Consider the following 57,671-nt stretch of genomic DNA (forward strand, 5'->3'; position numbering starts at 1 on the left):
ACCGACTTTCAAAAAAGAAGCAGGCGCTTCTCGTTATCATCCGGTATTAGCTCCGGTTTCCCGGAGTTATCCCCGTCTTACAGGCAGGTTACCCACGTGTTACTCACCCGTCCGCCGCTAAATCAGAGGAGCAAGCTCCTCGTCATTCGCTCGACTTGCATGTATTAGGCACGCCGCCAGCGTTCATCCTGAGCCAGGATCAAACTCTCCAATAAAGTGTTTGATATAGCTCTTAATGTTTAAAAATAAGAAATTGATGGGATTGTAAAATCCCTGACTTACTCTGGCTTTTGTTTGGTTTTCAAAGAACATTTGTTTGCGTCGTCGTTTTGGCGACTTTAATAGAATACCTCGTTATTACTGCCCCGTCAACAATTTTTTTAAAAAAATTTTATATACTTAATATTTCCAGCTAAAGAAGTAGCTCTACTGAAACAGTTGGGGCAACATTTCTTTTTGAATTACAACGATGACACACTTCTCGGCGTCGTCAGATGGATTTATTTTAACTAATACATAAAAACATACAGAGTCAAAAACAATAAAAGAAAGTAATCAATCAGGTAATGGAGCGTTTCGATGACGTAAGTGTCCTCGTTTCTGTAATAAAGCTCACCTAATTGAAAGGCATCGATCGCATCGGTTTTGACTTTTCTTAAACCTGGCATTGAATTTTCTGCAAAAAACTGCTGCGATTTGCCCTTATTTTATATGGATTAAAACTGAACATTGACGCTGTTTTTCATTAAGGACTGCCGCTCTTGCTCCGCGGTATTGGAACGGTTGCTTTCTCCATTCTTGTGATGTATGTCCTCGCTAAATGGCTCAAAGCAGACGCCCCCATATCTCTTTTGCTTGGAATAGGTACAGGAGGTTGCGGTGCGGCCGCAATTGCGGCTGTTTCACCCATTCTTAAATCAAAGGAAGAAGATACAGCGATTAGTATTGGAATTATTGCTTTAATGGGGACACTATTCTCCATCCTTTATACCGTCATTCATCCGCTGCTTCCTCTTTCGGACAGTACGTACGGCGCATGGGCCGGACTTACATTGCATGAGATCGCTCATGTGGCATTGGCTGCCGCGCCCGCGGGCCAGGACACTTTGGCGATGGCCTTGCTTGCCAAGCTGTGTCGTGTTTTCTTGCTTGTACCGCTTAGCTTTTTCTTCATGTTTTGGATGAAAAAACGCGCTCCGAGAAACCAAAAACACCAAACACAGATTGAATTTCCCTTGTTTCTTATTGGATTTATCATGACAAGCCTGTTGGGCAGTTATGTACTTGGAGACATCATTCCAGCGCGCGTTTCAGAAATCATCTCAAATTTCAATACCTTTATCCTTACGATGGCAATGGTTGGTCTCGGCTTGAACGTCAATTTAGGTGCCTTAAAAAACCGTGCATTGCGCCCTCTTATCGCCATGACCATCACCTCTACTCTTTTATCAGTGCTGACCGTTTTCACCTTGTAAACCTTTTTGAATCCCCCATTCAAGAAGGTTTCTTTATGCATTTAAACTACTTATTTGCTATATTTAACAATGTGAAATAATTAACATATTGATTTTAGTAAGGAGATAACTGCTATGAAAAACAACTGGATTCGGCCGGTTACTGTTGTAGTGCTTGTGTGGATGACGTATATGTTTTCGTTTGTGGACAGACTGTCGTGGCCACCTGTCATCCCGCTCGCCTCCAAGGATATGGGCTTGTCAGCCGCAAATGCCGGCAGCTACATGACCGCTTTTTACATCGGGTATGTGATTACACAATTTCCGGGTGGTCTGTTGACTGACCGGTTCGGCTATCGAAAAGTTTTGCTGGGCTCATATTTAACAATGGGGGTTTTTACGCTGAGCATGTCTTTGGTACATACGTTTGAACAAGGATTCGCTTTCCGGCTCTTGGCCGGCCTTGGCTCTGGTGCCATCTTCTCTGCCTCAATGGCCGCAATCTTTGACCATGTATCAGCGAAAAGAAGAGGCATTGCCATCGGTCTTTTCATGACAGCAACCTCACTTGGGGTCACCGTCGTTAACTTGTTTGTTCCCACTGTGGCGGAAAACCATGGTTGGCGCTCCGCCTTTTTGATCGCAGGATTGCTGCCGATCGCCGGTATTATCCTGAGCTTCTTTTTTCTGAAAGAAAGCAATACCTATCATGGAACAAAAACAAAAGGCGTCTCTGTAAAGGAGATGTTCGAGGTATTAAAGAATAAAAATCTGCTGCTGGCTGGAGCCGCCGGTTTTGGCGGTTTATGGGCGACATGGGGAACCGCCACCTGGGCCAATACCTATTTGAACCACAATCTTCATCTCTCATTGGTGGAAGCGGGGAAAATGATGGCGGTCTATGGTATGGCTGGCCTGTTGTGCAAGCCGCTCATCGGTTTTATTTCAGACTATTTTAACAAAAAAACCATTGCCTTTTGGGCACTGTTTTTATTTGCTCCCGTTTTGGTTTGGTTCGGTATCAACACGCATACAGGCATTCTTGTGCCTTTGACCGCCATTCTCGGGATCACTGCGTTTATCTACAGCCCTGTCATGACCGCTATTATTGGCGAACTGGTGGATGAAAAGCAAATCGGAACCGCCATGGGGCTGGTGAATGCTATCTGGCAGCTCGGCTCTCTCATCTCTCCGCTCGTTGTAGGAGTAGTAGTAGATACTACTTCAAGCTTCCTGCTCGGTTTTATGGTTCTAGCCGCTGGCCCGCTACTCGGTGCTATCATGATGCTGTTTGTAAGACTTAAAGGGAAACAAGCAAGAAAATGGGATGCTGCTTAAACGGCGAAAGTGGTATCAAAAAATACCCCTATTTCCGAAACGGATAGACACTCCGTTTCTTGGAGGCGGGTTTACGGGTATATTAGATTCACGTGCCATTTTTAATTTTTACGAACAGGGAGGAACATCAATGAAATTGACTGGTAATACTATCCTGGTTACAGGCGGGGCCTCAGGCATCGGACTGGCTTTTGCCGAACGTTTTTTAAAAGAAGGCAACAAGGTAATCATCGTTGGACGACGTCAGGAAAAATTGGACGAAGCAAAAGAGAAATTCCCGGAACTTCATACAAAAGTTTGTGATGTTTCAAATGAAGAGGAACGCATCGGTCTCGTTGAATGGACAACCAAGGAGTTCCCGGATTTGAATGTTCTGGTAAATAATGCCGGCATTCAGCAGCGGGTCAACCTGTTAAATACTACAAAAGACTGGAAATACTATCAAAATGAATTGGCTATTAATGTGGAAGGTCCGATGCATTTGACCATGCTTCTTATCCCTCATTTCGTTAAAAAGGAGCGAGCCGCCATCATGAACGTTACCTCCGGTTTGGCCATTCAGCCAGGGGTATGGGTTCCAATCTACAGTGCAACAAAGGCAGCTATGCATTCCTTTACGGTGACCCTGCGCCACCAGCTCGCAGAAACCGGTGTCGAGGTTGTGGAAATCCTCCCTCCAGCCGTCAATACCGATCTGGGCGGTGTTGGACTTCATACCTTTGGTGCTCCACTTGATGATTTTGCGGATACCATTTTTAATGGACTGAGAGATGAAAAATTAGAAGTGGGCTATGGAGGAACCGAAGAACGCCTCCATGCGCCAAGGGAAGAAATTGAAAAAGGTGTCTTGAATGCCTGGCTTGGCTTTCAGAAGAACAATCCTGACTTTCGAAAATAAAAAAATGACTCCCCTTTCATCAAGGAAAGGGGAGTTTTTTATTGCCGCTGATGTACCTCATCACTTGGCTTGGGCTGTGTAAAGAAAAAAATGAAGATAATAAGAGGAAGCGCAAGCAAAAATACTCCGACCTTCGCCGGCCTGACAGTTGGAATATCGGTTAATGACAAAGCCAATCTTATCATTCCTTTTTGCTATAGATGTTGTTATCACTATATTTCAGGGACGTGTATCCTGTACCTATGGATGACAAAAAAATGTTTTGAAGTTGTCTTGCATTCCCGTTCCCGGCAGTGAGGAATAAGATACAACTGTGGGGGGAGGCAAATGGTGAAAGCAGCAGATCAGACAGAAAAAGAACTTCATATCATTGGAGCGATTCAGCGGGGACTTGATTTGGCCACGGCGGCTTTACTTCTCAGCGGACAAATAACCATAATAGGTGTCTTTGTGACTCCCCGGGGTTTTCGGGTTTCTTTGGGCGGCCCGCTGACAGGAGAAGACCGTCTGGAAGGAATTGGAGGAAACCAGGCGGCCACAACGCTTGTGGATGTAATTGATATTGGTCTGGCCATCCTTTTGATCAGCGACCAGATTCGTGTGACCGGTAGCTTCATTGCCCCAGGCCGGTTTACCATTAATGTCAGCGGACCGATTTTTGGCGTTCCCTTAACCGTTCCAAGCCTTCCCCAGTTGAAACGGGAATCTGCCTTTTTTCAAAAAATCGTCTCCAGGCATTTTGAAGTGGATCCGCATTTTTTCAAACCAGATCAACAGTATTAAAATGCCTTATAAAGCATTCCAATAGTTTTTATTATTGATGTTTTCCACACACCATTGATAATGACCATCTGAGCAATCCCCGGAATAAAAATTCGCCGTAATGAAGCTATAGACCAGAACATAAAAATACAGTTCTTTTCTGACGCTCTCACCTAACGTTGAAAGTATGAGATTCAGGTATCTTTTACGGATATTTGAATGAAATTCATCGTACATATCAAAACATACCCACCCGATGGCAATATCGAATAACGGATCGCCATACATGGTCATCAACCCAAAATCAATTAAACCCCTAACCTGGCTACTTGTATTTATTAATAAATTCCCAGGAAAAAAATCTGCGTGGATTAATGAATACTCCCCTTTGTACTCCTTGGATAAGATCTTCATCAGATCATTTAACTTTCTCTCATACTCCACAATATCTCTTTTAAAATAGCGCAATAATTCAGGTGTCTTCTGACGTATTTTTTCTTTCAATCATCATACCAGTTGTCGATTTTTATGGAGGATATGCCCGGTCCATCAAATAAAACAAACCCTTTGATCGTAGAATTTCCTTTAATCTGCTGCAGCTCCAGATGCGCTTTCAGGTAGATTTTCATCATTTTGCTTTGTTCATTAAAGCTCATGTCTGAGAGCAGACTTCGCATATTGCTGCCCTTAATCCGTTTTTCGGTAGTAACTAAAATCCCATTTTCCAGAAACACATCATAAATATACGGAAGCTCATAGCCCAAACCATCAGAATTGATCCCGGCATAAAATTCTTTTAATCTCCATTGTTTATTAAGATCAGACATGTGATTATAAACTTTCAGTACCTTATGGTCGGATAAAGCATACACCCCGGCTTCCATTCCCGAACCTAAAAAATTCGACTGTGTAACGTTAAATCTATCCAAAATGGCTGATTTAGCATGGTTATTCATCATTTCATCATTCCTGACACTTCTCTTCTTATAACTCCGTACGAAGATCCCACAGTTCCGGGAAAAACCGCTGTTCCAGCACTTTTTTCAAGTACCCAACCCCGGAAGAACCGCCCGTTCCCCGCTTGAAACCTATTACTCTCTCAACGGTTTTCATATGGCGGAAGCGCCATTGCTGGAGCCAGTCCTCAATATCCACCAATTTTTCTGCAAGCTCGTAGAGATCCCAGTATCGCTGCGGATTTTTATAGACCGTGATCCAGGCTTTGCGGACAGACTCGTTCTCCTGATACGTCCGCGTGACATCGCGGTTCAGGACCTCTTCATCAATTGAAATTCCCGCCTTATTCAGCGCCTGGATGGCCACGTCATAGAGTCCTGGTGCTTCATATGCCTGTCTCAGTTCTTTTAGTAGCTTTGGATCTTTTTCATAGATTTTCAGAACATGAGGTGTCTTGTAGCCAAGAGCGAACTCGATCATCCGGTATTGGTAAGACTGGAAGCCGGACGCCTGGCCGAGTGAATCCCGGAATTCCATGTATTCAGATGGTGTCATGGTGGACAGCACATCCCAAGCCTGGATGATTTGTGACTGTGTTTTTGACACACGTGCCAGTTTTTTGAACGCACTGGACAGGTCGTCTTTCGTAATGCAGTCGATGGCGGCATGCATCTCATGCAGTATCAGCTTCATCCACAGCTCGCTGACCTGGTGAATCACAATAAATAACACCTCGTCATGATGTCCGGATAATCTGCTCTGTGCCGATAAAATTTTGTCCAGCTGCAAATATTCCCCGTATGTCATATTATTTTTAAAATCCGTATGGATGCTGGTTTCTGAACTTGTGGCATTGACCTCCTGCCGGTTTTGGTTATCCTTCATGATAACATCCCCCTTTTTGATACCGCTTACAATCATTCCTATCATACCTTATTTTCACAGTACAATTAAATAGGTGTACGGTATAATGAAAAGAACGAGCAAAGATGAAAGGAGCCGCAAAATGAATGAATTTAGCGCACGCCATGCACAAGAACATATTGACAATGAGATGGTAATCATAGAAGTGAACCTGGATGACTGCAGCGGAGAAACGCTGTCGTACACGATGGACAGGCTCTTTGCGGCCGGTGCCAACGATGTGTACTACACTTCCATCTATATGAAAAAGAACCGTCCCGCCTATAAGCTATCCATACTTTCGGACAAAGCAAAGCAGCCATTGCTTGAAGAAATCATCTTTCGTGAAACCTCAAGCTTTGGTTTGCGATATTATCCCGTCTCCTGTCACCGCCTCGGCAGGGAGTTTTACAGGGCCGAGACTGCATACGGTGAAGTATCTGTGAAAATCGGAATCTATCAAGAGGCACCGATTAAATTTTCTCCGGAATATGAGGATTGTAAAAAAGCCGCGGAACAACACAATGTTCCCCTCCAAAACGTGTACGATGATGCAAAATTGGTGGCGATGAAGCATTATAAGGCTTGATTGCCCTCAACATGGGAGCTTGCCGAGGCTTATTGGGAGCTCAATCCGCTTCCATTATTTAACTTGCTCTCAAATTTGCCGTGTTTATTCTCAAAAAACTGGATTTATTCTCAAATCACGCCACTTTATTCTCAAAACCAATCATTTTATTCTCAAACGGTTTAAACCATGTGAATTTCGACAAAAATTGACTCATCCATTTGCAATAACCGAGCAAGATAAAACCCTGTTTCATCAAGAGATGAACAGGGTTTTATACAAATAATAGACGCCAAAGCAGACGCTCAGCACGCCTGTAAAACGCGTCAGCAGAAGGTTGATTTTTTTATGGTCCGATGACCACGAATACGGCAGCCCGATCAGCAGGGTGGCGAGCACCATACTGATCAATGTTCCTGCACCAAAGACAAGCAGATAAATCACTCCTAAATATTTGTCTTGGATGGTGCTTAAAAACAAGTAAGCGACTCCCGTGCTCCCCGCCAGCCCATGCAGCAGGCCAACGATCAATGGTCTGAGCATCCACTTGCTGCTTCCTGAAACGGCATGTTCATGCTTGTGGGAAACACGCAAGGTATAAAACGCCTTCACACCAAGATAGATGATCATGACGCCAACAACACCTTCCAGCAGCATTTCCACTGAATGGGAGACGAAAAGATTGAAGTAGATAATGGTGCTTCCCACAACCAGAATCGTGGTCATGTGGCCGACCCCCCACCAAGCACCGACCAGTGCGGAAAAACGGGCTTTTTTCTTTTCACTGACAATCGTGGTGACAGCCACAAGATGATCCGGATCGAGCGCATGCTTTAAGCCGAGCAGCATGGCCATCAATAAAATCGTGAGTAGTTCCATATGTAAGCTCCTGTTTTGTTTTTTCTCTATTTTCTCATAATTGTGGTCAGTTTTCCAAGCCCTTCTACCTCTACGGTTATTTCATCCCCATCTTTAAGCCAGTTTCTTTCTCCTTCCGGTTCTCCCATGATCACGCCTTCTGGTGTACCAGTCAAAATGAGATCCCCCGGTTGCAGCGTCATATGTTCTGATGCATAGCTGATAATTTCCTGACAGTTAAACACCAAATCTGCAGTATTCGAGTTTTGGCGAACATTTCCGTTGACCTCGGTCTTTAACGACAGAGCGTTTGGATCTTTCACTTCTTCCGCACTAACCAGATAAGGACCGACCGGGCAGAAGCCATCACACGTTTTTCCAAGCAGCCATTGTCCAGTTTTAAACTGCAGATCACGTGCCGACAAATCGTTTGCTGTGCAATAGCCGTATACATAATTGAGAGCATCTTCTTCACTGACCTTGCTGGCGGTTTTTCCGATCACAATGGCCAATTCCACTTCATAATCCACCTGCAATGAGCGCGCCGGCAATTTGACTTCCTGCTGATGACCGGCCAGAGCATTATTGAACTTGCTGAAAAGGATAGGAGATTCAGGAAGCGGCATGTTTGATTCTTCGGCATGCTTTTTGTAGTTTAATCCAACACATATAATTTTCTGTGGTTCTGTAACACATGGACCAATCTTCAAAGAATCCTCGGTGTAAAGAAATTCTTCCCTGGCCGCCATCTCTGAATCTGAAAATTGCTGCAGAGCAGCCTTCCCCTGTTCTCCTTTCGCAATCAATTCAGAGACAGTTTGCGGTACCGCATCTGAACCAAGTGAGCGGGCAGCACCCCCAACATCCAAAATGCCGCGCTCCGTTTTTATTCCCAATACCCATTGTCCATCTTTTTCAAAGGTAACCGTAATCATGTTCATCTTCTCCTTTTCACATAAAATAGGAGGGTTAATCAGCGGAACCCTGTCCGCCGATCACCCTCATTTAAGCCTTATTTGCCTTTGACAAATACCGTTTTGATGGATGTGTAAAATTCAATGGCAGCCTGCCCCTGTTCTCTTGAGTGGGAGCTCGATTGCTTCATGCCGCCAAATGGCGCCTGAAGCTCTACACCCGCTGTTTCGGCATTAATACGTACAAGCCCGGCGTCCATATCGTTAATAAAGGAAAGCATATGGCTGATGTTGGTCGTATAAATGGAGGCACTCAATCCAAACTCCACATCGTTGGCCATCTCAATCGCTTCCTCCATCGTTCCCACCTTGATTAACGCAAGAACCGGGCCGAAGATTTCCTCCTGAGAAATGGCCATGCCGCTTTCCACATTTTCAAAAACAGCCGGCTCGACATAAAAGCCATCCTTCGTTTCAGGTGCCTCGAGGCGCTGTCCGCCGTAAAGAAGGGTTGCTCCCTCTGCTTGTCCCTTTTCAATATAGGAGAGAACCGTTTCCAGCTGTTTTTCACTGGAGCACGGCCCCATCCAAGTTTCACCTTCAAGTCCAGGGCCAACCTTTAGCTCGCGGACTTTGGCAAGCAATTTTTCTTTGAACGCGTCATACACATCTTCATGAACGATCACACGGCTTGTTGCCGTACATTTTTGCCCGGTTGAGCGAAGACCGCCGCTGATGGTCCCGTCTACCGCAAGATCAAGATCAGCATCAGCCGCAATGATCACCGGGTTCTTTCCGCCCATTTCGAGCTGGTATTTTGCTCCGCGCGCCAATGCGGCCTGGCCTATCGCTTTTCCTGTCTGGTTGGAACCGGTAAACGTAATACCGTTGACTTGCGGATGATCGACGATGGCCTGTCCGACCTGTGAACCGGTACCTGTCACCATGTTCACTACTCCTGCTGGAATTCCTGCTTCGTCCAGACACTCGATCACTTTTACTGCTGTTACAGCCGCTTCCTGTGCCGGTTTAATGACGATGGAATTTCCGTAAATGAGACCAGGTGCCATTTTCCAAACCGGGATCGCCACTGGAAAGTTCCATGGAGAAATAACGCCAACAACGCCAAGCGGAACACGTGTTGTAAACATTAATGCCTCACTGTCGCTGGATGGAATGACATCGCCTGTCTTGCGCATGCCCTCTCCCGCATAATAGCGAAGAATGGCCACGCCTCTGAGCGTTTCACCCTTGGCTTCTCCTAAAGTTTTTCCCATCTCTTTTGTCATTGTTTCAGCAATTTCATCGGCACGGCTTTCCAGGATATTGGCTGCCTTATAAAGGAATTCTCCTCTTGCTGCACCGGACAGCTTTTTCCATGAGGCGAGAGCGTTGTGTGCTGCAGCAACCGCCTGGTCCACATCTTCTTTTCCAGATTTTTGTACATTGCCCACCACATCGTGTTTGTTTGCCGGATTGATGCAGGAGATGGTTTCATTCGTTGAGGCTTCCACCCATTCTCCGTTTACGTAATTCAAATATGTTTTCACCTGTGTTTGTACTGCCATTGATCATCGCTCCCTTTCTTTTTTTAAAATGTAGGTCCAATTCTCCATATGCCAAAATCGTGCTGCTTCAGAATTTCCGACTTGGTCAGTTTGCCTGAAGAAACCTCTTTGATCTCTTCAAAAATCCGCTGTCCGACTTCCCCAATCGTTTCTTCTCCTTCAATAATCGTACCGGCATTCAAATCCATGTTATCGCTCATGTTTTCAAACATGGCGGTATTCGTTGAAATCTTGATTACCGGGGCAATCGGTGAGCCGGTTGGTGTTCCGCGTCCGCTTGTAAACAGAACCACTTGTGCACCGCCTGCGACCATTCCGGTCAGCTGTTCGATATCATGCCCCGGGGTGTCCATCCAGACCAGACCCTTTTGCGAGGGCGGCTCCGCATAATTGATCAATTCCTGAAGAGGCGTTGTTCCTGATTTGTTGGATGCACCGAGTGACTTTTCCTCCAGCGAGCTCAAGCCTCCTTCAATATTGCCCGGGCTCGGGTTGCCTGTACGAATATCCACACCCATCAGGATGGCGCGGTTTTCCATCTGTTCAATGACTTCATACACCCGTTTAGCCACTTGATCATTGACCGCCCGTTTGGCCAGCAGGTGCTCCGCTCCGATCAGTTCTGTCGTTTCAGCCAAAATCGCGGTACCGCCTGCCTCCACGACCAGGTCGCTCACCACGCCAACTGCCGGATTGGCAGAAAGGCCTGAGCAGGCATCGGATCCGCCGCACTCTGTTCCAACGATCAGCTCGCTGAAGTCAAAGGGCTCGCGGCGCTGTGCCGAGGCATCCTGCACCATTTTGGCTGCCACCTTTGCGCCCTGGGCAATCGTCATCAAGGTACCGCCGTTATCCTGTATGGAAACGACCTCGACGGGTTTTCCGCTTTTGGCGATTTCACCCGCCACACTGCGTGCCTGATGGGTTTCGCAACCCAATCCTAGAACAACCACACCATAAACATTGGGATTCAGTCCCATTCCGACATAGGTTCGAAACGTCTGGTCATAGTCCTCTCCCACCTGGGCGCATCCGTGCTGGTGAATGAAGCTGACGGTTCCCTGTACGAGCTCCGTGATCTGCTTGGCGGCCTGGGTGGCGCACGTAATCGTCGGCAGGATCAGCACGTGGTTGCGGACACCTACCTTCCCGTCAGGGCGCCGGTATCCGAGCAATTGATTACTGTACTCGAGATTCAACTTTATCTCCCCTTCCTCTGATGCCTTCGAGATTATGTACATGAACGTGTTCGCCCATGCTGATTTCAGAGGATGCCCGGCCAATGATTTCCCCGTATTTCAAAATCTCCGCTCCCGCTTCAATCGGCTTGACCGCGAATTTATGGCCAAAGCGGATATCCTGAACCAATTGCACTTCCTGTTGATGCCCTTCACAAACAACTGGAACAACAGCTCCCTTCGGCAGATCCATCAGCGCAATGGCCACGTTGTCCGAAGGCTTCATCATTACCGTTTTATACTGGACTCCCATGAAACGATCCTCCTCCCGAATAACTGTTTCAACATTCCCATCATACCTAATTTTCAGTCTTTTTGCTGGTTAGCGGGCCGCTGAAATTTTACTTTTTTGCGTTTTTACCGGATTGTTCAACGTGCCGATGGAAGAAATTTCGATCTCGATCCGGTCTCCGTCCTGCAGTGTGAATTCATTTGGAGGTACGATGCAGGTTCCCGTTAATAATACGGTTCCGTCAAAAAGATCATTGTCTTTTGCCAGGTAATCCACAAGTTCATCTAACCGTCTCTTTAATTGTTTCGTATTGGCCGTGCCTTCCACCACTTTTTCTTCCCCACGGTAAATGCGGCAGGCAAAATCAAAGTCATATGGATCTTCAACTGCATCTGCGAGTAAGATCACTGGACCGATCGCGCAGGAATTTTTCCATACTTTTGCCTGCGGCAGATACAACGGATTCTCTCCTTCAATGTCCCGGCAGCTCATGTCATTTCCAGCCGTGTATCCCAGTACCTTTCCGTTCCTGTCAAGTACCAGCCCAAGCTCCGGCTCAGGAATTTGCCAGTTGGAGTCACTTCGAAGGTAAACCGGCTGATCCGGTCCGACCGTGCGTGCCGCTGTGGATTTAAAAAAGATTTCGGGACGTTTTGCATCATACACTTTATCGTAAAATGTTTCGGCATCGAGCTTCCCGTCAGTCGCTTCATAGTTTCGTGCCTCTTTGCTCTTTTCATACGTTACACCCGCTGCCCAGACCTCAGGAGCCAAAATAGGAACCCCGAGCTCCAGCTCACCAAACGTTGCGTTTTGCGGCTCCTGCCCCGCAATCAATTCCTGGACATGTTTCAATGGGGTGGTTTCTGCTTTTTCTGCTTCTGAAACCAGTTCCAAAAAATCGGCATAAGGCAAATCATACACTCTTTCATCGTTTGCTAAAGCAGCCAGACTGAAATTACCTTCATTGTTTTTATATCGTAAAATGCGCATCTCGTATTCTCCTTTTGTTTGGTTTTATATTATAAAACTGCGTTCTCATTAAAGGATACACTCCTGGCATAAGGAGCGCTTGTTTTAAATGGACGAGGCTTTTACCCCAAATCCAAGTTCCCGTGAAATGTTTTCTGCTGTTTCCTTCAGCATCTCGGCAATCTCTTTGATCGCTTTTTTATTAATGCGGTGTACCGGCTGCGACATGCTGATGGCTGCAATCACATGTTCCGAGTGGTCTCTGATCGGAACCGAAATACATGAAACGCCAGGTTCGTTTTCTTGATTATCCATGGCGAAGCCTTCATTTCTTACATTGTCGAGTTCAGTCAAGAAATCCTTTTCATTGGTAATGGTTTTAGGCGTCTGGCTGATGTAATCATAATCCTTGAGAATGGCGGCCAGTTCTTCCTGGTCTTTAAAGGCCACAAGCGCCTTTCCTACCGCACTGCAGTGCACCGGTATTCTGCGCCCGATCCTGGAATAAAGGATGGTAGCTGCAGATCCTTCGACCTTGTCGATGTAAACGCCTTCCTTTCCATCCAAAATAACAAGATGGATGGTGTTCCCCGTTTTCATGGACAGCTCCATGAGATGTTTTTTCGCTACAGACCGGATATCCAGGTTATGGATCACAAAGTTCCCGCGCTCGAAAAGTTTCATTCCCAGCTTGTATTTTCCGTTTTCAGGATTTTGCTCAATATAGTTGTAATGCTGTAGTGTTTTAAGCAAAGAATGGACTGTACTTTTGTGTAAATTCATTCTTGAGCTGATGTCGGTTATTTTTAATTCCGATTCATATTCGTCAAAAAGGTCCAGAATACGAAGCGCCCGGTCTACGGATTGAATAATTGGCATGTCTCATTCACCCTTTGATAAAGTTTGATGGCTTGTCTTTTCCCTTATGGTACCACACCACAAGGGGGATACAACCGGATTTGCCTTGCAGGACATGCCAAAATCTGTAAGCGCTCTATAGCCTTGGATCAAGGCGCTGCTACTTTTCCGCCTGGCAAAGGAACGGCGATTCCCTCGGCCCCTTTTTCTGAAACCTTGAGATCCGGAGCATAACGCTTAATCATCTCGAGGCCAAGCTTTGCTCGTCTCACACGCTCTTTTGAGAGTGCAATTGAGGTCGGCTCAAGATGGGTTCCTGAAGGGTAAATGTTAGGAGCATTGCGCAAACCGAATTTAATATATACCGGCGCTGCTACCCGGATGATTTCTGGTATTTCATAATGGCGGATAAAGCCGCCGACATCATCAGGCACTTCCACATAAATATCGATCGGAACGTCAACCGCCTGGCGGATCGCTGCGAGCCTTGAAAGCGTAAGGTCGGTGGGCACGTTGTACGTTCCGGCACCAATCTGCTCCATCAGACGGATTGAAATTGGATTCGCCTGTGCCACCTGCACCGAAACTTTAACCACCAGGTCAGCAGGAAGTTCCCCGGTCTTTTTCAATTCATTAACGAGCCACAATAATCCTTCATCCGCCACTAAAATCCCCCGGATTCCGGCGTTGCAGGCGCGCTTGATATCCTCGATGGAATAGATGAGCTGATCCATTCCCTGTACACGAAGGCCGGCAATTTTTCCGGCACTTGCCCATTGCATGGCCGATACATCCCAGCTGCCACGCGGGCCAACAAACAAGCTGACTTCAAGGTTTTCTCTTCTGCCGATAGCTGCCATCTGCTCAAGCTCGTCGTCGGTCAAAAGCATAATTCCACTACCCTGTGAGATTCGGTGAATGCCAACGTCATATTGCTCGCAGGCCTCAATGACCGCTTCAAATGATGCCGGGCCTTCCACACTTGGGATTTCAACACGGTACTGCGCTCCATCAGGAAATGTTTTTTCCGAAGACGGGAGGTCATGACAATCTCCGGGAGGGAAACCCAATTTCTCAATAGCTCTTTTCGTTTCTTCCATTAGATATCTTCCTTTCGATTAATGTTGGGCAAGATTAAGTGAAACAACATCTTTTTGATAGTCCAAATCTGCTTCCTCAAACACTTGAAGCGGAACCACACCATGAGCTGCATCTGTATGGCTGGTCATCCTGTTGCTTGCGGCTACCTGGCGCTGGCGTTTGGAGATGGCCTTCATGCGGGAAGCTGCCAATTCTTTTCTTTGCTGGCGAATATGCTCAAATTTAAATACCTGTTGTCCACGCTGGAACGCCGTTTCGTCCATGAACTGAATGGTGCGCTCACGGAAATCAAGAAACAGTACATCCCCCGTTTGGAGATAAAGGATTCCGCCGTCTCCCTTGGCTTCTGGGGTCATATGGCCTACCGCGGCTCCGTAGGTAACGCCTGAATAGCGCCCGTCACTGATCAGGGTTGCCATCCTTTTCAGCTTACGGTTTGCGTTGATGTGCTGCATCGGCGTAAACATTTCCGGCATGCCGAATGCGACAGGTCCCTGGCCGGATACCACAACCGCGAGTTTCAGGATCCCCTCTTCCACCATGGCATCGAATAACACATCATAAGAATGGGTTTTCAAGGCTTCATATCGGTCCGGCGCATTTTGGTTTACAGCAGCAAGAAGATTTTCATGGGTGAATGCTTTCGTATTTCTTAGCTTGTCAACCAGCTCGGCGTCAAGAAGTCCATGGTTGGCGTCCTCTTCGTTGTCATAATAAAGAACAAACGCCGCCTTTTTATCGAACTCATCAAGCTGCAGGGTCGTCATCCCGCTGATTTTAACCACAGCGCTTTCAAAAAAGTTACCGCTGAGTACGTCAACACCGCTGTATGGCCGTCTTGGCTTATCAAGAATGACCGGATTTTCAGCAATCTTTTCAATGGACACCTTATGTTCTTTTTCCAGCCGCTCACGCCAGCTCGTGCCGGTTACGGTTGGAGCATCTACATCCATCGGCACCCCATTTTGAAGCAGTTCATAAAATAATGATTCCATGCCGCGGCTGTTTCCTGAGCAGCATTGCATCGCCAGTGCAAATATGTCCCTGCCCTGGGTGAGACTGTAGTCAAACAAATCAGGCACCGGCACCTCGTGATGAATGCGGTCCATTTCATGCAGGCTGAACTTGAATCCGCCATAAAGCATCCCGGCCACGATGTGCATCATCAAATTGGTGGAACCGCCGGATGCGCTGTGGATGCGGACGGCATTTTTAATGTTAGAAGCCATAATATTGGAAGCCCCGAAGGCTTGCTGGTTAATCATGCCTGCCAACGGATCAAGCGCCGCATTGATCTGTTCCTGTGTCGGAGGATCGGTCAGCAGCTCCAGCTCAGGGTGTACAAGCCCCATACCGGCAACCAGGTGCCGCGAGCTGTTTCCGGTTCCGTTAAACGCACAAACCCCGCCAAGCCCGTCGCACGTATTGACCGCCAGACGCTTTTCGTAATCATCGTGTTCCGCCTGGGAGATGAATCCTTTTTCCTTTGCCCGCTGAAGAACGCCCTGGAACGCGGTGTTGGATGAACATTGAAGAATGTAAGCCATCGCATCACGAAGATCATAAGCGATGTCATCCGCTCCGTTTTGCTCCGCTTTTTGGGCAACCGCCTCAAGCTCTTGAAAAAGGCCTTCTGGAATGGTTCCACCCTGTAAAACATGGGCAGGAGCAAATGTTGCAAAGAACGGCGCTTCCCCGCGATAGTTCCGGATGCGGTCGAGATGGGCCATGGCACTTACCACTCCAAGCGGCTGTTTGTCACAGCCCTGGATGACAAAGGCGCCATGATAGCTGTGCGCCTCGATCTGGTTGACAACCATTTCCGCAACTGCATTTCTGCTTTGCAGGGAATAACTCATCCCCTGGTTGCTTTGCGCGGTTCCGTCACACATGACCGGTGTGGAAAAATAAAAAGGAACCCCTCCGTTTTGCCAGATGCGCAGCGCAGCCCTGGACGATGTCTGAAAGTCCATAATATGGGCTGGATGATCGGGAGATCCCCCGATAATGGCAATACGCGGCGCATTTTCATGAAGCCGGTTATAAATTTCCTCCAGGGTCCAGTCCGGCGCATCGCCTTCATAGGTTGGCCCGAGAATCTGTTTTGCCCGGTCCAAAAGGCCCGCAACACAAATGGGTTCATTGGCCTTACCCTGAACATTGTCACGATATGGATTATAGGAATTTTCGATATATGGATACAACACAATAGTTCGCCACCTTTTAAACTAGTAAACTGTTACAGCATCAGAAGCGCAATCATTGTCCCCATACTGCTGTAGAGAAATGCAAACCCGATGTTCCAGAACGAAACACGGTATGGATTCTGATGCAGAAGACTGCCTGTTAAAGACACCGTAATGTTGTAAGGGCCCGCCATGACAGTGGACAGTCCAGATGAAATAAGAACGACGGCAAAGCTTAAGGGGTTGATCTCTCCCAAAAGAGGCTGTATGACCTCCCCCAGAATGCTGATGGTCACAAGCGGATGAAATCCGATCATCGCCAGACCGAGAAAAAGAACCTGAATCAGCAGAAAGAGCAACACGGGCCAATGCTCCACGGCTCCAAACGGCTGCTGCAGCCATTTTAAAAACGGTGAAACTTTAAGTGTACTAATTAAAAAACCTGCGGAGAGAAACAAAACCATAAAGTTTTGCTGGGACGATGCCCTGTTCTTCCAGACTCGCAAACTATAAACCAGATAGGATCTGATTCTTTTTACGAGAAGAGCCCAGAGAAATGAGTAGGGAACAATGACAAGCGTGACCGCCATTAGAAAATCAGTGTTGAGCACCCGCCTCGCTCCGATGACTGCTGCAATAAAAACACTTAAATAAAGAAGTAGCACCCCGGATTTTTTGAGGATCCTTCCGTCCAACGGTGCCGCTTCTGACGCTGCCGCCTGTTCCACCTGATATTTGCGGTATTTCAGGCCAATCAGCCAGTCTACTCCGAGCAACGTGACAGAGAACAAAAGAAGCCACGGAAGCAGATGAACATAATTCGAATGAGTGATGTCCACACTGATCGCCACCAGAATCTCCATCGGACTCCAGGCGAGACACAGGGCATAGCCTCTCAGCATCGCACGGCTGATAAAAATATCCCTCAATTTGTCCTCTGCTTTTTGCAGATTGCGGCGGAGAACCGATTCAACCAGCGGGATCGTAGCGATATTTAAAAACGACCCCAGCAAAAAACTGACAAGCGAGCTTCGGTAATACAACTGCCCCAAATTTCCCACCCGCCGCTTTAGCAGCTGGTTCACACTTTTGTCGTACCGCCCCACAACGATGATGCTGTTGATGAAAGGCAGCACATAAAAGATGGCGAGCAGGACAATGGTTGACGTCATGTAATGCGGCAGCTCCAGCAGCGGCTTTTGCAAATAAAAGTAGAGAAGGCAACCCACCAGAATAAATACGGTTCCTGTCGCACGGTATAGCCCGGTTGCCTTCGGAAATGAAAGAACAAGTGCCAGTATGGCGAAAATCCCTGTCACCTCATCGAGCAGAAAGCTGTCAGCAAACAGGCTGATCGTATAAAAAACGACCATGAGGCTGTATATGGCAAGCAAGATCACCGGGCTTCGCCAGCTGTGTACATCTCTGCCGGTTCAGACAGGATTTCAATATCCGAATGGGCTTCCGCTTCCTCTCTCAGGCTCTCGGAAATCCATATATGCTGAAGATCCAGCGTGTTTGGAATACGTACCACCCTTGCTCTTGTAAGGTCACGGGCATTGCACGTTTTGATGGCCGCTTTTATAGCCATCTCTTCGTCCTCAAGAACCATCGGAACTTTAATCACCGATGTCACCGTACTGGTGAGCGAATTGGCGTAGCCCTTTTCCCAGGAGATGCTGTTAAACAGCTTCCTGGTGGTTGTATCCGCCAGTCCGATTCCGTTGGCATTGCCATGGGTTTTCTCCGTTAAACCGAGCACGACAATGCGTGAAACATCAGGTCCCCCGTAGGCATAAGGAGTGGCATAACGTCCGGTAATGTTCGGGTCCATCCCGTCCCCTGAAATGTCTTTGCCGATTTCTTCAACAATCAGCACATCCATCGGATCAAATAAAATTTTTGGCATCAGCACTTTCGCTTCAAGCAAAAGCCCCGGCTCTCTTTCTTCCATTTCCTCGGCAGGAACGGCAACAATTTTGGCTGGTCGGTCATAGGCGTTCTCAATGGATCCAAGTCCGAAAATAATCGGAATCTTGGCCATAACCATCTTGGCCATTTGGGGAACATGCTCTGCCATGTACTTAAAGCTGTAGGCATGCGCGGCCTCCGCCCCTTTTTGCTTTCCAAGGCCAATCGTGATCATCTTCATCAAACCACTTTCAACCGGGCCTCGGAAAGCCGTGTGCGGCTTTATCCGGTTAATAACGATCACCTTGTCTGCACTGGCGGCATTTTTATCGGTGTAAACAGGCAGGCCATTTTCAAGCGTGCCGGTTTGCACGACCTCCATGCTGGATACAATCGGTGCGCCGACCGATGCTTCGGTGACACCGAGCTGCTCGAGCACTTCACGCTGCCCTTCAGCCGTGGCACCGCCATGGCTGCCCATGGCAGGCACAATAAAAGGAGAACCCCCTGCTGATATGACAGCGTTGACCGTTTCCCTGACAAGTATGGGAAGGTCGGCCACACCGCGGCTACCCGCGGCGATGGCTACCCGGTCACCAGGCGATATCCTTGAGAGTACGCCTGTTTCTTTTAATGTCTGCTGAACGGCCTGTGCGGTGTCATCAAGTTCAGGAGCATGAAAGGATTGCTTCACTTTCATCATCTTTGGAAGGGCTATATCCTGCAGCAACTGTGATATGATCTCCATTCCTCTTCCTCCTTATCTGACTTTTCTCTTATTTTTTCCTCGCTTTTTCCACTTCTGACATCATTTCATCGACCAGGTCTTGTCCAAACTTTTTCGCGTACTTGTCGGTGACCGGCTTCACGATTTCTTTCATTTTTTCTTTTTCAGCGTCGGAGACCTCATTGACCTTCATGCCAGCTTTTTTCAAATCCTCGAGAGCTTTTTCGTTCTCTTTGCGGTTCAGATCACGCTGGTATTTTCCTGCTTCCTGCGCAGAATCTCTCATGATTTTTTGTTCTTCCTTTGAAAGCTTGTCCCAGAACTGCTTGCTCACAAGAAAAACAAATGGTGTGTACACGTGCTTGGTCATGCTTAAGTAGGGCTGAACTTCGTTATACTTGCTGGATTTAATGGTCGCGAGCGGATTTTCCTGCCCATCCACTGTTTTCCCCTCAAGCGCAGTAAACACCTCGGAAAACGCCATTGGCGACGGATTGGCACCCAGCTTTTTAAACGCATCCAGATGAACCTCGTTTTGCATGGTTCGGATCTTCAATCCTTTAAAATCCTCCGCGGTCTTCACTGGGTGTTTGCTGTTTGTCAGATTGCGGAATCCATTCTCCCAATACCCAAGGCCAATCAGCTTGTGCTCCGGCAGCTTTTTCAATAGCTCCTTCCCCACTTTTCCGTCAAGAACGGAGTACGCTTCTTCTTCGGTATTAAACACAAACGGAAAATCGAAAATCCCGTATTCCTTGATCATTCCAACAAGCGGCGAGGTGGAAGGAATGGTTACCTCCTGAAGTCCGCCCTGCAGCGCCTCGGTCATTTTCTGGTCATCGCCAAGCGTGGCGCTGTAAAAGTTTTGCACTTTCATTTTCCCGCCGCTTTTCTTCTCAACCAGCTCTTTGAACTTCTTCAAGCCTTGTCCTTCCGGATGATCTTCATTCAAGCCGATCCCAGCTTTAATGGTTCGTTCCTGTATCCCGCCTTTTTCGGATCCTCCAGTTTTCGTTGCTCCACAACCCCCAAGGATCAACATGCCCGGGAGGGCGACACCAATAGCCAGCTTTTTCACCCAATTCTTCATTCTATTTCCCCCTCTTCATCCAATTGGCTAACTCATTGCATAGCGGCTTTCGGGCTGATTGCTCTTCAGCACCGACCGCTCTTCAACCTGCTTGTTCACTAGATACTTTGGATACTCCTTGCAGATCAGAACGTCCACAACACCGAGCGCTGCTTTTGTTCTCATTTCTTTGGCAGCCTCCTCGGAATACCAGGCGACATGAGGCGTCAGGATCACGTTATCCATGGACAGGAAGGGATGATTTTCAGAAATCGGTTCTTCCTCTATCACATCCAGGGCCGCTCCCCCGATCTCTCCCGTTTCGAGCGCTTCTATTAATGCTTTTTCATCCACTACCGGCCCTCTAGACGTATTGATCAGAAGGGCATCATTTTTCATTTGGGAAAACAGGGAGGCGTTGATCATGCCTTTTGTTCCTTCTGTTAACGGTGCATGGACAGAGATGATGTCAGACACCCGGCATAATTCTTCCAGAGAAACCAGTTGTACCCCCTTCTTTTCTGCTTCTGCCGCAGGATAGTAGGGATCAAAAGCAACGACTTTTAACCCAAGGGGCTGCACCTTTTCAGCCAGGCTTTGCGGAATCTTTCCATACCCTACCAGTCCGAGCACCTGCCCGCGGAGCCGGTGAATCGGCTGGGTCACTTTAAAATCCCAATTTCCGCTTTTCACCTGCTCATTTGCTTTAACGATTTTTCTTCGTGCAGAAAGGAGCAACGACAGCGCATGGTCAGACACTTCGTCCATGCAATAGTCCGGAACATTAGCCACGCAAATCCCTTTTCCGGTGGCGGCTTCCAGGTCGATCGTATTCACGCCCACCCCGTAGCGCGTAATCACCCGGCATTTTTCAAGCTGTTCGATAACCGTGCTGCCAAGGGGAGCATATTGATTAATCAGCGCGTCCGCATCCCGGCAGGCCTCAATGACTTCTTCCTCTGTCCGGCATTGGGCACCGATCAATTCAACTTCTGAATATTTTTCAAATACAGCTTTCTCATATCGCAAATCATCGTATTCCCAATCTGTAACAACTACTTTCATCTTGGACATCACTTTCACTCCTTAAAAAATTAAGTAAACCATTTGAGAGGAACGGTAACCAATGACGGAAAGAGGATCAGCAAGATCAGGACTATTACCTCCACCATCAGAAACGGCCATATTCCCTTCATAATGTCTTCCATACTGATTTTACTGACTCCACAAACGACATTTAGCACTGTACCAACCGGAGGAGTCAGCAAACCGATGGCATTATTGATAATAAACAAAACACCGAAATATACAGGGTCGATACCCGCCTGCTGAATAACCGGCATCAGCACGGGTGTCAGGATTAGGATGGTTGGTGTCATATCCATCGCTGTACCGATCAGGACAACCAAAAGATTAATCATTAAGAGTATGAGCAGCGGGTGCTCCATAAAAGGCTCCAACAGCCCGATGACTTGTGCCGGCAGATTGGCAACAGTAATCAGCCATGAGGATACAAGGGCTGCCGCGACCAGAAACATAACGACACTAGTCATTTTTGCTGCGCGTACCAGCAGCTGATACAAGTCCGCCACTTTTATTTGCCGGTAAATGACCATCCCCACGAACAAGGCATACACAGCGGCAACAACAGCGGCTTCAGTCGGAGTGAAAATTCCACCGCGCAATCCGCCAATAATGATGACGGGAAGCAAAAGCGCCCAAAAGCCTTGCCTGATGGAAATGAGAATTTCTTTTATGGATTTGCGGGGTGCCACTTGAACCTTGTCTTTATGGGCCACAATCGCCCATGTCACACAGAGGCCAACTGCAAGCATAACCCCAGGAACAATACCTGCCATGAACAGTTTTGTGATGGATACCCCACTGGTTACACCAAAGATGATGAACCCAATGCTTGGCGGAATGATCGGAGCTATAATTCCTCCTGATGCGATTAAACCGCTGGACCGGTTAATGTCATAACCGCTCTTGACCATCATGGGAATCAGAATTGCCCCGAGGGCAGCGGTATCCGCCACAGCAGAGCCGGAAAGACTGGCAAATAACACACTGGCAATAATGGCTACATAGCCAAGTCCGCCGCGGATATGCCCTACCATTGACATTGCCATCTGTACAATGCGCTGGGAAAGCCCCCCGGCGTTCATTGCCTCGCCCGCAAGCATAAAAAACGGGATGGCCATCAGTGGAAAATTGTCCGCACCATTAATTAAGTTTTGGGCAATAATCTGGCTGTCGAATATTCCTAAAAAGAACATTAAAGCGACACCGCTGAGCAGCAGGGCAAAGGCAATCGGCATTCCAAGCGCCATTGTGCCGAGAAGTGATCCAATAAATACACCAATCATGCTTGTTTTTCCTCCTTTCCAACACTGATTTCCTTGAAATCCACCAGTTCTTCCGATTCGCTGATGACAATCAAATCTTCATCGCGCACTTTATTAAACAAAATTTTATACACATTGTTGATCAAGATGAGTCCCATAGCCAGACTGACTACGATTCCTGTACCGTAAACAAAGGAAAGCGGAAGTCCGGTTGCAGGTGCTTTGCTGTCCATATTAATGACAGTCATCTTCCAGCTTCCTTCCAACACCAGGAAAAGAACAAAGAGCATGAGCAGATCACTGAAAACCAATACGACTTTTTTTGCTTTCACGGGCAAACGCCTGACCAGCATGTCGACACCGAGATGTTCCTTGGCTTTAAAGGCACCGATCGCTCCTAAAAATGTGAGCCAGATAAACAAATAGCGTGACATCTCTTCAGACCAAGTGATACCTGAATTAAAAAGGTATCTTAGAACCACATTGCCAAACACCAGTATGACCATCAGACCCAAAGCAACGGCCATAAAAATATTCAGAAGCGTTTCCAAGTACCGTGAGATCTTTTCCATCTTCTCCCCACCTCTTCATGCAATTGTCATTGCTTACTGCTCAGCCTTTATCTTCTTGACCAGCTCTTCTGCCCAGTCATACTTCTTATAAAAATCGTCATACATAGGTTTTGACGCTTCTTCCATTTTCTTCTCGAACGCTCCATCCGGTGTATGGAACTTCACGCCCTTTTTGGTCAAAAACTTCTTATCCGTTTCATAGCTTTTTTCCATCAGATCAAACTCGTAATCTGCCGCTTCCTTAGATGCCTTTTCAATTACACTTTGCTGTTTTTTGGAGAGACTGTTATAGAACTTGCTGTTTATGATATAAATATTGGGGCTGAACATATGGTTGGATTCCAAAACATCGCTTTGAACCTCATACCAGCCGGAAGCACGGAGAGTAGCAATCGGATTGTCCTGCCCGTCTACAACCTTCTGTTCCAATGCTGAGAATACTTCGGAGATCGGCATTGGTGTCACATTCATGCCAAGCAACTTACCGAGTTGTATGTAATTTGGTATGTTGGGCATTCTCATTCGCAAGCCGTCGAAATCCTTCATGGTTTTTACAGGTTTGTTACTCGAGAACATCCGGAATCCATTCGCACTCCAGGCCAGCGGTTTAACACCATGCTTCTTTTCAAGATCCTCAGTAAGCTCTTTGCCTATGGGGCCGTTGAGCACTTTTTTGACATGTTCATAATCTTTGAAAAGGAACGGCCATTCCGGAACCGCCATTTTTTCAATATCGGACTGCATGATCAGTCCAGGGATACCCATTTCGATCGTACCGTTTCGGACGCCGTCGTAAAATTCCTTTTCGGCACCGAGTGTGCTGTTGTCATAAATCTGAACTTTCAGCGTGCCGCCGGATTCCTTTTCAACCATTGGCTTGAATTTTTCCCGCAGCGCCACATTCTGCGGATGATCCTTGGCAAAATAATTGGCGACCTTTATTGTCTTTGTTTTTTCTCCCGAAGAGGAAGTGGATTTACTGCCGCATCCCGACAGGATCAGGGACAGCATCAGCATGATGCCCATTACAACACCCAAACTTTTCTTCACCTTCACCATAACCACCCTTTCATCTGTTTTTTACTTTTTTGAAAGCGTTACCACCATGCTGCAAAAAAATGATCAGTAAAATAGCGGAGGACTGATAGTTTTACATTATAAAACTCTGTTCTGTTATATTCTTAAACAAAAGACACTGCCCTCCTTACAAAATGATGATTGTTTCTGGAAATGCAATGTCTTAATTGTTTTATAATATAAAACCGTGTTCTGTATAACTAATAACTGTGATAATCATAGTATATCTTGTCAAAGGATGTCAATCCGTTTTTTTATTTTTCTGAAAATAGTCTCTTTTTACTATTTTTAATTTAAAAGCAATTAGTAAGTTTAATATTTTCAAAGTAAAATCACTGGGTGATTGTTAGGAGGATATGCCCCAGGATGGTATATAACAGGTCAAACTAGTTGCGCGACAGTAAATTTTCGATTTCGGCCAGTAACAACGACGGATACCCTTCACCTATCCACCGGCATCACTCACAAACTGGTAAAAAATCACACAAAAAGGCTCGGGAGATCGCAATACCCGCTCTCTCCCGGGCTTTTCTACTTCACTTTCTCCTCAAAAAGGATTGCTCTGAGAACGTTCGGATGCTCAAAGTCCTTTTGTCCTGCTCCATATCCGATTTTCTCGATGACAAGAGGTGGCATATACCCATAGTCATCGGCAAGCGCCTTTAAGAAGCCGGCTCCTGTTGGCGTGGTCAGTTCGCCTTTTACATGGAAAGCCTCAAGCGGCACTCCTTTAAGAATCTCGGCCGTCGCAGGGGCCGGAATGGGATAGAGTCCATGCGCCATCCTCACCTTGCCATAGCCCGTCGGGACGGGTGAGGCTACAATTCTATCAACCTGCAAATCTTCGAGCGCCAGGCATACTCCGATCACATCAATAATGGAATCCATGGCACCCACCTCATGAAAGTGAACCTCCTTTGGATCCATTCCGTGAATCTTACCCTCCGCTTCGGCGATGACTTCAAATACACGCCGGCTCCGTTCCTTTACCCGAACAGGAAGCTCACTTGTTACAATCATCTCCAAGATCGTTGATGCTTTCCGATGAACATGGTCATGGTGGTGATGATGATCATGTTCATGCGAATGGCCGTGTTCATGCTCATGGTCGTGATGATGGTCATGTTCGTGAGAATGGCTGTGGCCTGCTTCATGGACATGTGCGGCACCTACCAGTTCCGCTTCCTTAAACTGCAGGTCAAGCAGGTTCGCTGAGATTCCTCTCTTATCGACTTTCTTAGTGGCCATGTGAAACGAATCAATCGGAAGCTGCTTCAGCTGCTCTGTTACGTAGGAAAGATCAGCGCCAAGGTCGAAAAGCGCAGCAAGTGTCATATCACCGGAAATGCCGTACTGGCAATCAAGATAAAGCTGTTTCATTGGCAATCCCCTCGTTTGCGAGTTTTAAAATAAGAGCCGCCTGATAGGCCGCACCAAATCCATTATCAATGTTCACCACACTCATTCCGGACGCACAGGAGGTGAGCATGGCGAGAAGCGGAGTAAGACCCTGCAAATGGGCACCATACCCCACAGAAGTCGGAACCGCAATAACCGGACGCTGAACCATGCCTCCGATCACACTCGGCAGAGCTCCTTCCATACCGGCCACAACGATCAGCACACTTGCTTTTGTGATATCTTCCCGATAGGCAAGAAGCCGGTCAATGCCAGCTACCCCAACATCATACAGGCGGTTGACTTTGCAGCCCATCCAATCGGCGGTAATGGCCGCTTCCTCTGCGACAGGAAGATCGGAGGTGCCTGCCGCAATAACCATCACATCCCCGCCGTATTTCTCACGCGGAGGTCCGTATAAAAGAATTCTGGAAACGTCGTGATAGTGAGCATCAGGATATACGGCGAGCAGCACTTCTGCCTTCTCTTTGGAAAGCCGGGTAACCATAGCCTTCCCATGGGTCTCAATCAGGGTTTTCATGATTTTTTTAATCTGATCTGCTGTTTTTCCTTCTCCATAGATGACTTCAGGATAGCCTGTACGTTTCTCACGATCCAGGTCCACCTTACTGAAGCCGAGGTCTTCGAATTTTTTCATGAAATCTCCTTCTCTACGTTGTTTTGGTTTCTGCCAGCACTTTGTTCATACTGCCGCTTTTATAGCCGGTCAAATCCATCGTTACAAAGCTGTAGCCAAACTCCTGCAGCTGCTTTGTAATTTCTTCGTGATGTTCAAGAAGCCTGTTCATTTCCTGTGGCTCTACTTCAATTCTGGCAATGTCTCCATGCGTTCGGACCCGTACCTGACGGATGCCGATGGCGCGAATGGCCTGTTCGGAACGGTCCACTTTTCTCAGCTTCTCGATGGTAATTTCTTCTCCATAGGCAATTCTTGATGAAAGGCAGGCAAAGGAGGGCTTATCCCATGTAGGAAGCCCCATCTGCTGTGAAAGCTCACGTATTTCGCTTTTGAACAAACCGGCCTCCTGGATTGGTCCCCGTACATTGTATTCTCTTGCGGCTTTTGTTCCCGGCCGGTGTTCTCCCATGTCATCGGCTATGAGACCAAACGCGATATTTTCATAGTGATGTTCATGCATAATCGGAATCAGATGCTCAAACAAACTCTTCTTGCAAAAATAACAGCGGTTGGAGGTGTTTTCGGAATAGCCGGGAATGCTGAGTTCTGAGGTTTCTATTACTTCATGGCGTGCGCCGAGCATCGCTGCGTACCGTTTTGCCTCCTGCAGTTCCTCAAACGGATAGGTCTCGCTGTCTGCAGTGACCGCCAGCACGTTTTCTTTTCCAAGCGTATCAAGCGCGACTTTTAATAGAAAAGTGCTGTCCACCCCTCCGGAAAAAGCGACCACTACGGTTTTCATTTCTCGTAAAATATCCTGCAGTTTTTCATACTTATCCAACAACAGAACCCCTCCGTTCTTCCACATAAGGAATGGTTAGCGGCCCGAGTGGCAGTACTGCTATTGTCATCTCAGGTCCGTATTTCTCTTTTAACTCTTCCAGTGTCTTTTCAATGTCATGGGTCGGCATCAGGATGGCTCCTTTTACCTGCTCATCGGTCAGCTTGGAATAGACATAAACATCTGCCCACACCTGGGTGACCGCCTGCTTTTGAACCTGCCACTGATCGAACATTTTAAAATTGGGATCATTGATCAGATCCAGCAGCTCCTGTGGTGTTTCAGCAAATTGAAAAATTTTCGAGTAATTCCCGTGGTCAGGCAGCCCGTCAGAGCATTCGGAAGCAACGATGATGGAGCCTCCCTCTTTCACAATCTTGTGAGCTGCACTCATTCCTTTAACTGCCTGATACAAATTTTGGTCAAGCGGATAGCCGGAGTTGGAGGTGATCACCACATCAAACCTCTCTTTGCAGCGGATCATGGCATGTTCCTTGGCAAACGCACATCCCTTATCGTGTGCTTCATACAGCTCCCCGGCGAACACATTGGTGATTTCCTTTTCCCGGTTCAGCGTCACGTTCAACATAAAATGCGGCTTGCACATCGCATTGATTTCGCGTGTCATTTCCTGAACCGGGTTATCCACCATGTTGCCCCAAGTGGAGCGTGGATTCCCGATCATTCGCGCATTATGAAAGGTCATAATGGTTTCTATACCGGCAATGCCAGGCATGATGCCTTTTGGGCCGCCCGAAAATCCCGCAAAAAAGTGGGGCTCAATGAATCCCGTAACAATGCGGAAATCGGCTTCCACATAGTCTTTATTCAAATAGACGTCGCAGCCGAACTTGCTTCTTCCCACATTAACGAGTGAATCCAGATCATGACAGTGATTATTGACAATCTTGATATGATCGACGACCCACTGGCCGAGCATTTGCACAAACTCTTCCTCTGTCTGGTCGCGGTGAGTGCCTGTCCCGTTGATGATCACAAAGTTCTCAAGCGGCACATGATCCAGTTCCTCAATGAGCAGAGGAACAAGCACGTCATTTGGTGTCGGTCTTGTAATATCGCTGATTACAATGGCTACTTTGTCTGTCACCTTGACACTTTCCTTTAGTGACGGTGCACCGATCGGATTTCTCAACGCATCCAAAATCGCCTGCTCTTTGTTCTCAACTCCCGGAAGGTTATTCGGTTCCACAACAAACGTGTTTTCAGGGAGATTCAGTTTCAGCCCTTCTTTTCCGTATAACAAAGTTGTCTCCATATGTTGTTCTCTCCTTTTTAACTGTCATTATGCTGAAGTTGAAGGTACGCTTCTTTCTTTTTGGTCCCGTCCTTCCAATTCAAACTTCTCCAGCTTGCCGTCGATTCCTCTCGCCTTTTGCCATTTATCTACAAGAATCACCGCAATCGGACATAAAATGGCCGTTGTCAGTGTGGCGATCGAAATCTGCGCAGTAGCAACGTTTACAATATCCTGGTAGGATTGCGCCTCTGCCGCACTCATCATTCCCGACCCCGCTGCAACCGAAGCAGCGGCCGCAATCGCTGCCGGAGTACCTGCCGCATTTCCTGCCGTCGATGCTTCCGAAACCGGTGCAATGAAGCTTTTTTCTTTAAATAATTTAAATACAAGAATTCCCGTAGATGCCGTAAGAATCGTAGTCATGAGGCCAATGGTTAGACCTGCTGTAACGACTGACGGATTGAAAAAGCTGGCAAGATTCATTCCCGCTCCCAAAGCAAAGGCAAAGAACGGTACAGGCAGAATTTCTCCTGCTTTCAGGAAATCCCGGATATCTTCGTCCAGGTTTCCAAGAATCATTCCGATGGCAATCGGCAGCAGCACGGCAATAAAGGAAATGATCGGAAAGCTTGATCCCAGCAGTCCAAGTGACATGAGTGTAAAAAACGGTCCGTCGTTCAACGAAAGCACCGCCACCGCGCCTACATCGGAACGGTTTCCGTACTGGCCGGTAAGAGCCGCATACATTCCGCCGTTTCCGTTCGTCATGGCCGCAATAATCGCCAGTGTGGAAAGTCCAAACAACCCGTCCATCGGATCAAAGAAATAACCAAACAGCAAACCAACCGCCAATCCGGTGAGATACTTGGAAGTAGTAAGCAGGATTCCTTTTTTCAGTGCTGCTCCTCCAACCCGCAAGTTCATCTGGCTTCCTGCACAAAACAGGAAGAGTGCAATCAGAACGAGCGCACTGTCTTTAAACAGTTCCTGAGAGAAGCCTCCTATGCGCAAAAATTCGTAGTAGCCTTCTTCCGTTTTGGCAACACCGAGCGATTTTAAGAAATTCATCACCGGCTTCAAATGAAGCTGGTCAATAGTATTCAGTAACGCCCCGAACAACAGTGGAACGACCATGAGTCCTCCGGGTACTTTTTCAATCGTTTGTTTAAGTTTCATAGTGTAGAACCCCGCTTTCGCTTGTTGGTTTATTATGAATAAATGTTCGGACAACCTGTTCTGCACTATACTCCAGCAATTGAGATGATTGTTCCATTGCTTCTTGAAGGGTTAGTGGCTGCTGAATGATGCTCGTGATGCTGATGATGCCGTATTGATAGAGAACGTCCACGCCATCGCCGACCGAGCCGGCAAGGATAACGGTTGGAACGTCCTTTTCTTTTGCTTTCTGTGCTACGCCCATCGGCGTCTTACCGGAAGCCGTTTGAAAATCGACCCTGCCTTCTCCCGTTATGACAAGATCAGCTCCATCAAGAGCTTGGGGAAGACCGGCATACTCCGTCACGATATCAACGCCACGCTTCATCTGAGCGGAAAAAAACGCCTGAAAGGCTCCTCCAATCCCGCCCGCTGCCCCGGCTCCCGGCAGGTCATGCAATCTTGTTCCTGTCAGTTCTTCCACTTTATCCGCCCAATGGGAAAGGTTTTGATCCAGCACGTTTACCATTTCTGCTGTTGCTCCCTTTTGCGGGCCAAAAACGGCTGAAGCACCGGATTTCCCGACAAGCGGATTCTCGACATCCGACGCAATGAGGAAGGTACTCTCCTTAATTCTCCGATCAAATCCTGTGTCATCAATAACTTCCAGACAGCTTAGCTCTCCGCCTCCGGAACCGATCTCGGCTCCATTTTTGTCCACCAGCTTCATACCAAGCGCCTGGAGCATACCTGCACCGCCATCATTGGTGGCTGACCCACCGATAGCGAGAATAAAGGAGCGGAATCCATCATCCAGTGCCTGTTTGATCAGCTGTCCGGTCCCAAATGTGGTAGAAGCCAGCGGATTGAGTTCCTCTTGCGTAAGCAGGCAAAGCCCTGAGGCTTCAGCCATTTCGATCACACACATGCTGGTATCACCCAATACGCCATAGGATGCGACAACCTCTTGTCCCAGCGGACCGGTTACCCTCACTTCTTTCTTCTTACCGGCAGTCGCGGCAACTAGTGTGTCCATGGTTCCTTCTCCGCCGTCAGCCACCGGCACAAGGACCGTTTCAATTGAAGGATCCGCCTTCTTTATCCCGCGTTCGATCGCTGCTGCAGCTTCCATTGCCGATAAACTTCCTTTATATGAGTCTGGCGCAATAACAATCTTCAACCCTGAACCCCCCCCCTTAGAAAACGCTTTCATTATATGGTTGATTATAGTATACTTGTCTGAAAATTATATATCTATAGATAAAACCTCTATAAATCGCTTTTATTTTTTATAATTTTTTGTAGAAAATAACCAAAGGAGAACGTCATGCTAACGACTGAAATCGCTGAAATGATCGTAAAAGAAACCTCAGCCCGGCTAAACCGCAATGTGAATATCATGAGCAATAAGGGCATCATCATCGCTTCCTGTGATTCATCGCGCCTCTATCATATTCATGAGGGTGCCCTGGAAGTGCTGCGAAGCGAACAGCCTTTTACCGTTCCTCTGAACCACGATGGTAAATGGAGAGGCGCCCAGCCAGGGATTAATCTACCTATCGTCTTCGACCAGCAAATTGTCGGGGTCATCGGGATCACCGGTAATCCCAAAGAAATAGAAGATGTGGCCGGATTGGTGAAAATGACGACAGAGCTCATGGTGAAACAGTCGTATATGGCCAGCCAGACGGAATGGCAGCAGCGGACAAAGGATATGATTATCGAGGACTTGCTGAGCGAACAGCCATCCATCGAGCATGTTCTTCGACGGCTTGGCCTTCTGAAGATTGAACTGCCCCCCACCCTCCAGACACTGGTTATTGAACTGGACGAAGGTCAATCCCTGTCTCGTTCGGTGCTTATCCAGCAGCTGGAAAAGGCTGCGGGATCGGAGTATTGCCTGGCAGGATTTGTTCACACCAAACGATTGTGTATGGCCTTTTCTTATCAAAAAGAAGACGAAGGAAAAAGAAAGCAAGAGGCGGTCCTGCAGCTATTGAAATTCCACCATTTCAAGTTCCGAATAGCCTGCAGCACACCGTTCTCCACTCTGGAATTATTTCATCAATCGTACACAGACTGCATCCTTGCTCTTGAAATCGGTGATCCGCAGGAGGAGGTGCTTTCGTTCGCAAAGCTTGAAGCCCAGGCGCTGATCCATCAGTTGAACCCTGTTGCAGCTGCCAGGCTTTCACGCCGTGTACTGCTAAACTCTGTGCTTTCATTAACCGGCACACTGCAGTGTTTTTTGGATCACCATCTGAATTTGCAGCAAACCGCAGACAGCCTCCATATCCACCGGAATACACTCATTTACAGACTAAACAAAATAAAAGAAGAAACGGGTTATGATCCCAGGAAGTTCAAGGATGCCTTTGCCCTTCAAATGGCACTCTGGATTCTGGAAAAAAACTAAAAATGGAAAGAACACATCCACAGTTAGGACGCTCTTTCCTTTTTTGTTTAGGAAAATCCGAAATAGGCTATGAGATAAGTATAAGAATGTTTCGGCCCGCCAGTATTTTGCAAAGGAGGAGAATAAGATGAAGTATGAAAAAGTGATGATTGCGCTTGACGGCTCAGAAGGAAGTCATCAAGCCCTGCAATATGGTGCAGAACTGGCAAAAAGCACAGGAAGCGAGTTGACGCTCGCCCATGTTTTGGCTGAACCGGCCTACCCGCTTTATGGGGAAGGGTTTACAATGGCAGCCTACAAGGGATCAGTCGAGCAGGAAGTAAGGGACGCCGCCGCTTCGGAAAAAGGACAGGGCGAAACGTTATTGGAGGAAGCAAGAAATACAGCATTACACTATACAGACCATGTGAAAACAGAAATTCTTGAAGGGGATGCAGCAAAGTCGATTTGTGACTATGCAAAAGTTCATGATATGGATCTGATCGTCATGGGAAGCCGGGGACTGAGCGGGCTGAAGCGTATGGTCCTGGGCAGTGTAAGCCAACAGGTGTTATCCGAAGCGGAATGTCCAGTGCTCGTAACTAAGTAAAGAGAAAGAAAAGCTTGCAGACTAGTAAACTAGCTGCAAGCTTTTTCGGGTGCATACAAAATCAGATTAGTCGTGCAGTACTTTATCCAGGAGAATTCGTGTTGGAGCATCAAAAATACCTGTATCCTTCAGCTCTGGATATTTCTTTTGAAACTTGAGGACTGCCGCTTTGGTTTTCGGGCCATAAATGCCGTCCACACTGAGAGAAGATCCAATTTCATTCAGTGCTTTTTGAAGAATTTTTACAGCATTCCCCTTGCTGCCTTCTTTCAACACGATTTCCGGAAAGCCGTAAGAGTTCACTTTTTCAGACAGAGCAGCATGCGTTTTTTTTCCATAGATCCCATCCGGAACCAATTTTGCACTCTTTTGAAAGGCAATGACGGCTTTCTTTGTATTTGGGCCAAAGATTCCGTCTGTTTTCAACCCTGCATTCATCACTTTATTTAATGCCCATTGAAGGATTTTCACGTTTTCTCCATGGTCACCGGATTTCAGAACTCCTGACTTTGGCAGTTGAAATATGGAGTAATCTGGGGCGGTCTGGGCACCGGCCACAGAAGGAACTCCCATAAGCAATGCAGAAGCAGTTAAAACAGAAGCAATCATTTTTTTCATTTTTTAAGACCCCTCTCTTTTTATCACCCTGATTATTTGGATTACACCTTATTAGTCGATCACAGCCAATAAAAGTTACACTGAAAATTGGTAATTTCAAAAACAAAGGAAGTGAGAGTTTGACGATTATAAAAAACCAAAGAAAGCTTTACATTTTGGCTGCCGTGCTTCTCGTAAGTCTGGCCGGACTGGGATGGTATTACTTGTCAACAGCTTCTGTAACCGAGGAGGTCGAAGCCACAGAACCAGGAGGGGAAGTTCCCTATAGCACACTGATCGATTCCACCCATCAGTACTATAATAAAACGCTTTGCTATGACAAGGACGAAACGATCAACTGGGCGGATCAGCAAACTCACGCCATTGAACTGGTGAATGAAATCCGTTCTGTTACGGTAAAAAGTGAAACGGTAAAAAAAGATTTCCAAAATGCCAGAGAGCTGGCTGAAATAGTGTCCAAAGAGAAGGACAAAACAGCATTGCTTTACTTGCACAGAATCTTTCATGATCTGGACAAGGCCGTTAATCATTACAAACAAAAGGATGATTTCGGATACACCTACACCGGAACGGGCAAACGTCTATTTGGCGGCGGTGTTAACAAAGTCGAGCATTACCTTGCCGAAAATAAAAAATGAGGGTTTTACAGGAAGAGCTTGAAAAGAAATAGCCCAACGATGAGATCCCCCGCTAGTGTTCTGCGGGGGATCTTTTAATTCAGGAAAAATTAGTAAATTAGACTGATGTAAAATTTTTGAAAATTAAAACAAATTACCCACTCTAATTCTATTAATATTTGCTATTATTGTTGTAAATTGTAAAACATTGTTGAAGGAAGGAGGTCAGGGGGGTCTGACATCTTGTAGCTTCAGCAGACTGAAAACTAAAAATATTTTTAAGGGGTGTCAATATGAAGAAAATGACAGGTGCTCTTGTTGGTATTGCATTAGCTGGCGCTTTATTGATTGGTGGCTATATCGCGGAACACTCAGCCGTACCGAATGCCGAACACGGGAAAACATTTTCTACAACGAATGGGTAACCAGAACGTTGTCAGGTGCACACCCAGAACTTCACATAGCATTCAGGGAAGAGAGAGCGGTCTCCTTCCCTTTTTTCGTTGGACATAAAAAGTAGGAGAAAAGGAACGGATGAATTTTCTATTAATTGCGTCAATTGACTCAATCGTTAAAAAGCCCAATATGCTAAGATTGTGTTAAAATGTAAATTTATGCAAAAAGGTGGGGCGAATGTTATGGAAATAGAGTTGACGAGTACGGATCAAATGATTCAGCTGTTAAACAGCTGGTACCGTGAAATTCTTTCACAAAACCTCGTAGAATCCCGCAGACTCAAGCTGGAGATTGACGAAAAGATTGAAAACATGGAGATTGATCCTACCCAGACTCTTTTTATCTATTACTCTTTATTATGCTTCAGGTATCAACTGCTGATCGACGATTTATGGGAGGCCAGGTATACCCTGAACCATCTGAATGAAGGGCAGAAAAGAGAAACCGACGACTTTTTATCTTATTACTTTCACTTCTTCAAAGCCATTTATGCCACAGAAACCGGAAATTACCTGGAAGCGAAGCTTCACTACCAGCTTGCTGAAAAACGTTTAAATCAGTTTACCGATGACATTGAAAAAGCAGAGTTCAACTATAAAGTCGCCACCTTTTATTATCATATACGGCAGCCTCTGCTTGCCGTCCGCCATGCCCTTAAAGCCAGAGAGTATTTTGAGGACAAGTCCGGTTATGAAGTGAAGCTTGCCGGCAGCGAAAACGTCATCGGCCTAGCCTCCACTTCGTTAAAACAGTTCAGGGAAGCTGAAGATCATTTTCTCTCTGCACTCGACATTCTTCGTTCCAGCACACTGAAAAAAGAACCATTTGAACTGAAAATCCGCTATAATCTGGGAATGCTGTATGCAGAACAAAATTACTCTGAGAAAGCGCTCGCTCACTTAAGCGAAGCATTTGAAGAGAAAAACACCGATTTTAAAACTGCCTATCTGATTGCCCGTGAACAAGTAAAGCTAAGAAATTTCGAACGGGCCAATGAGTGGATTACACTGGGCTTAAAAATCGCTCGGAATGCACAAAACGAAGAATATATTCATCACTTTTCCATTTTGAGCGACTGCAATCATTCAGCTACCGCAGAACAGCTTGAAAAAACAGCATCTGATGCCCTTTCCTATTTTGAATCCATGCAGTTGTGGGGTTATGTGCAGGATTATGCGGAAAAGCTTGCCTCCCAATTCTACAGTGTCTCAAATGACAAAAAAGCGAGCAAATACTTTCATATGGCCTATACAGCCAAACAAAAATTACTTAAGGAAGCAGGCAGCTGACATGTTCAGCTGCTCTCTTGCTTTCGAGAGCTTGTGGAGGTCGCTCGATGCGTTACTTGTGGGTTGAGCCGGTTTATTAGTTGCGGTTCAGCACAAAACAGTTACATATCACGTCATTTTCACCAAAACAGCAAACAAAAAGAGGCCGGCGCAAGCCCGGTCCTCTATACAAAACTAGTTTACCAGCTTTCCTTTATTCTCCCAGTAGGCCTTTCTGAGATGAACCTTCTGGATCTTGCCAGATGCAGTCTTTGGCAGTTCGTCGACAAACTTAATGATCGTCGGCGCCTTAAAATGGGCCATCCGGCTTCGCGCAAAGGTGATGAGTTCGTCTTCACTCGTCTCATAACCGTCCCTGAGTACAACTACGGCTTGGGGAGTTTCTCCCCACTTGTCGTGCGGCACGGCAATCACCGCTGTCTCAAGGACAGCCGGGTGATCATACAGCACCGCTTCCACTTCGATGGATGAAATGTTTTCGCCGCCCGAGATAATAATATCTTTTTTACGGTCGGCGATCTCGATGTTTCCTTCCTCATCAACGAACGCCATATCCCCTGTATGATAAAAACCATCGCGAATGGCTTTATGGGTCTCTTCCGGGTTATTCCAGTATCCTTCCATCACCGTGTTGCTGCGAACAATGATTTCACCAATCTCTTTTCCGTTCGGTGCCACTTCATCTCCGTTTTCATTGACCACTTTCACCTCGCTGCCAATAAACTCATAGCCGGCCTTGGCTTTAAGGCGATACTTTTCCTCTGGATCCAAATGTTGCTGGGTGTCCCGGATGATCGAGGTTGTGATCAGCGGAGCAGCTTCTGTCATGCCGTACACCTGAATGAACTCCCACTTCAGCTTTTCTTCCACCGCTTTAACAAAAGCAGGTGGCGGCGCGGAACCGGCAATCACAATCCGGATATTTTGTTCTGTTCTGGCTTCCTCCGCCTGCTGATCGGCATACTGAAGCAGTCCGTTTAAAACCGTCGGCGCCATGTGCATTACCGTGACACTGTTCTCTTTCACCTTTTGAAAAATATGAGCTGGCACTACCTTTTTCAAGAACACTTGAGTGGCACCGTTTGCTGTGTAATAAAAAGGCGATCCCCAGCCATTCACATGAAACATCGGCAATACATGCAGAAGCACATCATGATCCGATACACGCAGGTGATGCTGCGTTGTAAGCGCATGCATATAATTGCTGCGGTGAGACAGCATGACTCCTTTTGGCTTGCCTGTCGTTCCACTCGTGTAAAGCAGTGTGGCCAGATCATTTTCATCCATACCCGGCCGGTCAACGGGATCAGATTCAAAACCGCTGAGCCATTTTTCATACGACCGGCAGGCATCCTGATCCTCTTCCAAACCATGTACGAAAATCGCCTCTACAGTAGTTAGATCATCAAGAACCGGTTTGATCAGCTGAAGGAGCTCATTATCGACAAATAAAACTCTTGTGCCACTGTGATTGAGGATATACAAATAATCCTCAGGCTTCAGGCGTGTGTTGAGCGGCACCATCACCGCCCCCAGCTGCAGCACCCCATAGAACCCTTCATACATTTCGGATGTGTTCGGTGCCAGATAGGCCACGTGGTCACCCTTGTTAATCCCCGCTTCCTGCAACCCGCGTGACAGCTGATTAACCCGGTCGTTTATTTCTCTGTATGTATACGTTCGTTTTTCCCCTACGATTGCTGCTTTCTTTCCATAAACCTTGACGGCACGATCCAAAAACTGAGGCAACAGCATCGGTATATTCAAGAAGTTATCCCTCCATGTTCTAAATTTTCAAAATTTTTATTCATTATACCACAGAACTTAATAAAAAAGACCCGAAAGCCTTTTACAGCATCCGGGTCAGTCTATTCTTCATCGATTGGTTGATGGGAGTGAAAGGTGCGAGACTCCTACGGGAAAAGCGGGACAGATGAGACCAGGGAGGCGCTCGGGCCGTTACCGCAGGAGCTTGCGACGAGAAAGTAGGCGTTTACGCCGGTAAGGCTCAGTGACCGCCTGAGGAAAGCGAGCATCCTGGAACGGATATTAACTCCCACAAGTACAAACATGGTTACCTTTTCATAAAATCATACATAGATTGAACTTCCAAATTTTCCGGTGACCCAAAGACAAGCGCCCCCTCTTTGCGCTCGAAAAATTGAATCCGCTTTGGACTTCCCGGAATCAAATCAAAATAGTTATCCGAAAACACCCCCTCGGTATCCGTCGAAAGCCAAACCTGCTTGGCCAGCGTATTCGTTTCAATCATGTATTCACTGTCACTGACTCTTGTTATAGACAGCACCGGTATCTTTAGTTTTAGTTCTTTTCCGGACACAAAATAATGCTCCTTGCAATCTATGACTCTTTCATCTGCAACAAGCTCTGCCTGAAAGACAGTTCCTGCCGGATCCTGTCCATCCAGCAGCTCGGCCGTGGACAGGGACAATATTACGTTGCCTGTGTTCTTATCGAGGTTCACAGCATCCTTGAATTCCCTGATGACCTCACCCTGGAAATTCAGCAGCCTCGAAATCAGTGTTCCTTCCACCGGATCCAACTGATCCGAAATCACATGAACATCCACTTTTTCGCTGTTCGTTCCGTCAATGGACACCATAACATCCTGGAAGCTTTTCTTCGCATAATAATGCAGTGCCTTCCAGCGTCCGTAGTAATCCATACTAGCCCATGAGGCTACTGGCCAGCAGTCATTCATTTGCCAGTACAAGGTTCCCATACAATAGGGCTTTTTCCTGCGGTGGGCCTCAATGGCAGACTTGATGCCCTCAGCCTGAAGCACGTGGCTCATGTAAAGGAACGACGGAAAATCCTTCGCTACCGGCAAGTACTTTTCCATGTATTCTTTAATCAGGGCGTTCCCGCGGCCGTTTTTCTGGTGGTGAAGCATCACTTCCGATTCAAGTTCCATATCCTCATCTTCCGCATACTGTTTTACATTTTTATATTCCGGAAACGATTGAAACCCGTATTCACTCATAAAGCGCCCAACATGACTGTTGTATTCCTCAAAGGGTTTAGAGCCGTGCCACACGTCCCAGTAGTGAATGTCACCGCTGCCGGATACATAGTTTGAATGCTGCTGCCGGTCATTGGACCAATCGGCCATCGGCGATGACGGCCAATACGCTATTTCAGGCGAGAGCCGTTGAACGGCTTCCGGCAGCAGGTGATGAAAAAGTGTATCATAGGCTTGCCAGATTTCATCCCTTTGCTCCTGTGAATACTGCTGCTTCCATCCCCATCCCGCTTCCTCATCATATTGGGCCCAGGCAACATCCATCTCATTGTTTCCGCACCATAATGCAATGCACGGATGGTTTCTTAGGCGTCTGATGTTATCCTCCGCCTCGGCCTTGACATTGTCCATAAAAGCCTGGTCGCCAGGATACATGCTGCAGGCAAACATAAAATCCTGCCAAACCAAGATCCCGTGCTGGTCACACAGTTCATAGAACTCGTCGTTTTCATAGATTCCGCCGCCCCACACCCGGAGCATGTTCATGTTCGCCAGTTCTGCACTGATGATTTCGTGTTTGTACCGCTCATAGGTCACTTCGGTCACAAAGCTGTCGTTTGGAATATGGTTGGCTCCCTTGGCGAAAACCGGTACTCCGTTTAATTCGAAGTAAAAGGAAGCGCCTTGTTCATCTTTTTCGCGAACCAGCGTGATTGAACGCAGCCCTGTGCGTACCGTTTTTTCCGTAATCATCTGCTCTTCCTGAACATACGATGCAGTAAAATCATACAAATGCGGTTCACCCAGGCCTCTGCTCCACCAGAGCTTCGGATTGGTGATTTTCAGTTCGATTTCTACCGTATTGGTTCCAACAGCCAATCGTACATCCTGTGATATACTGACTCCTTCTGCTTCTATATGGAGGATGCCTTCAGCCTCTTTTTCCGTTTCAATCTCCACGACAGCGGTCAGTTCGGCGGAAGAGGAAGTAACCTTTTTCTGCTGAATAAAAAGGTCGCTAATCTCTGCCGTTGACCAGCCTGCCAGTTCAACGCTTTTCCAGATTCCGCTCGTCACAAAACGAGGGCCCCAGTCCCAGCCATAATGATACGGCGCCTTTCTCGCGAACACACTTAACGTCTTGTCGCCTACTTCTCCGTCCTCCGAATGGTCATTGACCGCAGGCAGGTTATAACCGAGCTTCTCCTGTTTTACGAGATCTTTTTCAATGGGCGAGCAAAAGCGGATCCGAAGCACATTGTTTTGTTCTTTCAGGTGCTCCTTAACATCCTTTTTCCATACCCTGAACATATTGTCTGTCTTTAGAATTTGCGTATCATTCAGGTAAACATCACCGTACGTATCCAGCCCGTGAAACAGAAGCTCCAGCCGGTCGAGGGAAAGCATGGTATGAGGCACATCAAACGTGGTCTCGTACTCCCAATCTTTCTTATCGATCCATTGAAGCTGCAGCTCATTTTTACCGTAAAACGGATCAGAGATCAGCCTATTTTTTAGTAGATCGGTATGCACACATCCCGGTACTTCGGCAGAAAGCCAGTTCTGTTCATCACATGCCTTGAACTTCCAGTCTTTTAGCTGCAAAGTGCTTTTTGTGCTGGTTGCATTGAAGGACAATTCCTGTGTCATCACGTTCGCTCCTTTTCCTTAAAGTTGTATGGCTTCTGTTTCTGTTGCTTTCATTGAGTCCGCATTAATGGCAGAGACCCTCAGAGATTCTAAATTGACCTCATGCCCTTTTAAAGAATGTATCCGAATGTTTTTTTCCTCACCAGGCAGCAGATCAAAGAAGTTATCCGAGCAAAGCACCTCTTCCTGATCAACATCGATTTTTACAAAACGGGCGAGCTTGTCCGCCCTGACAGTGATGGTATTCTGCTCTCTGCTTTCTTCAATTTTCAGGTGTGCCTCCGGATAGTTCATCTCCTTGAAATCCCGCAAATAGTATCTATTTTCCGGAAACGCTCCATTTCTTGAAGAAAGGCAAACAATCACTTCACCCGCGTTTTTCCCCTGAAGGATTTCCTCCTCTGTAAATTTGAAAAGGGATAAAACACTGTTTCCTTCCGATTCAAAATCCAGTTTCCGCGAAAATACGGTTTCTCCATTAAAATCAAGAACTTCCAGCGTCACCGAGTCGTTCACCGGCTGCAGCTGATCATTGATCACCGTGAGTTCAATGTCGCTGCCGGGATCATGGTCAAGCGTAACAAGAACAGGGGCAAAGAACCTTTTGGCATAATAATAGGACGCTTTTGGCAGGAGTTCATAATCGACCATGGACCAGCTGGTGCCCGGCCAGCAATCGTTAAGCTGCCAGATGAGCGCACCGCTGGTGTACGGCTTGCGGCGCCGGTAGTGTTCAATTCCGTACTTCAGCCCTTCTGCCTGGGTCAGCATCGAATAGTTCATATACTCTTCAATGGTATCCGGCACTCCGGTGAACCCTTCCATAAGAAGAATCCCTTTTTCATGAAAATGATCTTTGTTCCGGTAGGACATCTCTGCACTTTTCCAATAAAACTCGCCTTCTGGAATGTATTTGGACAAGGTATGAAAGTTGGAAGAGGCATGCATGCCAAACTCGCTCGAAAAGAGGGTATAATCCTTTTTGTACTGTTTAAAAGAAACCCCTTCAAGCGAAATGTCCTGAATCACCGGCTCTCCTTTTTTTCTTGGCTCGACATTTCCGTGCCAAACCACCCAGTTATGGCGGTCACCCACCGTTTCATCATCGTGGTCGCTGTCTCCCGAACTTCCAAAGGGGGAGCTTGGCCAATACAGCCTCCCAGGATCGAGCTCTGTGAGCAGCTTCGGAATCACTTCATGATATATGCTCTCTCCGTAAAATGGTGTGGTAATCTCGCCGTCCGAATGCTTGCGGTCATAAATCCAGTCGATCTCGTTATTGCCGCACCAGATCGCCAGACATGAGTAATTCCTCAGCCTTTTTATGACCTTCGTGATTTCGTCCTTCACATTGAGCATAAAATTCCGGTTGTAATCAGGATAAAGGGCGTTGGCAAACATGAAGTCCTGCCAAACAAGCAGTCCTAACCGGTCACATTCTTTGTAAAAGATATCCTTTTCATAGATGCCGCCGCCCCAGACACGCATCATATTCATATGAGCGTCCTTGGCCAGTTCCAGAAGCTTCGTATATCTGCTGTCTTCTGCACTGCCGATAAAGCTGTGAACAGGAATCCAGTTCGCCCCCTTGGCAAAAATCCTGACACCGTTCAAATTGAAAGCAAACAGGTTTTCTCCGTTTTCATGGGTTAGTTCCACCTTAATTTCGCGGATGCCAAAGCTCTGTTCATGAACATCAAGGACCGCTCCGCTTTCATCCTTCAGTTCTATTCTTAATTGATACAGGTATGGGTCACCAAGGTCGTGCGTCCACCAGAGCTTCGGCTGAGGCACCTCCATTGTGGTTCTGCCATTACGGTAGAGCACATCTGTTTCTGAGGTGACCACTTCTGTTCCGGACCGGAGTTCGACCGACAGGGACAGCGTTTCTTTGTTTTTAAACGACTGTTTAATGTCAGCTTCCACCTCGATCAGCGCCTTATCCTCTTCAACTTTCACCGTTTTTGCGTGTACTCCTTCAAGATGGGCTTTTGTGTATTTTTTTAAGGAAACATCCTTCCAAATTCCCGCAGTCACGAGGCGAGGACCCCAGTCCCAGCCAAAATTCATCGCAGCCTTGCGTGTCCAGATACGTTCCTTTCCATAACTGCACCAATAATCCTTTTCCTTGTTTTTCATGTGGATGGCGATGGGATCGAATTTAACGGCGATCACATTTTTACCCTGTTGAACCTGCCGGGTAACCTCAAAGGTATGCTCCACCAGCATGTTTTCCGTGTTTCCGATTTCTTTTCCGTTAAGAAAAATGGTCGCATACGTATCAAGTCCTTCGAAAACCAGATGCAGATATTCCTCATCCAGGCATTCATCCTCCCACAGAAATGTGGAGCGGTACCACCATTCCTTTTCTTCCACCCAGCTGCTGGCCAGGTCGTTGTGTCCTACAAATGGATCTTCAATGAGCCTTTTCTTCAAAAGCTCGGAGTGAACGTCTCCCGGGACAGACGCCCCCATCCAAAAATGATCGATATAGGATGGAGCTGCTATTTCCAGAGAAGGCACCTTCCCCGGCTCAAACCACTTCAGCTTCCATTCGCCTGATAGCTTCATTTCACATTCTCTCCCTTTCTTCATATGGATTTCTTTCGTGCCCGCCATGGGCGTGAACCAGATTCCGGTATTGGGTTGGCGTAAGTGTCGTACTTTTCTTGAAGATATGAACGAAGTATTTGTATTCGCGGTATCCTACTCTCTCCGCAATTTCAAAAACGCGGCAAGAGGTTTCCTTTAACAATTTCTTCGCCTGTTCCAGCCGGACCTCGTGTAAAAAGTCATTAAAATGTTTTCCCGTTTCCTGCTTGATCAGCTGGCTGAAATGATTTGGCGAAACATGGATAATGCCCGCTACTTCACCTGCCTTCAGGTCCTCGGCATAATGCTTTCGAATATAAGAAACCGCTTTCTTAATCAGCCAGCGTGATCCTTCATTGGCTGCGCTCTGCTGAAACGAGAAATAAGATGACAGATCCTTTAAAAACAGGTTCTTCAGCTGATCGTAGGAGTTATATACGGTCGGGTTCACTCCCATTAAAAACTCGAAGCGAACAGCCTTTGGACACCATTCCAAAAGGCTGTGTTCAACAGATGAAATGGCCATACAAATCGCGCCAGCCGTATACCGGCAGTCGGAGAACTTCAGAAAAAGCTGTTCTGCCGCTTCGGCCGTATCATCTGCTTCCAGCTGAAACACCTGCCTCACTTCTTCTTCACATGAAAAAGAACAGGAAGAATCCTCCACCTCCGATGACCAATAAACCGGTTCGGGCTGAAACGGATACCCATCCAGGCCGTGCAGTAATTCCTGATAGCCACTTTTCAGATCCTGACTTATCTCGACAGCAATCATGCACAAGAAGCAGCTGATTCCCGCCTTCTTTTCCAAACCCTTTTGCACCTGGAGGAAATTCTCCTTTTCCTTATCGTCATTTTCTGCAAGGCAAAGGGTAATCAGCCGATTTTGGTCACTGAAAAAAGAGGCACTGATCATATCCTGTGAGTTCAACTCGTTTTCCAGCGCTGCTTTCCACCTCTGTTTCAATTCTTGTTCCTGCTCTGGATTGAGGTTCTCTGTTTTTTCATGATACTGCTGCATTTCACTGCCCAGTAAAAGCAAATGCTTTCCTTCCAGACACGTAACACGGCGGTCTTCCCCATCCATTTCGTGATCGAGGACCGTGTCCGTCAGCAGCCGCTGCAGATGCTGTCTGCACTCTTTTTCAAGGTCATGCCGTCTTTCATTTGATATTTTTTGGACAAGAACCATTAATTCTTCAATGTCCACCGGTTTCAGCAAATAATCCTTTACACCGAGCCGGAGGGCCCGCTGAGCGTATTCAAACTCATCATAGCCGCTGACCATTACCGTCTCTATTCCCGGGGCATTCTTATATACCCATTCTCTCAGCTTCAATCCATCCATGACTGGCATCTTCACATCGGATAAAATAACATCCACTTCAGTTTCCTGCAGAATTTCAATCGCTTCTTCACCGTCATAAGCTTCTCCAACGACTTTTGCGTTGATTTGGCCCCATGGCACGGTTTCCTTCAGTCCCTGCACAATGATGGGTTCATCGTCCACAATCAACACTCTCAGCGTCATAGCCATCACCTTCACTTTTTTCGGCATCAAAAGGAAAAACAAGCCTGACCCATGCTCCCCCGGATTCTTTCTTCCGGATTTCCAGCGCTCCCCGTTCCCCATAAGCGCTAGTTAACCGGTCCAGAATATTTTGAAGGGCAAAGCCTCCTCTCATGGCGGATGCCGCCTCTTCAGGAGAAAATCCTTTGCCGTTATCCATCACATCAATGACCAGCCTGTTTTCTTCCTGAAAACAGCGGATATAGATTTTCCGGATTTTACGCATATTCTCAAATCCATGCTGAAGGCTGTTTTCAATAAGTGGCTGGATCAACTGTTTAAGCACCTGAGCTTCCATAATTCCGGCTTCGCAATACAGCGTGAACTCCAGCTTTTTTCCGAGTCTTCTTTTTTGCAGTGCCAAATAGCTCTGGCTGTAGGTCAGTTCGGCCTCAAGCGTTATCCAGGGCTTGCCCCGGTTCAGGCTGATTCGAAACATTTTGGAAAGCTGTTCGATCAGCTTGCTCGTGTCCATCGCATTCTCAAGCCTGGCTGTCCAGCGAATCATATCAAGTGTGTTGTACAGAAAGTGAGGATTAATCTGGCTTTGCAGAAGCTTGAGGTCCGCTTCCCTGCTGCGGATTTCCATCTTGTATTCTTTTTCAATCAAATGCTGAATCCTCTCCACCATCTTGTTAAATCGTAAGCCCAGCAATCCGATTTCGTCCCGGGAATGGACCAGGACATTCGCAGAAAAGTCACCCTTTTCCACTTGCCTGGTCTGCTCCGTCAAACGAACGATCCGCTTAATATTAAAATGGTAAAAACCCGCCATGGCCAGGATTCCAAACAAGGTAAGGACCACCATCATCATGATGATCGAATCCATGATCTTCTTTAAGCCTTCCGCTACATTCGCCTTGTCGACAATGGCGACAAGAACCAAATCTGTTCCTTCAAGCGGCTGGGTGACCACATGGTATTGCTCTGATTCTTTTTCGTAAAGAAAGGATCCTCCCTGTTCTTTTTGCTGCAGCGTCTTATTCATAAACTTCTTATCGGGATACGTTCTGCCAATCAATGATGGATCATGGTGAAGGACAACTTTTTGATTATGGTCCAACACAAAGGTTTGCTGAAGACTTTTTGAATCGGTTTCAATGATCTGGTACAGCTTGGCGGCATCCAGCCGGATGGTCACCAGGCCGATCGGCCTGGTGACATTGTTGATATCATTGATTACCCTGAACAAGCTGACGACCTTTTTCTTTCGGCCCCAATCATCTGTAATCGTATAGGCCTCGCTCCAAAATACTTTGCCATAAAGCGCTTTCGCCTTTCTTTCCCAGACGCCCTCCTCATTCTTCTCCAGCGGAGTGCCGATATGAATCCGGCTGTTATGAAGGCCGGTAAGCGTGATGGAATCCAAATACGGTTTGGAATTCAAATGAAAAACCGCATAGCCGTTGATCCGTTCTTCCAGATGTTTCAGCCGGATCTGGTTCTCCGGGGTACTTGGTGTTGTTAAAAAGGTCCGGAAGTCATTGCTGTAAATCATGTAGGAAGAAATATCTTCAATGCTGAGAATGGCAGCTGACATATTGTCTTCCACCTTCTCCAGATGGCTTTTCGTATTGTCGATCGCCTGCAGCTGGATGGCCTGGTTTGCCTGTGAATAAATGAATAAGCTGAAGGCAATCATCGGGATCATCACCAGTGCCAGGAAAATGAATAAGAACTTCCACCTCAGCTGCCAGTCGGGAAAATAGAGAAGCCGTTTCATCGCATCTACTCCTGTTATGCTTCGTATAACACTAGCTTAGCCCTTTACCGCACCGGCTGTCATCCCCTTCACAAGATAGTCCTCAAGCAATAAATAAATGATGATTACTGGGATAACGGCCATCGTAAGGCCTGCCATCTGGGCGCCATAATTGGTGGTGAACTGCCCGGCGAAGTTAGCCAGCCCAAGCGGAAGTGTTTTTAACGAATCATCATTAATCAGCACAAGCGCAAAGGAAAATTCGTTCCAGTTGTTAATGAAGTTCAGGATTATGACTGTAGCCAATGCCGGCCGGGTCATTGGAAGGATAATCGAAAAGAAAATCCGGAAAACACCGCACCCATCCATGATTGCCGATTCCTCAATGTCCCGTGGAAAGGACTTCATGAAGCTAACGAGGATAAAGATCGTGATGGGCAGGTTAAAAGCAATGTAAGGTAATATTAATCCAAGATGTGTGTTTAAGAGGCCCAAAGACTTCATGAGCAGAAACATTGGGACGAGTGTGGCATGAATGGGGATCAGCATGCCGAATACAAAGAAGGCGTACACCATCTTTCCCCATTTGAAAGCAAACCGCGCCAGAAAGTAGGACGCGATGGCCCCGGCAAAAATCGTTACCGCCACCGCTGCCACGGAAACAATGACGCTATTGAAAAAATAAGTGCCGAGCTTTGCTGTCTCCCAGGCGGTTTTATAGTTATCAAACAGCCATTGCACCGGCAAACCAAACGGGTTCTTCGCAAAATCGATATTGCTTTTAAACGAATTCAAAAACATCCAGAACATTGGATAGGCGTTCACCAGCCCATAGATCACTAGCAAAAGATAAATCAGCGCCTTTTTCGAAAAACGCCTGCCCTTGTTCGATTCTTTTCGAAGCTCGATGTTCTTCTGTTTTTCAGCCATTACATGAGCCATTTTAATCCCCCCTTTTTCTCAGTATAAGAGTAGACAGGTAGACAAGCGCGAGACTGAAGAAAAAGATAAAGAGCGACAGGGTGCTTCCATAGCCATATCTTGTGGAAGAAAACGTCTGGTCAAACATGTACATCGCCAGCACTTCCGTCGTATGGCCAGGCCCTCCTGTTGTCATCACATAAATGAGGTCGAAGGTCCGCAAGCTCCCGCTGATGCAAAGAATAACGGCCACCATGATGGTGTTTCTCATCATGGGCAGCGTAATGTATAAGGTCCTTTTAAGGCCGGACGCTCCGTCAATTTTGGCCGCTTCATAAATTTCTTCCGGGATATTTTGGAGTGCTGCCAGAAAGATAATCAAATACAGCCCGATAAACTGCCAGATGATCGTCACACAGACGGAAAACATGGCCCATTTCGGATCTCCCAGCCAGTTCTGCGCCCAGTCGCCAAGACCGATTCCTTCAAGCAGCTGGTTGAAGAGTCCCCTTCTCGAGTTATACATCATCCCCCAGACAAGAGAGATAATGACGGTGGAGATGACAACCGGCATGAAGCCCAATGTTCTGAACACCTTGCCGAATTTCAGCTTGCGGTTGATCAGCAAAGCGAAAAACAAGGCGAGCGGAACCTGGCCAAAGACGGACGCGGCCACGACCAGCAGGTTATTCTTCAAAGCTCCCCAGAATACGGGATCATCCAGTGCTTCCTTAAAGTTTGCCAGCCCCACAAACTTCATTTTCGTGAAACCGTCCCAATCCATGACTGAATAATAGAAGGAAAGAATGATAGGAACGATGGCAAATAACAGATAGATGACAAGTGCCGGCGCGATGCCAATTAGAGCCGGCCACTTATAGCGGTTTAACAGATGCATGGTATCCCTCCTTAAAAAGGAGGAAATCAAGCAAGTTTACTTGATTTCCAACTGATCCTTTTACTTTTCTTTATCCACCGCTGCCTGCAGTTTTTTGGCAAGCTGTTCCGGCGTCATCTGACCAAGCGTGACCTCCTGCAGCCCTGAATTGATCACATCGGTAACATCCACCGGAAGAGTGGCATCATAAACCGGTGCGATATGGTCGCCAGTCAGTTCAGATACCTGCTTCAAGGCCGGACTCACACCTTTAGGCGGATCAATATCAGCAGGAACCAAAATATCTGCTTTCATCAAGTCAGTATAGTAGTCTTTGCTGTAAAAGCTTTTCAAGAATTCCTTTGCGGCTTTCAGCTTCTCGCCTTTCAGCTTGCTGTTGAGGGCAATGCCTGTCCCGGTGACAGCAGAAACGGCCTCAGGGTTGCCTTTTCCTCCATCAATGGAAGGGAAAAGGGCAATTCCCAAGTTGCTGTCATCGTCCATCGCCTCAAGAACAGGGCCGAGTGACCATGCTCCATCGATCATCATCGCCGCATCACCCATGACGAACAAGTCTCTGTGCTGGATATTATCAATAGAATTAAAGTCATCGTTAAAGGCCTTCATATCCGCAAGTTCCTTAATTACCCCGACTGCTTTGACGAACTCCGGATCCGTAAACTTCTTTTTGCCATCTAATACATCAGGAAGGAAATCGCTTCCTGTCATGCGGTCACCAATCATAGAAATGTAGGAAGACTGCAGTACCCATTGCGCTTTATTACCAAGCGTGATTGGAATCACGTTTTGCTTTTTCAGATTTTTGATAAGCGTTTTGAAATCTTCATAGGCTTTTGGAAATTCCTTATACCCTGCTTTGGCAAGCATCTTTTTGTTATAGTAAACAAGGCTCGTTGGCGTTACGTTCGCCGGCAGTGCATACTGCTTTCCGTCCACGTTGTAATCGGTGAGCTGGTTTTTCTTGATCAGGCCGTCCCAATGGCTCAATATGCTGTTGAGCGGCTGAATCAGCTTGCCGTTTACGAGCGGTGTCAGCTCAGCCCCCGGCCATACCTGCACCAGATCCGGCAGCTGCTGGCCAGCCGCTTGCGTTTTCACCTTAACCTTAAACTGGTCATGAGGAATGTTTTGCTGCTTGATCACAATATTTGGATGTTCCTTCTCAAACTTCTTAACCGCCTTTAAGCTCGCCTTATTTTGTGGGGAAGGATCCGTCCATATGTTCCAAAACGTCAGTTCAATCTTATCCCCGCTTCCGTTGCCCGAAGCCTTTTCGCCATTACCCGAACAGGCCGACATCAGGACCAGCATCAATGCTGAGACAACCAAAAGCGCTCTTGCTCCCAACCGTTTACTCATCTTTTACGCCCCCTCAATCAATTGTTTAAACGATAGTTTAATTGTAAACGGTTTCAAAACCCTTGATAATCCGAAAAAATTAAGATAGCATCCTAATTTTTCACTCGTTTTCTGTTATTTTTGATTTTTCCAAAAATAAAAGATGGACTTAAAGGCTATGATCACACCTTTAAATCCACCTTGCGTTTCTAGCTTTCCAAACTGATTTCCATTTCCAATAAATAAGAACTTAAGCTTTTTCCATGCCGGTCCAGTGAAAGGGACCGGGTTACCCCTCCTCCTAAGGCTTCCTGCATCACAAAATTCATCGCTCCAATTTTAGGAAGCTCATAACGGATTACTTCTCCTTTTACAATATCTTTGAAATGATCTTTTACCCTTTCTGCTGTAACGGCTTGCCTGAGACGCTCGTAATCTTCTGAATGATAGACAATTAAAGAAACGTTTGAAATATTTCCTTTATCCCCGGTGCGGGAGTGAGCCAGCTCTTTTAACTTCATCCTTACAACTCCTCATATACAACATCTACCCGTACATCCGCCTCTGGTATTAGAATGGAAGCTATTGAAATGACCTCTTCCACATGTACACGGACACCCCCGCCCCCCGCTGGGCCATTGGTATATAACGCCTCAACTTCTTGCCCGATTGCCATGGCCTCTTTTCTTTCTTCACACCTTGCAGCCACACGCAAACGAACCTCAGGGATGAGATTTATAGATGTCTTCTCTCCATATAAGGAGGAGTTTCCAATATAATCTATTTTTAAATCTTCATAAGGAAGGTTCGTGTATGCTATTCTTTTTCTAACGATTTCCTCCGCGAGCTTTGCACGGTTCATACATCCTGAACCGCCATAACTAATTTCTGCTTCCACAATATACCCATCCTCATAGCCTACACTTGTTTTATAGTAGCCGCTCTTTCTTTTACCAGAAATTCCTTTTACGATTACGTTGTTTGCACTAATTTCTTCAACTGTTGCTTGGGAGAAATCTGCAACAACATCTGGTGTTAAATAACTTTCGGGATCATGAATTTCGTAAAGCAGTTGTTCTTTTACTGTAGCTGTTGAAATCAGCCCTCCTGCTTCATCAAGCTTGCTTACTGTAAAATCACCATTCTCATGGAATTCTGAAATTGGGAAACCTGCATTCCAAAGTTCAGGTACATCTTTATAGCCAGGTTCAGCAAAATAGCCTCCTGTGACTTGCGCTCCGCATTCAAGGAGATGACCGGCTGCCGTAGCTTGTCCCAAACGTTCATAGTCGGTCCATTCCCAGCCAAATTCATGGACCAGCGGGGCGACAGTCAATGAAGGATCGGATGCTCTCCCCGTAATAATAATATGGGCACCTTCCTTTAAAGCCCTGACGATCCCCTCTGCTCCTATATAAGCATTGGCAGAAATAATGTCAGGATAACGTTCCCTTAATGGCATTCCTGTTTCCATTATGGTTGAATCCAGGTACTGCTCTATGTTTAAAAAAACATCATCTCCTGTAACTGCAGCTATTTTCAGATTCCGAAGACCCAGCTTCAAGGCCATTTCTTTGACTGCTCTGGCAGCACCAACCGGGTTTGCGGCTCCCATATTGGTGATGACTCTGCAATCCTTTGAAATATATAACGGAAGCACCTTTTCCATTCTATATTCCAAAAGCGGGTTGTACCCTTTGGAAGGATTTTTTTGTTTTTCTTTTTGGGCCAGTGCAATGGTCCGTTCAGCCAGGCATTCAAAAATGATATAGTCAAGATTCCCCTTTTCCATTAAATCCAGTGCAGGCTCAATGCGGTCGCCCGCATAGCCTGCACCCCCGCCTATCCGTATTGCTTTCATGCTTTTTTCTCCTCACCTGGCAACATGTTTAAGTTGACTATCTGGATTGAGTTTCAACTGCAGCCAGCATTTTTTTTGCTTTGTCTACAATGGGCAAGTCGACCATTTTACCATCCAGCTGCAGCACCCCCTCTCCCTTTGTAACAGAACTTTCAAACGCTTGAATCAACCGTTTGGCATGAGCAATTTCTGCTTCTGTCGGTGCATAGACTTGGCTGAGAAGCTCAATTTGGGAGGGATGTATTAGCAGCTTTCCTTGAAAACCCAAGTCTTTGCTGGCCCTGGTCTCAGTTATAAAGCCATTGGGATCTTTTATATCAGGAAAAACCGTATCAATCGGCGCCTTCACACCAGCTGCTCGTGATACAACAACCAGTTGTGAACGCGCATAAAGCAATTCCGTTCCTTCCTTGGACAAATGGGCACCAATATCCAATGCAAAATCCATGGAACCAAATGCAAGGCGCTCGATTCGCCGGCTGGCTGAAGCAATTTTAAATGCATTGTACAGACCGCAGCCGGTTTCAATGATAGGAACAATTTTGATTTTTCCAGTAGCAATCTTTCGTTCCTCTTCCAACTCGCTGATCATTCTGTCCAGCAGTGCAATTTGTTTTGTGTTTTCTGCTTTCGGCAATACAATCCCGGTAAGGTTATTGTGTATCATATCAATAACATCTTCCTGAAAAAAAGCAGAATCAAAGCTGTTAATCCTTACATAATTCATTCGGTCGGCATGCTCAATCGTTCTTTTTACATGGGTTCGAGCCGCTGTTTTTTCATGTGGAGAGACAGCATCCTCCAAATCGTATATAAGAACATCTGCATCCAGCGAGATTGCCTTCATTAACTTCTTTTCATCCGATCCTGGAACAAACATCCATGAATAGGATCGTTCCATTTACTTCACCTCACCTTTTTCCCAATTCAACTGCCATACCAAATTCTCTTAAAATGGAATCAGTATGTTCCCCGACAGCTGGAATGGGACCCATAACTGGCTTCATATCAGCAAAAGTAACTGGCGGAATAAGAGCTTTCAGCGGTCCTGCTGGTGAACCTATCTCTTTCCAGCGGTCTCGAAAAGCTAATTGAGGGTGCTCAATAAATTGTTTAATGGTATTTAAATACGCATTCGCTATTTCAGCTTTTTCCAGCCTCGTTACGATTTCTTCCGAAGTGAGCGTTTGAAATACATCAGAGATCAGCTTTTGCAGCTCTGTTTTGTTCGACAGCCGTTTTGCATTGCTATGGAAGTTCTCGTTGTTTTTTAAATCCTGATCCTCCAGTACAAAATCACAAAACTTTGCCCATTCCCGTTCATTTTGAACCGCCAGGAAGATCAATTTTCCATCTCCTGTCTGAAAAGGCCCATAAGGAAAAATCGTGGCATGGCTTGCACCTGTTCGTTGAGGTTCATGTTCCCCATACTCTGAATAATAAAGAGGATACCCCATCCATTCCCCCAGTGCCTCGAGCATGGAAACCTCAAGTACGGTTCCCTTGCCAGTCCTGAAACGAGAGAGCAAGGCCGTTAATATTCCCGAGTAAGCGTACATACCGGCTGCAATGTCGGCAATGGATATCCCTGATTTGGAGGGTGTTTCGTCGGTACCGGTTATCGAAACGACACCTGTTTCACATTGAATTAAAAGATCATATGCTTTTTTATCTTTATAAGGTCCATCAGACCCATATCCGGAGATGCCGCAGATAATCAGATGAGGATATTTTTCCTTCAGCACACTGGCACTGAACCCCAGCCGGTCGACAGCTCCCGGCTTCAGGTTCTGAATAAAAACATCCGCCTCCGAGAGTAGTTTGTCCAGAATATCCCGGCCCTCTGAAGTTTGTAAATCTAAAGCAATCGATTCCTTTGACCGGTTAAGCCAGACAAAATGACTGGAAAGACCTTTTACCGTCCGGTCATACTGACGGGCAAAATCTCCGGTCCCCGGCCTTTCTACTTTAATCACCCTTGCCCCGAGATCAGCCAACTGCCTGGACGCAAAAGGTGCGGCAACCGCCTGTTCAAGAGAAACAACTGTAATTCCTTCCAGCGGCAGCATTTGTATTCCTCCTTTTCTTATTCTTTACAGAGAGATGGCACCGGTAATAAGCGCCACTGCGGTCATAACGATGGTGGTTCCAAATGCCCATAAGAAAATACTTTTTTGAAGATCACCCAGTTCCACCTTGCATAAACCGAGAAGTACAAAAATGGAGGGGTTCATTGGACTTAACGGGAAACCGGTTGTCGCGTTGCCTAAAAGGGCTGCCCTTCCTATTTCCAAAGGATCGATGCCGAAAGAAGCTGCCGATTTACTCACAATAGGAAGAACACCATAATAAAAGGCATCAGGAGAAAACACCAAACTCAACGGCATACTGATCACAGCGATTAGTGCCGGCAAATGCGGGCCCATCCAATCCGGGATCAAAGATACAAAAGACACGGCCATTGAATCCAGCATTTTGGTTCCAGAAAGAACTCCTGTAAAGATCCCGGCTGCAAATATGGTAAAACAAACCATAACCATACTTTTAGCATGAGCTGCAATTTGCTCATTTTGTTTTTTGACATCCGGAAAATTAACGATTAAGGCAAGAGCGAATGCAAGGATAAACAACACGGGGACAGGCATAATGTCCATAATGAGTACAGTGACCAATACTGCTGTAAGAATAAAATTAAACCAGAACATTTTGGGAAGAACCGCTGACGGGGCTTCCAACGAAGCAGCTGTCTCTTCAGCTGCACCTCTCCCGGACCACTGTACAATGCCCAGCCGTTTGCGCTCTTTCTTTCCAAGAACATAAGAAACAAATACGACCCAGATCATGCCCGAAAGCATCGGAATGATGATGGGATTAAACAATTGTGATGACGAAGCATCAAGGGAAACCATGGCTCTAGCAAGAGGTCCACCCCATGGAATGATGTTCATCACTCCTGCCCCAAGTGCAACCGTACTGGCTAAAATTAGAGGGTTCATCCCAAGCTTCTTATAAATTGGAAGCAATGCAGTAATCGTGATCATAAATGTGGCAGAACCATCTCCATCCAGTGCCACAATTAAAGTGATAACCGCCGTGGCCATTACAATTTTGAGAGGATCTCCTTTGGTAAGTTTAATTAATTTTGCGATCATGGGGTCAAATAGCCCCCGGTCAATCATTAATCCAAAGTACAGGATAGAAAATCCAATCATAATTCCAGTAGGCGTTACTTTCTGAACGCCTTCGAGCATCATTTCTCCCATTTCAAGCCTGAAACCGCCAATCAAGCCAAATACAATAGGGACGAGGGCGAAGGCGATTAAAACAGACACCTTTTTGGTCATTACAAGGTAAAGAAACGTCGCAATCATTAAAAAGCCTAAAATAGCCATACCTAAACCTCCTTATTTTTAAAACAGAAAGCGATTACATTTTATTTTGACCGGCTTATTAAACCGTCTGTTCATGTCCTTTATTTACGATCTGCTGTAAATGACCCGTCAATGAACGCTTTGTCATTGATTTGACCAATTTTACACAGTCCATCAATTTTTCAAAATGAACGCCTGTTTGGATTCCCATTTCATGAAGCATAAAGACAAAATCCTCCGTAGAATCATTGCCGGCAGCTCCAGGAGCAAATGGACATCCTCCCAACCCGCCAATAGCTGTATCAAACGAGGAGATGCCAGCATGAAGGGCTGCCAGGGAATTTGCCTTTGATAACCCGTATGTATCATGAAGATGACCGGTTATGGTTGCTGTAGGTCCTTGATCCAGGACCCTGGAAAAAAGTTCATAAACCTGCTTCGGATTTGCACGGCCAATCGTATCACACAAGACAATTTCATTAACTTGCATTTCTTCCAGTTCTTTTACCATGGCTAATACAGTTTCCTGTGACACAAGGCCCTCATATGGACAGTAAAAAGAGGTGGCAATACTAAAACGCACAAACATCCCCTCTTCCTTTGCTGTTTCAATAACAATCGAAAGCTGCCGCAAAGATTCTTTAACGGACATTCTGACGTTGTTCCTATTAAATGTCTCGCTCGCTCCAGCTACCAAAGCCACTTCCCTTACGCCAGCCTTTTTTGCCAGCTCAAAACCTCTTAGATTAGGAATAAGAGCCAAATATTGAATGTCATTTTTCTTCATCATGTTTTGATAGACCTCTGTGGCGTCTGCCATTTGAGGTACATGTTTAGGAGAGACAAAGGATGTTGCTTCTATTCTTTTAAGCCCGGTTTCAGACAAAGCATGAATAAGCTCCAGCTTCTTTGCTGTCGGAATAAATGTTTTTTCGTTTTGTATACCATCCCTCGGGCCTGATTCGAGTATGTCCACTGATTTAGGCAGGTTAATCACCTTTTATCTCCTCCGCTTCCGCAACTGAATTTACTTTGAATTCATTGGTTGTTTGGCAATCTCCAATTTTTTTAACACTTCTTCCGTGTGTTCTCCAAGTTTGGGCCCTGCCCAGTTAATTCGTCCTGGAGTTTTGCTCATTTTCGGAACAATACCCGGCACTTTCAGTTTTCCTAATCCTTCAACATCCATTTCACAAATCATCTCCCGCGCATTAAAATGGGGATCCTTGAACATATCTTCCACGTTATAAATCGAGCCTGCAGGGATGTGGTGTTCATCAAGAATCTTTAAGGCATCCTCTAATTCATGCTGAATGGTCCATCCTCCAATTACTTTATCCAAATAGTCAGCATGCTGCGCCCGGTCAAAATTCGTAGCATACTGTGGCTGATCACGCATATCTTCACGTCCAATAGCATCCATCAGCCTTTTGAAGATTCCATCACCGTTTGCACCGATCACAATATACTTACCGTCTTTGCACATATAGGTGTTAGACGGGGTAATGCCCGGTAGTGTGCTTCCCGTCCGTTCACGGATGACGCCGTACTGATCATACTCTGGAATCGCGCTTTCCATCAGGCTGTAAACGGCTTCATAAAGCGCAACATCCACATACTGGCCTTCTCCTGTATTATTTCTGTGGTATACAGCCATCAATGCTCCTATTACAGCGTATAAAGCGCTTACAGAATCACCCAAACTGATTCCGACCCTTGTGGGCGGCCGGTCGGGATAGCCTGTCAGATATCGAATTCCTCCCATGGCTTCTCCTATGCTTCCGAAACCAGGCTTATTTCGGTACGGACCGTCCTGTCCATAACCTGAAACACGAATCATGATGAGGCCAGGGTTCAACTCCTTCAAATCCTCGTAGCCAATATTCCATTTTTCCAGCGTGCCTGGCTTAAAATTTTCAATAATGATGTCCACTTCTTTTACCAAGCCTTTAATGATTTCCTGTCCATCTGTTGAGCGCAGGTCTAACGATACACTTTTCTTATTCCTTGATTGTACATACCACCATAGAGACGTATCTTCATGAAGCATTCTCCATTTTCTTATCGGATCGCCCTTTTCAGGCGGTTCCACTTTTATAACCTCTGCTCCAAAGTCGGCCAGTAATCTGCCGGCAAATGGACCGGCAATCAAACTTCCCAATTCCAGTACTTTAAGCCCCTTTAAGGGTCCCTCTTTAATCTCTGCCATTTCAACACCTCGTTTCAATTTAAAGTAACTTTATATTGATTAAATTTTCTGAATAGTTATAATAATAGCTATTCAGCTTCATCTTGTCAACGGTCAACCGTTTACATTTTTTCTTACCGTAATTAGTAATTGTTTATCAACCGATCTAGTTATTGTAAACTGAAGTAGTAAATAGTGATTAACGGTTGAAATAGTAGTCTAGGAGGTCTTGAATTTGAGGGAAATTCAGAAAACAGAGCTGCTTCACAGCCAGGTTTATGCCATTTTAAAAACGATGATCATGGAACGTGACTTTGCTCCCGGGGAACGTTTAGTGGAAACAAAAGTTGCTGTACAGCTTGGGGTCAGCAGGGGAACTGTAAGGGAAGCCTTTCAAATGCTGCTAAAAGACGGGCTGTTAACACGAAACAACAACGTCATTTCAGTTTATAACCCAACGGTGCAGGATATTGTTGACGTATACGAATGCAGAAAAAGCCTTGAATCTTTAGCAGTTAAACTGGCCACTTCTCATATAACAGATGACCAATTAAGACGGCTCGGCATCGTCCTGAATGAATCAATAAAAGCAGTGAATGAAAACAATACTCAGACTCTCACTAATTTAAACCAGGAATTTCACGATTTAATAGATATTGCTTCCCACAATCAACAGCTGATTCAGTTATGTGATGTCATCAAAACAAAGACACTCTATATTCGAAACAATGTCTTAAAAAACCATTTCAAAAACTTTTCTGATTTTGTTGATGATCACGAACGGATTTATCTTGCCATTAAAGACCATA

General features: G+C 46.4%; 52 protein-coding genes, 1 rRNA gene and 1 pseudogene (1 of these 54 running past the window's edge). 11 read left to right on the top strand and 43 right to left on the bottom strand.

Annotated elements, in window-relative coordinates; all coding sequences use genetic code 11:
- Together AS030_RS20115 and AS030_RS23815 are read right to left on the bottom strand one after the other, a co-directional pair.
- Positions 1–215 (bottom strand): 16S ribosomal RNA (locus AS030_RS20115); the annotation flags it as partial.
- A 294-nt stretch (positions 216–509) separates the two neighbouring features.
- Entirely contained in the window at positions 510–668 is a 159-nt protein-coding gene (locus AS030_RS23815) for a hypothetical protein (protein WP_156412597.1), read from the bottom strand.
- On the opposite strand from AS030_RS23815, the pseudogene AS030_RS20120 reads away from it, so the two are divergent.
- From AS030_RS20120 to AS030_RS20135, 4 genes and pseudogenes are all read left to right on the top strand, one after another.
- Positions 655–1,475, top strand: a pseudogene (locus tag AS030_RS20120) (YeiH family protein); the annotation flags it as partial. The gene AS030_RS23815 and the pseudogene AS030_RS20120 overlap by 14 nt on opposite strands.
- A 114-nt stretch (positions 1,476–1,589) precedes the next feature.
- A complete protein-coding gene (locus AS030_RS20125; RefSeq protein WP_061975080.1) occupies positions 1,590–2,792 on the top strand; it encodes an MFS transporter in 1,203 nt (400 codons plus the stop codon).
- 130 nt (positions 2,793–2,922) lie between these two features.
- Entirely contained in the window at positions 2,923–3,690 is a 768-nt protein-coding gene (locus AS030_RS20130) for an SDR family oxidoreductase (protein WP_061975083.1), read from the top strand.
- A 327-nt stretch (positions 3,691–4,017) separates the two neighbouring features.
- On the top strand, positions 4,018–4,473 hold the full coding sequence (locus tag AS030_RS20135) for a hypothetical protein (protein ID WP_061975085.1): 456 nt from the start codon (positions 4,018–4,020) through the stop codon (positions 4,471–4,473).
- Positions 4,474–4,479: 6 nt separating this feature from the next.
- Here AS030_RS20135 and AS030_RS20140 read toward each other — a convergent pair whose 3' ends face one another.
- The 3 genes from AS030_RS20140 to kynA are packed head-to-tail and all read right to left on the bottom strand — an operon-like array spanning position 4,480 to position 6,294.
- On the bottom strand, positions 4,480–4,956 hold the full coding sequence (locus tag AS030_RS20140) for an aminoglycoside phosphotransferase family protein (protein ID WP_082635915.1): 477 nt from the start codon (positions 4,954–4,956) through the stop codon (positions 4,480–4,482).
- Positions 4,953–5,411 carry a hypothetical protein gene (locus AS030_RS20145; protein WP_061975089.1) on the bottom strand — a complete coding sequence of 153 codons (459 nt, stop codon included), beginning with the start codon at positions 5,409–5,411 and terminating at the stop codon, positions 4,953–4,955. Before AS030_RS20145 ends, AS030_RS20140 begins: the two co-directional genes overlap by 4 nt.
- Positions 5,412–5,436: 25 nt before the next feature.
- On the bottom strand, positions 5,437–6,294 hold the full coding sequence (gene kynA / locus AS030_RS20150) for a tryptophan 2,3-dioxygenase (protein ID WP_061975381.1): 858 nt from the start codon (positions 6,292–6,294) through the stop codon (positions 5,437–5,439).
- 121 nt (positions 6,295–6,415) lie between these two features.
- On the opposite strand from kynA, the gene larC2 reads away from it, so the two are divergent.
- Positions 6,416–6,901 carry a nickel pincer cofactor biosynthesis protein LarC2 gene (gene larC2 / locus AS030_RS20155; protein WP_061975383.1) on the top strand — a complete coding sequence of 162 codons (486 nt, stop codon included), beginning with the start codon at positions 6,416–6,418 and terminating at the stop codon, positions 6,899–6,901.
- Positions 6,902–7,135: 234 nt separating this feature from the next.
- Here larC2 and AS030_RS20160 read toward each other — a convergent pair whose 3' ends face one another.
- From AS030_RS20160 to AS030_RS20265, 22 genes are all read right to left on the bottom strand, one after another.
- Positions 7,136–7,759: an urease accessory protein UreH domain-containing protein gene (locus tag AS030_RS20160; RefSeq protein WP_061975091.1), complete on the bottom strand. Its 624-nt coding sequence runs from the start codon at positions 7,757–7,759 to the stop codon at positions 7,136–7,138.
- Positions 7,760–7,785: 26 nt separating this feature from the next.
- Complete coding sequence (locus AS030_RS20165; RefSeq protein ID WP_061975093.1) at positions 7,786–8,673, bottom strand: fumarylacetoacetate hydrolase family protein; 888 nt, start codon at positions 8,671–8,673, stop codon at positions 7,786–7,788.
- 77 nt (positions 8,674–8,750) lie between these two features.
- Complete coding sequence (gene gucD, locus AS030_RS20170) at positions 8,751–10,220, bottom strand: alpha-ketoglutaric semialdehyde dehydrogenase GucD (protein ID WP_061975095.1); 1,470 nt, start codon at positions 10,218–10,220, stop codon at positions 8,751–8,753.
- Positions 10,221–10,243: 23 nt separating this feature from the next.
- Entirely contained in the window at positions 10,244–11,419 is a 1,176-nt protein-coding gene (locus AS030_RS20175; protein ID WP_240482433.1) for a UxaA family hydrolase, read from the bottom strand.
- Positions 11,400–11,711, bottom strand: a complete 312-nt coding sequence (locus AS030_RS20180; protein WP_061975099.1) for a UxaA family hydrolase — start codon at positions 11,709–11,711, stop codon at positions 11,400–11,402. The genes AS030_RS20175 and AS030_RS20180 overlap by 20 nt, the downstream gene beginning before the upstream one ends.
- Before the next feature lie 69 nt (positions 11,712–11,780).
- Complete coding sequence (locus AS030_RS20185) at positions 11,781–12,683, bottom strand: fumarylacetoacetate hydrolase family protein (protein WP_061975101.1); 903 nt, start codon at positions 12,681–12,683, stop codon at positions 11,781–11,783.
- A gap of 84 nt (positions 12,684–12,767) precedes the next feature.
- Positions 12,768–13,541, bottom strand: coding sequence for an IclR family transcriptional regulator (locus tag AS030_RS20190; RefSeq protein ID WP_061975103.1), 774 nt, complete (start codon positions 13,539–13,541; stop codon positions 12,768–12,770).
- A gap of 128 nt (positions 13,542–13,669) precedes the next feature.
- Complete coding sequence (locus tag AS030_RS20195; protein WP_061975105.1) at positions 13,670–14,620, bottom strand: U32 family peptidase; 951 nt, start codon at positions 14,618–14,620, stop codon at positions 13,670–13,672.
- Between the two features lie 18 nt (positions 14,621–14,638).
- Complete coding sequence (locus tag AS030_RS20200) at positions 14,639–16,831, bottom strand: dihydroxy-acid dehydratase domain-containing protein (protein ID WP_061975106.1); 2,193 nt, start codon at positions 16,829–16,831, stop codon at positions 14,639–14,641.
- A 29-nt stretch (positions 16,832–16,860) separates the two neighbouring features.
- Positions 16,861–18,207, bottom strand: a complete 1,347-nt coding sequence (locus AS030_RS20205; RefSeq protein WP_061975108.1) for a hypothetical protein — start codon at positions 18,205–18,207, stop codon at positions 16,861–16,863.
- Entirely contained in the window at positions 18,204–19,466 is a 1,263-nt protein-coding gene (locus AS030_RS20210; protein ID WP_061975110.1) for a nickel pincer cofactor-dependent isomerase, group 22, read from the bottom strand. Before AS030_RS20210 ends, AS030_RS20205 begins: the two co-directional genes overlap by 4 nt.
- A 28-nt stretch (positions 19,467–19,494) precedes the next feature.
- Complete coding sequence (locus tag AS030_RS20215) at positions 19,495–20,535, bottom strand: TRAP transporter substrate-binding protein (protein WP_061975112.1); 1,041 nt, start codon at positions 20,533–20,535, stop codon at positions 19,495–19,497.
- Positions 20,536–20,562: 27 nt separating this feature from the next.
- The gene (locus AS030_RS20220) at positions 20,563–21,588 is read right to left on the bottom strand and encodes a C-terminal binding protein (RefSeq protein ID WP_061975114.1); all 1,026 of its coding nucleotides are present in this window, start codon (positions 21,586–21,588) and stop codon (positions 20,563–20,565) included.
- 20 nt (positions 21,589–21,608) lie between these two features.
- Positions 21,609–22,883 (bottom strand): TRAP transporter large permease subunit, encoded by a 1,275-nt coding sequence (locus AS030_RS20225; RefSeq protein ID WP_061975116.1) that lies wholly within the window; start codon positions 22,881–22,883, stop codon positions 21,609–21,611.
- Complete coding sequence (locus AS030_RS20230; protein WP_061975118.1) at positions 22,880–23,434, bottom strand: TRAP transporter small permease; 555 nt, start codon at positions 23,432–23,434, stop codon at positions 22,880–22,882. Before AS030_RS20230 ends, AS030_RS20225 begins: the two co-directional genes overlap by 4 nt.
- A 33-nt stretch (positions 23,435–23,467) precedes the next feature.
- Positions 23,468–24,493 (bottom strand): TRAP transporter substrate-binding protein, encoded by a 1,026-nt coding sequence (locus tag AS030_RS20235; protein ID WP_074440626.1) that lies wholly within the window; start codon positions 24,491–24,493, stop codon positions 23,468–23,470.
- Between the two features lie 549 nt (positions 24,494–25,042).
- Positions 25,043–25,891 (bottom strand): nickel pincer cofactor biosynthesis protein LarC, encoded by an 849-nt coding sequence (larC, locus tag AS030_RS20240; protein WP_061975121.1) that lies wholly within the window; start codon positions 25,889–25,891, stop codon positions 25,043–25,045.
- Complete coding sequence (larB, locus tag AS030_RS20245) at positions 25,872–26,567, bottom strand: nickel pincer cofactor biosynthesis protein LarB (protein WP_061975123.1); 696 nt, start codon at positions 26,565–26,567, stop codon at positions 25,872–25,874. The genes larC and larB overlap by 20 nt, the downstream gene beginning before the upstream one ends.
- A gap of 13 nt (positions 26,568–26,580) precedes the next feature.
- Complete coding sequence (gene larE / locus AS030_RS20250) at positions 26,581–27,417, bottom strand: ATP-dependent sacrificial sulfur transferase LarE (RefSeq protein ID WP_082635916.1); 837 nt, start codon at positions 27,415–27,417, stop codon at positions 26,581–26,583.
- Positions 27,383–28,666 carry a nickel-dependent lactate racemase gene (gene larA, locus AS030_RS20255; protein WP_061975125.1) on the bottom strand — a complete coding sequence of 428 codons (1,284 nt, stop codon included), beginning with the start codon at positions 28,664–28,666 and terminating at the stop codon, positions 27,383–27,385. The genes larE and larA overlap by 35 nt, the downstream gene beginning before the upstream one ends.
- A 27-nt stretch (positions 28,667–28,693) precedes the next feature.
- The gene (locus AS030_RS20260) at positions 28,694–29,824 is read right to left on the bottom strand and encodes a 2-keto-3-deoxygluconate permease (RefSeq protein ID WP_061975127.1); all 1,131 of its coding nucleotides are present in this window, start codon (positions 29,822–29,824) and stop codon (positions 28,694–28,696) included.
- Positions 29,814–30,983: a glycerate kinase gene (locus AS030_RS20265; protein WP_061975128.1), complete on the bottom strand. Its 1,170-nt coding sequence runs from the start codon at positions 30,981–30,983 to the stop codon at positions 29,814–29,816. The genes AS030_RS20260 and AS030_RS20265 overlap by 11 nt, the downstream gene beginning before the upstream one ends.
- Before the next feature lie 147 nt (positions 30,984–31,130).
- Between AS030_RS20265 and AS030_RS20270 the strand changes: the two genes are divergently transcribed.
- Together AS030_RS20270 and AS030_RS20275 are read left to right on the top strand one after the other, a co-directional pair.
- Positions 31,131–32,219, top strand: coding sequence for a CdaR family transcriptional regulator (locus AS030_RS20270; RefSeq protein WP_061975130.1), 1,089 nt, complete (start codon positions 31,131–31,133; stop codon positions 32,217–32,219).
- A 127-nt stretch (positions 32,220–32,346) separates the two neighbouring features.
- Positions 32,347–32,808: a universal stress protein gene (locus tag AS030_RS20275; protein ID WP_061975132.1), complete on the top strand. Its 462-nt coding sequence runs from the start codon at positions 32,347–32,349 to the stop codon at positions 32,806–32,808.
- A 66-nt stretch (positions 32,809–32,874) separates the two neighbouring features.
- Here AS030_RS20275 and AS030_RS20280 read toward each other — a convergent pair whose 3' ends face one another.
- A complete protein-coding gene (locus tag AS030_RS20280; protein ID WP_061975134.1) occupies positions 32,875–33,426 on the bottom strand; it encodes a peptidoglycan-binding domain-containing protein in 552 nt (183 codons plus the stop codon).
- A gap of 119 nt (positions 33,427–33,545) precedes the next feature.
- On the opposite strand from AS030_RS20280, the gene AS030_RS20285 reads away from it, so the two are divergent.
- From AS030_RS20285 to AS030_RS20290, 3 genes are all read left to right on the top strand, one after another.
- Entirely contained in the window at positions 33,546–34,064 is a 519-nt protein-coding gene (locus tag AS030_RS20285) for a hypothetical protein (protein ID WP_061975136.1), read from the top strand.
- Positions 34,065–34,336: 272 nt separating this feature from the next.
- On the top strand, positions 34,337–34,468 hold the full coding sequence (locus tag AS030_RS24625) for a hypothetical protein (RefSeq protein WP_276203874.1): 132 nt from the start codon (positions 34,337–34,339) through the stop codon (positions 34,466–34,468).
- A gap of 213 nt (positions 34,469–34,681) precedes the next feature.
- The gene (locus AS030_RS20290; RefSeq protein ID WP_061975138.1) at positions 34,682–35,788 is read left to right on the top strand and encodes a response regulator aspartate phosphatase; all 1,107 of its coding nucleotides are present in this window, start codon (positions 34,682–34,684) and stop codon (positions 35,786–35,788) included.
- 174 nt (positions 35,789–35,962) lie between these two features.
- On the opposite strand, the gene AS030_RS20295 is transcribed toward AS030_RS20290, so the two are convergent.
- The 15 genes from AS030_RS20295 to AS030_RS20365 all read right to left on the bottom strand — a co-directional run bounded on the left by AS030_RS20295 (position 35,963) and on the right by AS030_RS20365 (position 56,883).
- Positions 35,963–37,555 carry a long-chain-fatty-acid--CoA ligase gene (locus tag AS030_RS20295; RefSeq protein WP_061975139.1) on the bottom strand — a complete coding sequence of 531 codons (1,593 nt, stop codon included), beginning with the start codon at positions 37,553–37,555 and terminating at the stop codon, positions 35,963–35,965.
- Between the two features lie 307 nt (positions 37,556–37,862).
- On the bottom strand, positions 37,863–40,421 hold the full coding sequence (locus AS030_RS20300) for a beta-mannosidase (RefSeq protein ID WP_061975142.1): 2,559 nt from the start codon (positions 40,419–40,421) through the stop codon (positions 37,863–37,865).
- An 18-nt stretch (positions 40,422–40,439) separates the two neighbouring features.
- On the bottom strand, positions 40,440–42,992 hold the full coding sequence (locus AS030_RS20305; RefSeq protein WP_061975144.1) for a beta-mannosidase: 2,553 nt from the start codon (positions 42,990–42,992) through the stop codon (positions 40,440–40,442).
- 1 nt (position 42,993) lies between these two features.
- Complete coding sequence (locus tag AS030_RS20310) at positions 42,994–44,544, bottom strand: response regulator transcription factor (RefSeq protein ID WP_061975146.1); 1,551 nt, start codon at positions 44,542–44,544, stop codon at positions 42,994–42,996.
- Positions 44,513–46,306 carry a cache domain-containing sensor histidine kinase gene (locus tag AS030_RS20315; protein ID WP_061975148.1) on the bottom strand — a complete coding sequence of 598 codons (1,794 nt, stop codon included), beginning with the start codon at positions 46,304–46,306 and terminating at the stop codon, positions 44,513–44,515. The genes AS030_RS20310 and AS030_RS20315 overlap by 32 nt, the downstream gene beginning before the upstream one ends.
- Positions 46,307–46,342: 36 nt before the next feature.
- Positions 46,343–47,227, bottom strand: a complete 885-nt coding sequence (locus AS030_RS20320) for a carbohydrate ABC transporter permease (RefSeq protein ID WP_061975150.1) — start codon at positions 47,225–47,227, stop codon at positions 46,343–46,345.
- Between the two features lies 1 nt (position 47,228).
- Positions 47,229–48,104, bottom strand: coding sequence for a carbohydrate ABC transporter permease (locus AS030_RS20325; protein ID WP_061975152.1), 876 nt, complete (start codon positions 48,102–48,104; stop codon positions 47,229–47,231).
- Between the two features lie 60 nt (positions 48,105–48,164).
- Positions 48,165–49,463: an extracellular solute-binding protein gene (locus tag AS030_RS20330; RefSeq protein ID WP_061975153.1), complete on the bottom strand. Its 1,299-nt coding sequence runs from the start codon at positions 49,461–49,463 to the stop codon at positions 48,165–48,167.
- Between the two features lie 188 nt (positions 49,464–49,651).
- A complete protein-coding gene (locus tag AS030_RS20335) occupies positions 49,652–49,963 on the bottom strand; it encodes an AtuA-related protein (protein WP_061975156.1) in 312 nt (103 codons plus the stop codon).
- A 2-nt stretch (positions 49,964–49,965) separates the two neighbouring features.
- Positions 49,966–51,303, bottom strand: coding sequence for an acyclic terpene utilization AtuA family protein (locus AS030_RS20340; RefSeq protein WP_061975158.1), 1,338 nt, complete (start codon positions 51,301–51,303; stop codon positions 49,966–49,968).
- 37 nt (positions 51,304–51,340) lie between these two features.
- Entirely contained in the window at positions 51,341–52,204 is an 864-nt protein-coding gene (locus AS030_RS20345; RefSeq protein WP_061975160.1) for an HpcH/HpaI aldolase/citrate lyase family protein, read from the bottom strand.
- A gap of 10 nt (positions 52,205–52,214) precedes the next feature.
- Positions 52,215–53,372 carry a CaiB/BaiF CoA transferase family protein gene (locus AS030_RS20350; protein ID WP_061975162.1) on the bottom strand — a complete coding sequence of 386 codons (1,158 nt, stop codon included), beginning with the start codon at positions 53,370–53,372 and terminating at the stop codon, positions 52,215–52,217.
- A 24-nt stretch (positions 53,373–53,396) separates the two neighbouring features.
- A complete protein-coding gene (locus tag AS030_RS20355) occupies positions 53,397–54,695 on the bottom strand; it encodes a CitMHS family transporter (RefSeq protein WP_061975163.1) in 1,299 nt (432 codons plus the stop codon).
- Between the two features lie 58 nt (positions 54,696–54,753).
- Entirely contained in the window at positions 54,754–55,671 is a 918-nt protein-coding gene (locus AS030_RS20360) for a hydroxymethylglutaryl-CoA lyase (RefSeq protein WP_061975164.1), read from the bottom strand.
- Positions 55,672–55,701: 30 nt separating this feature from the next.
- Entirely contained in the window at positions 55,702–56,883 is a 1,182-nt protein-coding gene (locus AS030_RS20365; RefSeq protein ID WP_061975166.1) for a CaiB/BaiF CoA transferase family protein, read from the bottom strand.
- A 214-nt stretch (positions 56,884–57,097) separates the two neighbouring features.
- On the opposite strand from AS030_RS20365, the gene AS030_RS20370 reads away from it, so the two are divergent.
- On the top strand, positions 57,098–57,671 hold the 5' portion of the coding sequence (locus AS030_RS20370; RefSeq protein ID WP_061975167.1) for a GntR family transcriptional regulator. Its footprint extends 92 nt past the window's final position; the window shows 574 of its 666 coding nt (coding positions 1–574); it begins with the start codon at positions 57,098–57,100; its stop codon lies off the right edge, out of view.

Origin of the sequence: Fictibacillus enclensis, from assembly GCF_001457035.1 — a bacterium.
Lineage (GTDB): Bacteria > Bacillota > Bacilli > Bacillales > Fictibacillaceae > Fictibacillus_C > Fictibacillus_C enclensis.

Bases quoted from the DNA above. Each gene is read 5' to 3' on its own strand.
- AS030_RS23815 (WP_156412597.1), bottom strand. From the start codon at position 668: ATGCCAGGTTTAAGAAAAGTCAAAACCGATGCGATCGATGCCTTTCAA.
- AS030_RS20125 (WP_061975080.1), top strand. From the start codon at position 1,590: ATGAAAAACAACTGGATTCGGCCGGTTACTGTTGTAGTGCTTGTGTGG.
- AS030_RS20130 (WP_061975083.1), top strand. From the start codon at position 2,923: ATGAAATTGACTGGTAATACTATCCTGGTTACAGGCGGGGCCTCAGGC.
- AS030_RS20135 (WP_061975085.1), top strand. From the start codon at position 4,018: ATGGTGAAAGCAGCAGATCAGACAGAAAAAGAACTTCATATCATTGGA.
- AS030_RS20145 (WP_061975089.1), bottom strand. From the start codon at position 5,411: ATGATGAATAACCATGCTAAATCAGCCATTTTGGATAGATTTAACGTT.
- kynA (WP_061975381.1), bottom strand. From the start codon at position 6,294: ATGAAGGATAACCAAAACCGGCAGGAGGTCAATGCCACAAGTTCAGAA.
- larC2 (WP_061975383.1), top strand. From the start codon at position 6,416: ATGAATGAATTTAGCGCACGCCATGCACAAGAACATATTGACAATGAG.
- AS030_RS20160 (WP_061975091.1), bottom strand. From the start codon at position 7,759: ATGGAACTACTCACGATTTTATTGATGGCCATGCTGCTCGGCTTAAAG.
- AS030_RS20165 (WP_061975093.1), bottom strand. From the start codon at position 8,673: ATGATTACGGTTACCTTTGAAAAAGATGGACAATGGGTATTGGGAATA.
- gucD (WP_061975095.1), bottom strand. From the start codon at position 10,220: ATGGCAGTACAAACACAGGTGAAAACATATTTGAATTACGTAAACGGA.
- AS030_RS20180 (WP_061975099.1), bottom strand. From the start codon at position 11,711: ATGGGAGTCCAGTATAAAACGGTAATGATGAAGCCTTCGGACAACGTG.
- AS030_RS20185 (WP_061975101.1), bottom strand. From the start codon at position 12,683: ATGCGCATTTTACGATATAAAAACAATGAAGGTAATTTCAGTCTGGCT.
- AS030_RS20190 (WP_061975103.1), bottom strand. From the start codon at position 13,541: ATGCCAATTATTCAATCCGTAGACCGGGCGCTTCGTATTCTGGACCTT.
- AS030_RS20195 (WP_061975105.1), bottom strand. From the start codon at position 14,620: ATGGAAGAAACGAAAAGAGCTATTGAGAAATTGGGTTTCCCTCCCGGA.
- AS030_RS20210 (WP_061975110.1), bottom strand. From the start codon at position 19,466: ATGGAGATCATATCACAGTTGCTGCAGGATATAGCCCTTCCAAAGATG.
- AS030_RS20215 (WP_061975112.1), bottom strand. From the start codon at position 20,535: ATGAAGAATTGGGTGAAAAAGCTGGCTATTGGTGTCGCCCTCCCGGGC.
- AS030_RS20220 (WP_061975114.1), bottom strand. From the start codon at position 21,588: ATGTCCAAGATGAAAGTAGTTGTTACAGATTGGGAATACGATGATTTG.
- AS030_RS20225 (WP_061975116.1), bottom strand. From the start codon at position 22,883: ATGATTGGTGTATTTATTGGATCACTTCTCGGCACAATGGCGCTTGGA.
- AS030_RS20230 (WP_061975118.1), bottom strand. From the start codon at position 23,434: ATGGAAAAGATCTCACGGTACTTGGAAACGCTTCTGAATATTTTTATG.
- AS030_RS20235 (WP_074440626.1), bottom strand. From the start codon at position 24,493: ATGGTGAAGGTGAAGAAAAGTTTGGGTGTTGTAATGGGCATCATGCTG.
- larC (WP_061975121.1), bottom strand. From the start codon at position 25,891: ATGAAACAGCTTTATCTTGATTGCCAGTACGGCATTTCCGGTGATATG.
- larB (WP_061975123.1), bottom strand. From the start codon at position 26,567: ATGAAAAAATTCGAAGACCTCGGCTTCAGTAAGGTGGACCTGGATCGT.
- larE (WP_082635916.1), bottom strand. From the start codon at position 27,417: ATGTGGAAGAACGGAGGGGTTCTGTTGTTGGATAAGTATGAAAAACTG.
- larA (WP_061975125.1), bottom strand. From the start codon at position 28,666: ATGGAGACAACTTTGTTATACGGAAAAGAAGGGCTGAAACTGAATCTC.
- AS030_RS20260 (WP_061975127.1), bottom strand. From the start codon at position 29,824: ATGAAACTTAAACAAACGATTGAAAAAGTACCCGGAGGACTCATGGTC.
- AS030_RS20270 (WP_061975130.1), top strand. From the start codon at position 31,131: ATGCTAACGACTGAAATCGCTGAAATGATCGTAAAAGAAACCTCAGCC.
- AS030_RS20275 (WP_061975132.1), top strand. From the start codon at position 32,347: ATGAAGTATGAAAAAGTGATGATTGCGCTTGACGGCTCAGAAGGAAGT.
- AS030_RS20280 (WP_061975134.1), bottom strand. From the start codon at position 33,426: ATGAAAAAAATGATTGCTTCTGTTTTAACTGCTTCTGCATTGCTTATG.
- AS030_RS24625 (WP_276203874.1), top strand. From the start codon at position 34,337: ATGAAGAAAATGACAGGTGCTCTTGTTGGTATTGCATTAGCTGGCGCT.
- AS030_RS20290 (WP_061975138.1), top strand. From the start codon at position 34,682: ATGGAAATAGAGTTGACGAGTACGGATCAAATGATTCAGCTGTTAAAC.
- AS030_RS20300 (WP_061975142.1), bottom strand. From the start codon at position 40,421: ATGACACAGGAATTGTCCTTCAATGCAACCAGCACAAAAAGCACTTTG.
- AS030_RS20305 (WP_061975144.1), bottom strand. From the start codon at position 42,992: ATGAAGCTATCAGGCGAATGGAAGCTGAAGTGGTTTGAGCCGGGGAAG.
- AS030_RS20310 (WP_061975146.1), bottom strand. From the start codon at position 44,544: ATGACGCTGAGAGTGTTGATTGTGGACGATGAACCCATCATTGTGCAG.
- AS030_RS20315 (WP_061975148.1), bottom strand. From the start codon at position 46,306: ATGAAACGGCTTCTCTATTTTCCCGACTGGCAGCTGAGGTGGAAGTTC.
- AS030_RS20320 (WP_061975150.1), bottom strand. From the start codon at position 47,227: ATGGCTCATGTAATGGCTGAAAAACAGAAGAACATCGAGCTTCGAAAA.
- AS030_RS20325 (WP_061975152.1), bottom strand. From the start codon at position 48,104: ATGCATCTGTTAAACCGCTATAAGTGGCCGGCTCTAATTGGCATCGCG.
- AS030_RS20330 (WP_061975153.1), bottom strand. From the start codon at position 49,463: ATGAGTAAACGGTTGGGAGCAAGAGCGCTTTTGGTTGTCTCAGCATTG.
- AS030_RS20335 (WP_061975156.1), bottom strand. From the start codon at position 49,963: ATGAAGTTAAAAGAGCTGGCTCACTCCCGCACCGGGGATAAAGGAAAT.
- AS030_RS20340 (WP_061975158.1), bottom strand. From the start codon at position 51,303: ATGAAAGCAATACGGATAGGCGGGGGTGCAGGCTATGCGGGCGACCGC.
- AS030_RS20345 (WP_061975160.1), bottom strand. From the start codon at position 52,204: ATGGAACGATCCTATTCATGGATGTTTGTTCCAGGATCGGATGAAAAG.
- AS030_RS20350 (WP_061975162.1), bottom strand. From the start codon at position 53,372: ATGCTGCCGCTGGAAGGAATTACAGTTGTTTCTCTTGAACAGGCGGTT.
- AS030_RS20355 (WP_061975163.1), bottom strand. From the start codon at position 54,695: ATGGCTATTTTAGGCTTTTTAATGATTGCGACGTTTCTTTACCTTGTA.
- AS030_RS20365 (WP_061975166.1), bottom strand. From the start codon at position 56,883: ATGGCAGAGATTAAAGAGGGACCCTTAAAGGGGCTTAAAGTACTGGAA.